Source organism: Azotosporobacter soli (assembly GCF_030542965.1).
In the GTDB taxonomy this organism is placed as follows: Bacteria; Bacillota; Negativicutes; order SG130; family SG130; genus Azotosporobacter; species Azotosporobacter soli.
In genome coordinates this window covers 115,344-173,014 of the sequence record NZ_JAUAOA010000005.1, presented here as the reverse complement: position 1 = coordinate 173,014, position 57,671 = coordinate 115,344, and the positions used below count along the sequence as shown (strand labels likewise).

The 57,671-nt window shown below is 48.4% G+C and carries 53 protein-coding genes and 1 riboswitch (2 of these 54 cut by a window edge); all 53 genes read left to right on the top strand.

All coding sequences use genetic code 11. The annotated features are described in order from the left end of the window. Window positions 1–347, top strand: the 3' portion of a protein-coding gene (cbiT, locus tag QTL79_RS07325) for a precorrin-6Y C5,15-methyltransferase (decarboxylating) subunit CbiT (protein WP_346354301.1). The gene continues 241 nt to the left of window position 1, outside the view; only the last 347 of its 588 coding nucleotides appear in the window; the start codon falls outside the window, past its left edge; it ends in the stop codon at window positions 345–347. An 18-nt stretch (window positions 348–365) separates the two neighbouring features. After that, complete coding sequence (gene cobM / locus QTL79_RS07320) at window positions 366–1,121, top strand: precorrin-4 C(11)-methyltransferase (protein ID WP_346354300.1); 756 nt, start codon at window positions 366–368, stop codon at window positions 1,119–1,121. Next, window positions 1,118–2,191 (top strand): cobalt-precorrin 5A hydrolase, encoded by a 1,074-nt coding sequence (locus tag QTL79_RS07315; RefSeq protein ID WP_346354299.1) that lies wholly within the window; start codon window positions 1,118–1,120, stop codon window positions 2,189–2,191. The genes cobM and QTL79_RS07315 overlap by 4 nt, the downstream gene beginning before the upstream one ends. A 29-nt stretch (window positions 2,192–2,220) precedes the next feature. After that, window positions 2,221–2,910, top strand: coding sequence for a precorrin-3B C(17)-methyltransferase (cobJ, locus tag QTL79_RS07310; protein ID WP_346354315.1), 690 nt, complete (start codon window positions 2,221–2,223; stop codon window positions 2,908–2,910). Beyond that, the gene (gene cobK / locus QTL79_RS07305; protein WP_346354298.1) at window positions 2,907–3,683 is read left to right on the top strand and encodes a precorrin-6A reductase; all 777 of its coding nucleotides are present in this window, start codon (window positions 2,907–2,909) and stop codon (window positions 3,681–3,683) included. Before cobJ ends, cobK begins: the two co-directional genes overlap by 4 nt. Next, entirely contained in the window at window positions 3,671–4,291 is a 621-nt protein-coding gene (locus QTL79_RS07300; RefSeq protein WP_346354297.1) for a precorrin-8X methylmutase, read from the top strand. The genes cobK and QTL79_RS07300 overlap by 13 nt, the downstream gene beginning before the upstream one ends. 4 nt (window positions 4,292–4,295) lie before the next feature. Beyond that, complete coding sequence (locus QTL79_RS07295) at window positions 4,296–4,844, top strand: cob(I)yrinic acid a,c-diamide adenosyltransferase (protein WP_346354296.1); 549 nt, start codon at window positions 4,296–4,298, stop codon at window positions 4,842–4,844. 19 nt (window positions 4,845–4,863) lie between these two features. Then, window positions 4,864–6,252 (top strand): cobyrinic acid a,c-diamide synthase CobB, encoded by a 1,389-nt coding sequence (locus QTL79_RS07290; RefSeq protein WP_428845464.1) that lies wholly within the window; start codon window positions 4,864–4,866, stop codon window positions 6,250–6,252. Beyond that, the gene (gene cobU / locus QTL79_RS07285) at window positions 6,249–6,815 is read left to right on the top strand and encodes a bifunctional adenosylcobinamide kinase/adenosylcobinamide-phosphate guanylyltransferase (protein WP_346354295.1); all 567 of its coding nucleotides are present in this window, start codon (window positions 6,249–6,251) and stop codon (window positions 6,813–6,815) included. The genes QTL79_RS07290 and cobU overlap by 4 nt, the downstream gene beginning before the upstream one ends. A gap of 1 nt (window position 6,816) precedes the next feature. Beyond that, the gene (locus QTL79_RS07280; protein WP_346354294.1) at window positions 6,817–8,337 is read left to right on the top strand and encodes a cobyric acid synthase; all 1,521 of its coding nucleotides are present in this window, start codon (window positions 6,817–6,819) and stop codon (window positions 8,335–8,337) included. A gap of 2 nt (window positions 8,338–8,339) precedes the next feature. After that, complete coding sequence (gene cbiB, locus QTL79_RS07275) at window positions 8,340–9,284, top strand: adenosylcobinamide-phosphate synthase CbiB (protein WP_346354293.1); 945 nt, start codon at window positions 8,340–8,342, stop codon at window positions 9,282–9,284. 24 nt (window positions 9,285–9,308) lie between these two features. Next, window positions 9,309–10,064: an adenosylcobinamide-GDP ribazoletransferase gene (gene cobS, locus QTL79_RS07270; RefSeq protein ID WP_346354292.1), complete on the top strand. Its 756-nt coding sequence runs from the start codon at window positions 9,309–9,311 to the stop codon at window positions 10,062–10,064. Between the two features lie 12 nt (window positions 10,065–10,076). After that, a complete protein-coding gene (locus QTL79_RS07265; protein WP_346354291.1) occupies window positions 10,077–10,973 on the top strand; it encodes a GHMP family kinase ATP-binding protein in 897 nt (298 codons plus the stop codon). Next, entirely contained in the window at window positions 10,945–12,039 is a 1,095-nt protein-coding gene (cobD, locus tag QTL79_RS07260; protein ID WP_346354313.1) for a threonine-phosphate decarboxylase CobD, read from the top strand. Before QTL79_RS07265 ends, cobD begins: the two co-directional genes overlap by 29 nt. A 4-nt stretch (window positions 12,040–12,043) precedes the next feature. Beyond that, window positions 12,044–12,658: an alpha-ribazole phosphatase gene (cobC, locus tag QTL79_RS07255; protein ID WP_346354290.1), complete on the top strand. Its 615-nt coding sequence runs from the start codon at window positions 12,044–12,046 to the stop codon at window positions 12,656–12,658. 127 nt (window positions 12,659–12,785) lie between these two features. Next, window positions 12,786–16,460 carry a PolC-type DNA polymerase III gene (locus tag QTL79_RS07250; RefSeq protein ID WP_346354289.1) on the top strand — a complete coding sequence of 1,225 codons (3,675 nt, stop codon included), beginning with the start codon at window positions 12,786–12,788 and terminating at the stop codon, window positions 16,458–16,460. A gap of 144 nt (window positions 16,461–16,604) precedes the next feature. After that, window positions 16,605–17,063, top strand: coding sequence for a ribosome maturation factor RimP (locus tag QTL79_RS07245; protein ID WP_346354288.1), 459 nt, complete (start codon window positions 16,605–16,607; stop codon window positions 17,061–17,063). 37 nt (window positions 17,064–17,100) lie between these two features. Further along, a complete protein-coding gene (nusA, locus tag QTL79_RS07240; RefSeq protein ID WP_346354287.1) occupies window positions 17,101–18,144 on the top strand; it encodes a transcription termination factor NusA in 1,044 nt (347 codons plus the stop codon). A gap of 2 nt (window positions 18,145–18,146) precedes the next feature. Then, window positions 18,147–18,413, top strand: coding sequence for an RNase P modulator RnpM (rnpM, locus tag QTL79_RS07235; protein ID WP_346354286.1), 267 nt, complete (start codon window positions 18,147–18,149; stop codon window positions 18,411–18,413). Then, a complete protein-coding gene (locus tag QTL79_RS07230) occupies window positions 18,410–18,727 on the top strand; it encodes a L7Ae/L30e/S12e/Gadd45 family ribosomal protein (protein WP_346354285.1) in 318 nt (105 codons plus the stop codon). Before rnpM ends, QTL79_RS07230 begins: the two co-directional genes overlap by 4 nt. A gap of 16 nt (window positions 18,728–18,743) precedes the next feature. Further along, a complete protein-coding gene (gene infB / locus QTL79_RS07225) occupies window positions 18,744–21,464 on the top strand; it encodes a translation initiation factor IF-2 (RefSeq protein WP_346354284.1) in 2,721 nt (906 codons plus the stop codon). Window positions 21,465–21,485: 21 nt separating this feature from the next. Next, the gene (rbfA, locus tag QTL79_RS07220; protein ID WP_346354283.1) at window positions 21,486–21,842 is read left to right on the top strand and encodes a 30S ribosome-binding factor RbfA; all 357 of its coding nucleotides are present in this window, start codon (window positions 21,486–21,488) and stop codon (window positions 21,840–21,842) included. A gap of 1 nt (window position 21,843) precedes the next feature. After that, complete coding sequence (locus tag QTL79_RS07215) at window positions 21,844–22,800, top strand: DHH family phosphoesterase (protein WP_346354282.1); 957 nt, start codon at window positions 21,844–21,846, stop codon at window positions 22,798–22,800. Beyond that, window positions 22,797–23,675 (top strand): tRNA pseudouridine(55) synthase TruB, encoded by an 879-nt coding sequence (gene truB / locus QTL79_RS07210; RefSeq protein ID WP_346354281.1) that lies wholly within the window; start codon window positions 22,797–22,799, stop codon window positions 23,673–23,675. The genes QTL79_RS07215 and truB overlap by 4 nt, the downstream gene beginning before the upstream one ends. A 37-nt stretch (window positions 23,676–23,712) precedes the next feature. Beyond that, on the top strand, window positions 23,713–24,648 hold the full coding sequence (locus tag QTL79_RS07205) for a bifunctional riboflavin kinase/FAD synthetase (RefSeq protein ID WP_346354280.1): 936 nt from the start codon (window positions 23,713–23,715) through the stop codon (window positions 24,646–24,648). A gap of 138 nt (window positions 24,649–24,786) precedes the next feature. Further along, window positions 24,787–25,053, top strand: a complete 267-nt coding sequence (rpsO, locus tag QTL79_RS07200; protein ID WP_346354279.1) for a 30S ribosomal protein S15 — start codon at window positions 24,787–24,789, stop codon at window positions 25,051–25,053. 129 nt (window positions 25,054–25,182) lie between these two features. Beyond that, on the top strand, window positions 25,183–27,288 hold the full coding sequence (locus QTL79_RS07195) for a polyribonucleotide nucleotidyltransferase (protein ID WP_346354278.1): 2,106 nt from the start codon (window positions 25,183–25,185) through the stop codon (window positions 27,286–27,288). Between the two features lie 183 nt (window positions 27,289–27,471). Further along, complete coding sequence (locus tag QTL79_RS07190) at window positions 27,472–28,728, top strand: M16 family metallopeptidase (RefSeq protein ID WP_346354277.1); 1,257 nt, start codon at window positions 27,472–27,474, stop codon at window positions 28,726–28,728. Then, on the top strand, window positions 28,709–29,158 hold the full coding sequence (gene dut / locus QTL79_RS07185) for a dUTP diphosphatase (RefSeq protein WP_346354276.1): 450 nt from the start codon (window positions 28,709–28,711) through the stop codon (window positions 29,156–29,158). The genes QTL79_RS07190 and dut overlap by 20 nt, the downstream gene beginning before the upstream one ends. Window positions 29,159–29,244: 86 nt before the next feature. After that, a riboswitch (Lysine riboswitch) is annotated at window positions 29,245–29,420 on the top strand. A gap of 114 nt (window positions 29,421–29,534) precedes the next feature. After that, a complete protein-coding gene (dapB, locus tag QTL79_RS07180; RefSeq protein WP_346354275.1) occupies window positions 29,535–30,341 on the top strand; it encodes a 4-hydroxy-tetrahydrodipicolinate reductase in 807 nt (268 codons plus the stop codon). A 2-nt stretch (window positions 30,342–30,343) separates the two neighbouring features. Continuing rightward, window positions 30,344–31,375, top strand: a complete 1,032-nt coding sequence (locus QTL79_RS07175) for an aspartate-semialdehyde dehydrogenase (RefSeq protein WP_346354274.1) — start codon at window positions 30,344–30,346, stop codon at window positions 31,373–31,375. A 66-nt stretch (window positions 31,376–31,441) separates the two neighbouring features. Continuing rightward, entirely contained in the window at window positions 31,442–32,662 is a 1,221-nt protein-coding gene (dapG, locus tag QTL79_RS07170; RefSeq protein WP_346354273.1) for an aspartate kinase, read from the top strand. A gap of 23 nt (window positions 32,663–32,685) precedes the next feature. Further along, window positions 32,686–33,570, top strand: a complete 885-nt coding sequence (gene dapA / locus QTL79_RS07165) for a 4-hydroxy-tetrahydrodipicolinate synthase (protein ID WP_346354272.1) — start codon at window positions 32,686–32,688, stop codon at window positions 33,568–33,570. Between the two features lie 180 nt (window positions 33,571–33,750). Beyond that, on the top strand, window positions 33,751–35,415 hold the full coding sequence (locus QTL79_RS07160) for a ribonuclease J (protein ID WP_346354271.1): 1,665 nt from the start codon (window positions 33,751–33,753) through the stop codon (window positions 35,413–35,415). Window positions 35,416–35,536: 121 nt separating this feature from the next. Next, window positions 35,537–36,586, top strand: a complete 1,050-nt coding sequence (gene mnmH, locus QTL79_RS07155; protein ID WP_346354270.1) for a tRNA 2-selenouridine(34) synthase MnmH — start codon at window positions 35,537–35,539, stop codon at window positions 36,584–36,586. A gap of 13 nt (window positions 36,587–36,599) precedes the next feature. Beyond that, on the top strand, window positions 36,600–37,376 hold the full coding sequence (locus tag QTL79_RS07150) for a helix-turn-helix domain-containing protein (RefSeq protein WP_346354269.1): 777 nt from the start codon (window positions 36,600–36,602) through the stop codon (window positions 37,374–37,376). Between the two features lie 106 nt (window positions 37,377–37,482). Then, a complete protein-coding gene (locus QTL79_RS07145) occupies window positions 37,483–39,633 on the top strand; it encodes a YgiQ family radical SAM protein (protein ID WP_346354268.1) in 2,151 nt (716 codons plus the stop codon). Between the two features lie 194 nt (window positions 39,634–39,827). Then, entirely contained in the window at window positions 39,828–40,859 is a 1,032-nt protein-coding gene (locus tag QTL79_RS07140) for an ABC transporter substrate-binding protein (RefSeq protein ID WP_346354312.1), read from the top strand. Between the two features lie 37 nt (window positions 40,860–40,896). After that, window positions 40,897–42,237, top strand: a complete 1,341-nt coding sequence (gene rimO / locus QTL79_RS07135) for a 30S ribosomal protein S12 methylthiotransferase RimO (RefSeq protein WP_346354267.1) — start codon at window positions 40,897–40,899, stop codon at window positions 42,235–42,237. 36 nt (window positions 42,238–42,273) lie between these two features. After that, complete coding sequence (locus tag QTL79_RS07130) at window positions 42,274–43,530, top strand: competence/damage-inducible protein A (RefSeq protein ID WP_346354266.1); 1,257 nt, start codon at window positions 42,274–42,276, stop codon at window positions 43,528–43,530. Window positions 43,531–43,547: 17 nt separating this feature from the next. Beyond that, window positions 43,548–45,149: a DEAD/DEAH box helicase gene (locus QTL79_RS07125; protein WP_346354265.1), complete on the top strand. Its 1,602-nt coding sequence runs from the start codon at window positions 43,548–43,550 to the stop codon at window positions 45,147–45,149. Window positions 45,150–45,230: 81 nt separating this feature from the next. Further along, window positions 45,231–46,271: a recombinase RecA gene (gene recA, locus QTL79_RS07120; protein WP_346354264.1), complete on the top strand. Its 1,041-nt coding sequence runs from the start codon at window positions 45,231–45,233 to the stop codon at window positions 46,269–46,271. Further along, window positions 46,246–46,719: a regulatory protein RecX gene (locus tag QTL79_RS07115; protein WP_346354263.1), complete on the top strand. Its 474-nt coding sequence runs from the start codon at window positions 46,246–46,248 to the stop codon at window positions 46,717–46,719. The genes recA and QTL79_RS07115 overlap by 26 nt, the downstream gene beginning before the upstream one ends. Before the next feature lie 221 nt (window positions 46,720–46,940). After that, window positions 46,941–48,461, top strand: coding sequence for a ribonuclease Y (gene rny / locus QTL79_RS07110; protein WP_346354262.1), 1,521 nt, complete (start codon window positions 46,941–46,943; stop codon window positions 48,459–48,461). 125 nt (window positions 48,462–48,586) lie between these two features. Then, window positions 48,587–49,042 (top strand): hypothetical protein, encoded by a 456-nt coding sequence (locus tag QTL79_RS07105; protein WP_346354261.1) that lies wholly within the window; start codon window positions 48,587–48,589, stop codon window positions 49,040–49,042. Window positions 49,043–49,060: 18 nt separating this feature from the next. Continuing rightward, window positions 49,061–49,840, top strand: coding sequence for a TIGR00282 family metallophosphoesterase (locus QTL79_RS07100; RefSeq protein ID WP_346354260.1), 780 nt, complete (start codon window positions 49,061–49,063; stop codon window positions 49,838–49,840). 130 nt (window positions 49,841–49,970) lie between these two features. Further along, window positions 49,971–50,231 (top strand): stage V sporulation protein S, encoded by a 261-nt coding sequence (locus QTL79_RS07095; protein ID WP_346354259.1) that lies wholly within the window; start codon window positions 49,971–49,973, stop codon window positions 50,229–50,231. Window positions 50,232–50,308: 77 nt separating this feature from the next. Then, a complete protein-coding gene (locus QTL79_RS07090; RefSeq protein ID WP_346354258.1) occupies window positions 50,309–51,775 on the top strand; it encodes a leucyl aminopeptidase in 1,467 nt (488 codons plus the stop codon). Beyond that, entirely contained in the window at window positions 51,769–52,575 is an 807-nt protein-coding gene (locus QTL79_RS07085) for a PHP domain-containing protein (protein WP_346354257.1), read from the top strand. The genes QTL79_RS07090 and QTL79_RS07085 overlap by 7 nt, the downstream gene beginning before the upstream one ends. 87 nt (window positions 52,576–52,662) lie before the next feature. After that, window positions 52,663–53,487 (top strand): Asp23/Gls24 family envelope stress response protein, encoded by an 825-nt coding sequence (locus tag QTL79_RS07080; RefSeq protein WP_346354256.1) that lies wholly within the window; start codon window positions 52,663–52,665, stop codon window positions 53,485–53,487. Between the two features lie 21 nt (window positions 53,488–53,508). Further along, entirely contained in the window at window positions 53,509–53,862 is a 354-nt protein-coding gene (locus tag QTL79_RS07075) for a DUF3870 domain-containing protein (protein WP_346354255.1), read from the top strand. Between the two features lie 190 nt (window positions 53,863–54,052). Further along, the gene (gene miaB, locus QTL79_RS07070; protein ID WP_346354254.1) at window positions 54,053–55,384 is read left to right on the top strand and encodes a tRNA (N6-isopentenyl adenosine(37)-C2)-methylthiotransferase MiaB; all 1,332 of its coding nucleotides are present in this window, start codon (window positions 54,053–54,055) and stop codon (window positions 55,382–55,384) included. Between the two features lie 15 nt (window positions 55,385–55,399). Beyond that, window positions 55,400–57,671, top strand: partial view of a DNA mismatch repair protein MutS gene (gene mutS / locus QTL79_RS07065; RefSeq protein WP_346354253.1) — the 5' portion only. It continues 329 nt past the right edge of the window; only the first 2,272 of its 2,601 coding nucleotides appear in the window; the start codon lies at window positions 55,400–55,402; its stop codon lies beyond the right edge, outside the window.

The window sequence follows — 57,671 nt, the reverse complement described above, 5'->3', positions numbered from 1 at the left end:
GCGAAAAATTTTCCGTTGCAAACCTTCGGGAGATCGAAGGGGCCGCACCGGGGGCGATGACAGATTTGCCGGAGGCAGACGTGATTTTCATCGGCGGCAGCGGCGGCAATTTGCCTGCGATACTCAAACGGGCTGACGAATTGTTAAAACCGGGAGGGCGTTTAGTGCTCAGTGCAGTCACATTAGAAACAGTTGCAATGGGAACAGCCTTTTTCCGCGAACAAAGCTCGCGTTACCAAAGCGAAGCCTTTTCGGTCCAGGTAACACGTTTGAAACCAATCAAAACGATTCATATGTTTCAAGCGCTTAACCCGATTTATATTATGACTGGGATAAAAAACAGCTAATTGGTGGAGGAAGAGAAGATGCATGTATTTTTTGTCGGAGCGGGTCCTGGAGACCCTAATTTGATTACGGTAAAAGGGCAGAATTTGTTGCGTGAAGCGGACCTGATTGTATATGCAGGTTCTCTGGTTAATCCGGCATTGTTGGAGTTGGCGAAGAAAGATGCGGCCATCTATAATAGCGCGACAATGACGTTGGACGAGGTGATTGAGGTGATGTCGGCGGCGGCGTTTGAAAATAAATGTGTCGTACGGTTGCATACCGGAGATCCGAGCATTTATGGTGCGATTCAGGAACAAATGGATGAATTGAAGAAGAAGGACATTGATTATACGGTAATTCCTGGCGTCAGTTCCTTCTTAGCGACAGCGGCGGCTCTGCGCCAGGAATATACGCTACCCGGTGTGTCGCAAACCGTGATCATTACCAGACTGGAAGGGCGCACGCCAGTGCCGGAAAAAGAAGCACTGGCTCGTTTGGCGCAACATAATGCGACGATGTGTATTTTCCTCAGCGTGCATATGATCGAGGAAGTGATGGCGGAATTGCAAAAAGGCGGTTATGGTCCGGATACTCCTGCTGCGGTTGTCAAGAAGGCCTCCTGGCCGGACCAGGAAATTATTCGTGGTACGATCTCAACAATTGCAGCGTCGGTTGGAGCGGCTGGTATCGGTAAAACGGCAATGATCGTTGTCGGCAATTGTTTAGCGAGCAGTTATGAATTATCGCGTTTGTATGCAGCTGATTTCAGTCATATGTATCGTGATGCAAAATGAAATTGGCATTGCTGTCGGTAACAACGCGCGGCGCTTTTTTGGCGAACACGTTGGCAACTGAAATTCGTCTGTCGGGCGATGAAGCGGATTGTTTTGAAAAGCAGGGGCGTTCGGCGCAGTGCGGTGCAGAGGCTTTTGATTCGCTAAGCGAGTTGTTGGTTGAACTGTGGCCGCGCTACGACGGATTTATCTTCATCATGGCTACAGGGATTGTCGTTCGGGTCATTGCGCCGCACATCGTTGATAAACGCCAGGATCCAGCCGTGATTGTGCTTGACGAACAAGGCATTCATGCAATCAGTCTCTTATCGGGCCATCTTGGCCAGGCAAATTGTCTGGCGTCCTCGGTTGCGAAAATGATCGGCGCCAAGCCCGTCATTACGACGGCGACGGATTTGGCTGGGAAGACTGCTCCGGATGTGCTAGCCGTTGCTTTGCAGTGCAAGATTGAACCGTTCGATAGGTTGAAAAAAATTAACGCGGCACTCGCCGCAGGCGATACTATTATCTGGCAGATTGACGAGCGGCTGACGTTAACCGAGGCGTATCGAGCGAAAGCGGCAGAGTATGCGATTGAACTGCTGCCGTGGCAGCCGAAAGTTTCTAAAGATGTTGCCGTAAAGAACGTGCTTATTAGCGATCGGGCGATGCCGTGCGATGAGGCAGATCTGTTTTTGCGTCCACCGATTTTAGCTGCCGGAATCGGTTGTCGACGCGGCGTTCCGGCGAGTGAAATTATCGCGGCGATTGAAGACGCTTGCCGTAGTGTGGGCCGCAGCCCTGCCTGCATCGCGATTATGGCGTCGGTTGACGTCAAATCGACGGAAAAGGGGCTGCTGGAAGCTGCGGCGACATTGGCGGCAAAAACCGTCTTTTTCAGTGCAGATGAACTGGCGCAAACCGTAGCAAAATACAATTTAAAAGAATCGGACTTTGTCCGTAAACAGATAGGAGTTGGCAATATATGCGAAGCAGCAGTGATGAAAGTAAGTCAAGAGGAAACCTTGCTGGTTCCGCGGACGCGATATCCGCAGATAACAATTGCGCTGGCCGAGGTCACATCAGTGTGATCGGTATCGGGCCGGGCAGCCTGGAGGATATGAGTCCCCGTGCGCAGCAAGCTGTGGCGGATGCCACAAGAGTGGTCGGCTATACTAAATATGTCGAATTGATTGAGGATCTGATAAAAGACAAAGAAGTCGTTTCGACGGGGATGATGCAGGAGATTGATCGTTGTCAAAAGGCGCTCGATTTGGCGATGGAAGGACATCGTGTTGCTGTGGTTTCGAGCGGCGATCCTGGCATCTACGGAATGGCTGGGCTTGTTTTGGAACTGGCGACCAAATGTCCGGCCGAAGATCGTCCGGAAGTGGAAGTTATTTCCGGCATCAGTGCAGTTGGCGCATCGGCGGCCTGCCTCGGAGCACCGCTAATGCATGATTTTGCCGTGATTAGCCTCAGCGATTTGCTGACGCCTTGGGAAGTCATCCGGCGACGCGTAGAACTTGCGGCTGAAGGTGATTTCGTAATCGCCCTCTACAATCCAAAGAGCGTCAAACGCAATTGGCAGATTGAAGAAGTAAAGAACATTGTTCTTAAACACCGGCCTGTCATGACTCCGGTCGGCATTGTGCATCATGCCAGTCGTGACGGCGAGGCAAAGGTGATTGCCAATTTAGGCGGCTTTACAGATGAACATATTGATATGTTCTCTATGGTCATCATCGGCAATAGCCGGACTTATGTCAAAGAAGGCTATATGATTACGCCGAGGGGCTATCAGGTATGATTCTCGTAATCGCGGGAACAAAAGATGGGCGTGAAATAGCCGAAGCTTTAGAGCAGGAGGGATATCCGATTTTAATTTCCGTAACCAGCGAATATGGTCGGCAACGTCTGACGGAAAGATTGCAACAGTGTGTCAATGATACCGCTCTTGACGCAGACGGCTTGCTGGAGTTGATTCGGACACGCGGAATCCGACTGGTTATTGATGCCAGTCACCCTTATGCGCTGGCTGTATCAGCCAACAGCCGAGAGGCGGCGGCTACAGCTAATATTTCGTATCTGCGATATGAGCGGCCGCCAATTGAGTTGCCCGTTTACGATAAGTTGCATCGTGTAGACAACTATGAAGATGCAGCTCGCTTAGCGGCGGCGCTTGGTCAGACTATTTTTCTTACGACCGGTAGTCGTCATTTGGCGGCGTTTATGGCATCGCCGGATGTAAAGGAACGAAGAGTGGTGGCTCGCGTATTGCCGGAAGCGACGGTTCTTGCAGAGTGCAGCCGTATCGGGCTGCAGCCGCATGATATTGTCGCGTTGTCCGGTCCGTTTAGCAAAGAGCTTAACATGGCGCTTTTTTGCGAATATGAGGCCGATGTAATCGTTACGAAAAACAGCGGTGAAATCGGCGGCAGCGATACCAAAATAGCGGCGGCGATGGCGTTAGAACTACCAATTGTTATCTTGGAGAGACCGCAGCAGGACGGTAATTATCTTGAAACAGCGGCTGATGTATTGGTCGAAGTAAAAAAGGAGGCGGAAAAATGGATTTCATAACGAATCCTATGGAGATAGAACGACGCAGCATGGAGATCATTAAGCCGTATTTAGCAGACTGGAAACTTTCGGAGGAAGCGACAAAAGTATATTCGCGCATCATCCATGCAGCAGGGGATCCGGATTATGCAAACCATATTCGAATTCAGTCCGATGCGATTGCAGCTGGACTTGCGGCACTCAAAAGCGGCGCCGATATTTTTTGCGATGTTGAGATGGTTCGTACTGGCATCAATAAGAAACGTTTGGCGGAATTTGGCGGCAGCGTCCATTGTCTGATCGCCGATCCTGATGTGGCGGACAAAGCCAAAGAACAGGGGATCACCCGTTCTATGGCGGCGATGCGCAGTTTTGGCACGCGACTTGATGGTGCGGTCATTGCGATCGGCAATGCGCCGACTGCATTATTTGAAGTGCTGCGCCTGATAAAAGAAGAGCGGATTCGTCCTGCCCTAATTATCGGTATACCCGTTGGATTTGTTGGTGCCTGTGAATCGAAAGAGGCCCTGGTAGAACAAGCACCGGTGCCGTATATTACCGTAGCAGGCAACAAAGGCGGCAGTCCGATCGCAGCAGCCACGGTAAATGCCTTGCTGTATATGCTGTAAGAAGATGATTGGCATTTTTACCGGAAACGGAAAAGGGAAGACGACAGCGGCGCTTGGTACGGCGCTTAGCGCCGCGCTGCAGGGAAAAAGGGTGGCGATCGTCCAATTTCTCAAAGGCAGTGGTTATACCGGGGAACTGGCGGCAATCCCTCAATTGTCGTTGGCATTTTCGATCCGGCAATTCGGATTTGGTTGTCCGGATGCGGCGGCAATTCGCTCTGGCGAAATGCAATGTAAAAAATGCGGCCAATGTTTTGGGCAGAATCGCAATCCGGCGAATGGTTATGTGGAACAGGCATGGTCTTATGCTTGTGAGGCAGCGCATGAAAGTGATCTGGTTGTTTTGGATGAGGTCAGTCATGCTGTAAATCGCAAGTTGTTAGAGGAGGAAACGCTTCTTCGTTGGCTGCGCGAGGTGAAGGCGGATGTCGTCCTGACAGGACGCAATATGCCACAGGCGATTATTGATTTAGCTGATTTTGCGACGCAATGTCATCCGGTGCAGCATCCAATGGGAAAAGGCATTGATGCACGACGGGGATCTGAATATTGAGTACGGAGGTCTAGTTATTATGATGAGCACGGTACCGCGCCTGGTAATTGCCGGGACGCAGAGCGGAGTCGGAAAGACCACTATTGTGGCGGGGTTGCTGGCGGCGTTTCGTGCCCGCAAGCAAAAGGTGCAGTCGTATAAGATTGGACCGGATTATATTGATCCGGGCTACCACCAACAGGCAGGGGGCAAGCCTTCCTATAATCTCGATTCTTGGCTGATGCCGGAAGTGCGGATTGCCAATTTATTAGAGATGACGGCTAAGGGACAGGATTTGGCATTAATTGAAGGTGTTATGGGACTGTATGACGGCGGCAAAAACGGCATCAGCAGCACGGCACAGATTGCCAAGCGCCTGCAAGCGCCGGTCGTCTTGGTTTTAGATGTAAAATCGGCTGGCGAAAGTGCGGCGGCGGTGGCCTGCGGGTTCAAAGAATATGACCCGGACGTCAATTTCGCTGGTGTGATACTGAACCGCGTTGGATCTCATTCCCATCGACAAATGGTGGAAGAGGCATTGCAACGTAGGAATATTCCTGTATTTGGTGCGGTATATCGCGATGGTGCGATACAATTGCCGGAGCGGCATTTAGGCCTGACGCCGGTAAACGAGCATGACAGCGAGGCTATTATGCTGCGGCTGCAGGCGAAAATCGAAGCGGAAATTGATGTGTCTGCACTGATGAAGTTGGGACAGAGTGCGCCGCCGTTTGAAGTGATGCAGCCGGTTTATCCTTTACCAAATGGCGCGCCGGTGCGCATTGCCGTTGCGCAAGACGAGGCCTTTTCGTTTTATTATCCGGATAGCTTGGCTGTTTTAAACGGATGTGGAGCTGAACTCATTCCGTTCAGCCCGGTGCGCGATGCGAAGTTGCCGGAAAAAATTGATGGCTTGCTGCTAGGCGGTGGTTTTCCAGAAATGTTTTTAGTGGAATTAGCTGCTAATGAAGGGTTGCGTAAGGAAATTAAGGCTGAGGCGCAAAAGGGCATGCCTGTTTATGCTGAATGCGGCGGATTGATGTATCTATGCCGTGAAATAGCCGATTTTACCGGGCACTCATACCCGATGTGCAATGTAGTGCCGGCGAGAAGCGAGATGCGGCAAAAACTGCAGACGGTCGGTTATGTTGAAGCGACGGCCTTGTCCGATAGTATATTGTCGCAAAAAGGAGAGAAATTACGCGGGCACGAATTCCATTTTTCTGAAATGATCCCCGATGCGGATTTTAATTGGGCTTTTTCATTTTCTAAGCTGCGTACCGGCGCAGTTTATTGCGGCGGTTTTTGCCAGGGGAATGTATTGGCCTCTTATTTACATCTTCATTTTGCCGGCAATGAAATGGCCGCATCACGTTTCATCGAAAAATGTCGTGACTATCAAAGGCAGCAGGGAGGGCATAACGGATGAAAATCATCTTGGTGACAGGCGGCGCGCGAAGCGGTAAAAGTCGTTTTGCCGAGCGTTATGCAGAGCGCTATCAACAGGTTTTGTATGTGGCTACTGCGCAGGTGTTGGATAATGAAATGGAACGTCGGGTTACATTGCATAAAGAGCGGCGTCCGGCGCATTGGGGCAGTGTTGAAGCTTGGGAGAATCCGGCAGCCGTTTTGCTCGAAGAAGGTGGACGGCAGGAATGTATCTTATTTGATTGCCTGTCGCTCTATGTGAGCAATATGATGTTGTCGTCGCAGGCGCCAAGTGATGTGGAGGAGCGCGTTATTTATATGAAAGAACAATTTGCACGGCTCTTGGCGGCGGCTAAACAAGTCAGCGGGACGTTGATTTTTGTCGCGAATGAAGTCGGTTTGGGCATAGTGCCTGACAATGCAATGGCGCGTGAATATCGTGATTGGGCGGGGTTACTTAACCAGGAAGTGGCAGCGATAGCTGATGAAGTGTATTTTACCGTGAGTGGACTTGCAGTAGAGATGAAGAAGCTGGCGGAAGCCTGTTTCAATGCGGAGGTTTGAGATGGCTAAAACAATTATGCTACAGGGAACTAGCTCTCATGTCGGGAAAAGCATTCTGACAACAGCGCTATGCCGTATTTTCAGACAAGATGGCCGAGCTGTTGTTCCGTTTAAGGCGCAAAATATGGCGCTTAATTCGTATGTGACAATTGATGGGGAAGAAATGGGGCGTGCGCAGGTTGCGCAGGCGGAAGCGGCTGGATTGGCTCCTTTGGTCGAAATGAATCCGGTGCTGCTAAAACCGACCGGAAATTCGCGCTCTCAGGTCATTTTAAAAGGTCATCCGGTTGGCAATATGTCAGCGCAGGAATATCACCGTGACTACAGTTTGAAGGCCTTCGCCACGATTCAGGAATGCATGGGAAAATTAATGCAGGATTATGAGGTTGTGGTAATTGAAGGCGCAGGAAGCCCCGCAGAGGTCAATTTAAAGGATACAGATGTGGTGAATATGCGAATCGCCAAACTGGTAAATGCGCCAGTTTTGTTGGTGGCCGACATTGATCGAGGCGGTGCGCTGGCTTCCGTTGTCGGCACGATTGAGTTGCTCGACCCGGATGAACGAGACCGAATCAAAGGCATCGTTATCAATAAATTCCGTGGCGATCTTGAGCTGTTGAAGCCTGCGCTCACTTTTCTCGAAGAAAAAACAGGCAAACCCGTTGTCGGTGTAGTGCCGCATCTGGCAAATCTGGGAATTGATGATGAAGACTCCGTTTCACTTGAAGATAAAAAGGAAAAAGTAGGGGCTGAACTCGACATCGTGGTTCTGCGCACGCCTAAGATTTCGAATTTTACCGATTTTGATCCATTGGCGGAAGAGCCGGATGTTAATCTGCGTTATGTGAAAATGGGCGAAAAGATCGGTAGACCAGATCTTATTGTTTTACCGGGCAGTAAAAACACGATTGAAGATCTCATTGCATTGCGTCAACATGGCTATGACGCCGAAATTACTGCGTTAGCCGATGCAGGAGTGCCGGTGATCGGCATTTGCGGCGGGTATCAAATGCTGGGACGTACAATTAAAGATCCATTTCATACTGAGTCGGAGGCTGAAGAAGTCGAGGGCCTTGCTTTACTTGACATTGAAACTATTTTTGCGACAGAAAAGCTCACGCAGCAAGTCATCGCCGATGCACAGGGAAACGGTTTTCTTAATATGCAATCAGCGGCATCGGGCCTGACCGGATATGAGATTCATATGGGACGAACGGAACAGGGCGCCGGAGTCGAATCGCCGTTTATTATCACGCAACGCTCGCAGGTCAAACTGCGAGATAATGACGGCAGTTTAAACAGTGAGGGAACTGTAATGGGAACCTATATTCACGGCATATTTGACAATGACGAATATCGGCGCGGCCTATTGAACATGTTGCGTAAATCCAAAGGGCTGCCCGTACTGCCAATCGGCGAGAGTACAGCGGCGCGCAAGCAGGCTAGTTATGACCGTTTGGCGGCTGTGGTGCGCGAAAGTTTGAACATGGAATTGGTCTATTCGATGATGGAGGCGGAATAATAGTGGAAGGATTGCTGCCGCTTGCGGCTATTTTGCTTGACGGCATTATCGGTGATCCGCGCAGTCGCTTTCATCCGGTCGTCTTGTTGGGCAAGCTGATTGCCTTGCTGCAGCGCGTGTTGTATCGTGCTGAATGGGGAGCTTCATGGCAACTGTTTGCTGGCGGCCTTCTGATGACGATAGTGATTGGAGTTACATATCTCATCATGTGGTTTGCTGATCGTTGGCTCGCGTTGCAAGGCGCGACAATTCATTTCTGGGGAATCGCATTGTTGCTCAGTTTTACGATTACGCCGCGCAGTTTGGCTGAAGCTGGGCTGGAAATTGCGGCCTATCTTAAGAATGCCGATATGAAGCAGGCCCGCTTTAAAGTGGGCTGGATCGTTGGCCGCGATACGGAGGCACTCGATGAAGGTGAGATTACCAGAGCTACAGTCGAGACTGTCGCTGAAAACATGGTGGACGGCATTATTGCACCCCTATTTTTCTTTTGTCTGGGAGGGCTTCCGTTAGCTTTTGCGTACAGGGCTGTCAATACGATGGATTCCATGATAGGATATAAAAATGACGCTTATCTTTATTTTGGTCGCTGTGCGGCGCGGATGGATGATATCTGGAATTGGCTGCCGGCGCGCATTACATTTCTCTTTGTCTTAGTGGCTGCGATTCTCTTGCGTCGTGATCCGAAAAATGCGTGGCGCATGGCTCTTCGCGATGCGTGCAAACACCCAAGTCCTAACAGCGGCTGGGCCGAAGCGTCGGTTGCCGGAGCGCTGGGCGTCAGATTGGGCGGCCTTAATTATTACGGCGGTCGGGAGTCGCTTCGCGCCTATATGGGCGAACCGATCCAGGCATTATGTGCAAAGCATATTCAAGAAACGGTTGCGTTGATGTATGGCGTTAGTGTGATTGGCGCCTTAGCGGCCAGTGCAATATTGTTTTTGTAGTCCATTGCTAAGAGAGGAAACGCAATGAATGATTTTATAACCGGTCTGCAATTTTTAACCCGGATCAAAATAGCGGAGCAGCAGGTCTGGTCTGCCGAATCCTTTGGCCGCAGTGTGAAGTATTTTTCCTTTGTCGGCGCAAGCCTGGGCGCATTATTATGGCTGCTTGCGATGGCGCTTACGTTTTTGCCGGAGCGGCTTGGTTTTCTGCCGGCGCCGCAAAGCGTCTCGAGCCTAGTGCTTTTAATGGCTGCAGTTTTTCTAACGGGAGGACTGACTTGCGACGGTTTTATGGATTCGATGGATGGGCTTTTTTCCGGACGCGAGCGTGAGCGGATGCTTGAAATTATGAAGGACAGCCGCGTTGGCGCTAATGGCGTGACGGCGTTCGTGTTTCTGGTTTTGGCTAAATGGTCTGCTCTGCAGGGGATGCTGCCTGTTCAAGTGGGAGCTGCAATTTGGGCGATGCCGATTATCGGACGCATGGCGATGGTGATTGCGATCACTTGCTTTCCTTATGCGCGTCCAGACGGGATTGGTAAAGCGTTTGCAGAACATGCCGGGACGGGCACATTACTATTGGCGATGCTTTCAGGTGGTTTTTTTCTTGCACTTGGCGGTTGGAAAATCTGTGTAGCGGGCTTAGCTGCAATCTGTATGGCATTACTGTTTGCTCACTGGGCGTCAAAACAATTGGAGGGCTTGACGGGGGATCTATATGGGGCCTGCTGCGAAATTTCGGAAGTTTGTCTTTTGATGATGGTCTTATTATTGGGGTAAGGGGGGACCGGAGTGAAACTACGTGTCCGGGTGCCTGGATCCTGCGGTGAACTGGTGCAGGGGCTGTTACAGGACGATTATTTTCTTGTGACTTGCCCGATTGATCGTTATGCAGAAGCCGTGATTGAACCGGCAGATGAATTTAGTGCTCAATTGCCGCCTAAGGCAAGAAGGGCGGCAGAAATGACGATCGAAAGACTGCAAATTAAAGACTGCAAATTTAAACTGACCTTGTCGTCGCAACTGCCGTTGGGCAAAGGAATGGCATCGAGCAGTGCGGATATTGCGGCAGTCGCTCAGGCGATTGCTCATTTTCACGGACAATCGTTTGCAGCAAAAGACATTGCGGCAATTGCGTTAGCGATAGAGCCAACCGATGCGGTGTTTTTTCCTGGAGTCACGCTGTTTGATCATGTTAAAGGCAGCGTCTGTTTGATGTTGGGAACTCCGCCGCCACTTGAAATCATGGTTTTTGACGTTGGCGGTGCGATTGACACGATTTCATTCAATCAACGCCAGGATCTTGCGCAGAAAAACAAGGAGAAAAGCCTGCAAGTGGCGAAAGCCTTGCAATTTTTGCGGCGGGGAATTGACAGTGGTGATGCGTCGTTGCTTGCGCAAGGCGCGACGCTCAGCGCTATAGCGAATCAATCTATTTTATGGAAGCAAGGTCTTGAAGAACTTTGGGAAATTGGACGCAAAGCTGGAGCCTTGGGCGTCAATGTCGCGCATAGTGGAACAGTGATGGGGTTGCTCTTTGCCGAGGGAAAAACGAGTAGGGAAGAGGAACGAGTCATTACTGAGCTGGAGCATGCTTGCTCGGCTCGCTATCTCGAAACGGTTCGACTTATAGCCGGGGGACTTTGGATACAAGAGGGTGATGACACTGCTTGGCAAAAATGCATTTGAACATGGTGGAAAATGGTTGGCAGCGTTAAGAAACTGGGATAATGAAAAAGGAAAACTGCTTGATTTCAGTGCGAATATCAATCCGTGCGGTGTAGCGGAATCAGTTAAAGCTGCGATTGAGGCGGCAATGCCTTCCATTGTACATTACCCTGACAGTGAAGCTGTTGAATTGAAAGAAGCTATCAGTCTTCATTATCAGGTGGCAAAGGAAACGATTCTGCTTGGTAATGGAGCTGTGGAACTTCTTTATCTGCTTTGTCAATACAAACGTCCACAACGGATATTGGTTCCGGCGCCTACCTTTAGCGAATATGAACGGGCGGCGCGCGCTTCAGGCGCGGAGATAGATTATTTGCCGTTAAAAGCAACGCAGCAATTCGCGCTGACGTTCTCAGAGATACGAAAACAACTGCCGCAGGCAGATATGATATTTATTTGTAATCCTAACAACCCGACTGGGCGCTTAACAGAGCGGGATGAGATACAAAAAATTCTGGAAGCCGTAAAGGGGCGCGAATGTTTGGTTGTAGTTGATGAATCTTTCATTGACTTTGTCGACAATGGAGAACAGTATAGTTGCCGCAGTCTTTTGGCGGATTATCCTCAACTTTGTATTCTACATTCATTGACGAAGTTTTATGCGATTCCGGGTCTGCGTCTTGGATTTATCTTAGGCTCGCCGAGACTGACCGCTGCGCTTGAGTCTCGCAAAGATCCTTGGAATGTGAATACGCTGGCGCAAAGTGCAGGCGTTGCAGGCTTACGTGATGAGGGATATCAAGTGACTAGCCGTCATTATGTGACGAAAGAACGCGAAAAATTGTCGGCCGACCTAAACGAAATTCCGGGGCTTGTTGTTTATCCAGGTACGGCTAATTTTTTGCTGCTCGATATAAATGCGTTAAAATTGACTGCAACTGAGTTTGTCCGACGGATGGCTGCGCTTGGCGTATTGGTGCGCAATTGTACAAATTATCCCGGATTGACCGAGGATTATGTTCGCGTCGCCGTACGCAGCCGGGAAGAAAACCAACGATTAGTAGCTAGTATTAGACAGGTGGTTTAAAACGATGACGAGAGTATTTTTGATCCGGCATGGTGAAACGGAATGGAACAAAAATATGAAATACCAAGGACAAACCGATGTTCCTCTCAGCGACGCCGGACGAAAACAGGCCGAAAAACTTGCAAGCCGATTGTCTAAGGTTGATTTTGCAGCAGTGTATTCAAGCGATCTGATACGCGCCTATGAAACGGCGACAGTTTTGGCTGCGCCGCATGAACTGCCGGTTACTGTCTGCCCGGGACTCAAGGAAATCAACTTTGGCGAGTGGGAAGGCTTGACGTATGATAACATCAGTGGTCAATGGTCTGGGGAGATGCAACGTCTTTTTTCTCGTCCGAATGAGGTTGAAATACCATCAGGTGAATCCTTTTACCAGGTGCAGCAGCGAGTGGTTGCCTCACTAGAGGAATTGGTAAAGGCTCATGAAAATGAAACGATTTTGGTCGTTTCACATGGCGCGGCGATTCGCACTGCGATTTGTGCGGCGCTTGAAATTCCGCTCAACAATCTTTGGAGCATACGGCAAGACAATACGGCACTGAATATTTTTGAATACCACGCAGAACGTATCGTAATTGGCTGTCTAAACGATAGTAATCACTTAGCAGAGAAAAAATAACTTGCAAGCGGCAAACCGTGCTTTAGGACGGTTTGTCGTTTTTTCGCCCTGCGACGCACTTGAAAAGAATGGGCAGTATGCTACAATAAAAACGGTATGGATGTGGGAGAGAGGTTGAAGGGCATATATGCATAATTATTGTATTATTCCCAATAACCAGGAAGGGTTTCGTCAATTGGCCGCGCAGCTGTCTGTTGGAGCTGCTGAACGCAGTCAATTAGAAACACTTGACGTTGTTAGAGTGGAAGTGAATACGGAAAAAAATAGTTGGCGGATGATTCTGCGCGGGATGGAACTTTTGCCGGAAAACTTGTTAGATAAGATACGCCGAAAAATATGTGAGAATTGTGGTTTGACAACGGTTCATTTTGTTCAACAGGCGACGGATCCGGAAGTGTTGATTACAGCAGAGTGGAAACGTCTGATTGATGAAGTGGCCGGTAAGGCTCACTCAGTAAAACATTTGCTCTGCAATGCTTCGTGGCGTTATGATAACGGATGCTTGCATTTGGAAACGCTTGGCGATTTGTCGATGGAAATTCTGGAAGCTCAGCAAATCATTCCGCAACTCGAACGCAAGTTGACAGACTTAATTGGACAACGTTGTCCGATTAAACATCGGGCGCTCACAGTTCAGGAAGCGACGGTTTGTGATGACGACATCATGACGCCGGAATATCTTGTAGCGCTAGAAGGACAACATAATATGGAAGCTAACAAGAAGGAAGAAATTACAATTTTCTTCGGGCGTGCTATTAAGGCCGCGCCAATGCCGCTTGATCAAATTGACGAAGAGGCGAGAGGCGTTGTAGTTGCAGGACAACTGCTGAATTTGGATTTTCGCACGTTACGCTCCGGGCGCTTTTTGTTGACGTTTGATATCGGCGACGTCACGGGCGGTTTGAGCGGCAAAGTGTTTTTTGAAGATAAGGATAAAGATGCCTTTGATAAGGTTTCTGCAAACCTGAAGACTGGTATGGCGGTAAAGGCCAAGGGAACCGTGCAGTTTGATAAATACAGCAATGAACTTGTCATGTATGCGGACAGCATGTGTCGAATGGAAATGACGGGAAACCGAACGGATGAAGCGGAAATAAAAAGGGTGGAATTGCACGCGCATACTCGAATGAGCAATATGGATGCGGTTGTTTCCGCTAAACAACTGATTCAGACGGCGATCAAGTGGGGGCATGAGGCGGTGGCAATTACTGATCATGGCGTGGTTCAAGCGTTTCCTGAAGCGCATGATGCTGCTGCAAAAGCAGGCATTAAAGTTATTTATGGGATGGAAGGCTATCTGTTTGACGATGACATTACGCGAGCGCGCCATATTATTATTTTGGCCAAAAACAGTGTGGGCTTGCGTAATTTATATCGTTTGGTGTCGTTGTCGCATTTGAAATATCTGCATCGTACCCCAAAGATCCCACGCACAATTTTAAAAGAGTACCGTGATGGTTTGTTGCTGGGCTCCGCTTGTGAAGCGGGTGAACTGATCCAAGCAATTTTACGCGGTGCTTCAGACACTGAACTGGAAGAGATTGCTGAATTCTACGATTATTTAGAGATTCAACCGATCTTGAACAATGAATTTATGCTGCGCGAAAAAATGGTTGCGAATGAAGAAGCGCTGCGCAATGTAAATCGCAAGGTTTGCCAGCTTGGGGAAAAGCTGGGCAAACTGGTCGTGGCAACCTGCGATGTTCACTTTCTGAATCCGGAAGATGAAGTGTACCGTCGCATTTTGATGGCGGGTAAAGGCTTTTCTGATGCAGACCACCAACCGCCGCTCTATTTTAGAACAACCGAGGAAATGCTGAAAGAGTTCGCTTATCTCGGCGCCGCTAAGGCGCAAGAGGTCGTAATTGAAAATCCACGCCAGGTGGCGGCTCTAGTTGATGCGATAAAACCGATTCCGGATGAACTTTATTCGCCCGAAATACCCGGGGCGGAAGACGATATCCGCAATATGGCGACGAATAAGGCGGAATCCATGTATGGCACGCCGCTGCCGGAGATAGTCGCTGCACGACTCAAATACGAGATGGATGCGATTATCAATAATGGTTTTGCCGTGCTATATCTGATCGCACACAAACTGGTAAAGAAATCGCTTGACGATGGTTATCTTGTAGGTTCGCGAGGTTCGGTCGGTTCGTCGTTTGTTGCGACGATGACGGATATTACAGAAGTGAATCCGTTGCCGCCGCATTGGCGCTGCGGTCAATGCAAACACAGTGAGTTCATCACGGATGGCACCTATGGCGGCGGATTCGATTTACCGGATAAAGACTGCCCGCGTTGCGGCACTCGAATGATCAAAGATGGCCATGATATTCCGTTTGCCGTATTTATGGGCTTTTTCGGCGAGAAGGTGCCGGATATCGATCTCAATTTTTCCGGTGAATACCAGGGGATAGCGCATAAATACACGGAAGAATTGTTTGGCAAGGATAACGTGTTCAAGGCGGGGACTATTGCAACGATTGCCGATAAGACAGCCTATGGGTATGTGAAAAACTACTTTTCGGAAAAAGGGATTACGCCGCGCAATGCGCACATCAACTCCTTGATTTCCGGTTGTACCGGGGTCAAGCGTACGACAGGTCAGCATCCAGGCGGGATTATGGTTGTGCCGCGTGATATGGACGTGCATCATTTTACGCCGATACAACGTCCGGCAGATGACAAAGATTCAGGAACGATTACGACGCACTTTGATTACCATTCGATCAGTGGACGTCTGGTTAAACTTGACATCCTCGGACATGACGATCCAACGATGATCCGGATGCTGGAAGATTTGACCGGTGTTGATGCCAAGACGTTGCCGTTTGATGATCAAGCGACGATGAGTCTGTTTTCCAGTACCGATGCGCTGGGAATCAAGGCTGCCGATCTTGGTAGCCCGGTTGCCACCTTTGGGATACCGGAGTTTGGGACAAAGTTCGTACGCCAAATGCTCGAAGACACGCTGCCAAAGCAGTTTAGCGAACTGGTGCGAATCAGCGGATTTTCGCACGGAACAGACGTCTGGCTAAACAATGCGCAGGATTTGATCAAAGAAGGCACGGCGAAATTGTCGGAAGCGATTTCGGCGCGCGATGACATCATGGTGTATCTGATTCATAAAGGGTTAGAGCCGCAAACGGCATTTAAAATAATGGAAAGTGTGCGCAAAGGCAAGGGGGTGAAGCCGGACGATGTTGCAAAGATGCGTGAAAAAAATGTGCCGGAATGGTATGTGGAATCATGTCAGAAGATCAAATATATGTTTCCAAAAGCGCATGCAGTGGCCTATGTGATGATGGCATTTCGAATTGCTTACTGCAAAGTTCATTATCCTAAGGCCTTTTATGCAGCCTATTGCAGCGTCAGAGCTACGGAATTCGATGCCGATTTGATTGTGCAGGGCAAGGACGTTCTGCGCAGTAAATTGGCTGAATTCGAAAGCATGGGAAATACAATCAGTCCGAAAGAGAAGGGATTGCAGACGATCTTTGAGATTGCTCTGGAAATGTATTTGCGTGGTTTTTCGTTCCGTAAAGTTGATCTCTATCAATCGGATGCGACCAAATTTCTGATTGTGGAAGAAGGGCTGCTGCCACCGCTGGCTGCGCTGCAGGGCGTCGGCGACAATGCTGCAATCAATATTGCGGCAGCGCGTGAAGGGCATGTCTTTTCTTCAATTGAAGATTTACGCAATCGCTCACGCGTTTCCAAAACCGTGATCGAGGTGCTGCGTCAGCATGGTTGCTTGGACGGAATGCTGGAAACGGATCAAATGATATTGTTTGGCTAAAGTCTATTGTAAAAAAAAAACACTGGTGCTATAATGGACTACAGTAATAATTTACTTAGAGTGTCGTTTGCGAAGAGTGGGTATCCAACCCACTCTTTCATCGTATGTGTTCTTCAAACTATTACAATGAATGGAGGGAAGCCTATGGCCAAGATGGAAATTGAGGCGTTAGTGGAAGGTTTTGTGCTTGAAATCATCCGCGATACCGCGCTTGAGTTGGTGGACGTCGAGTATGTCAAGGAGCGTGACTGGTATCTGCGCATTTTCCTTGACAAGGAGGGCGGCTTGGAGATCGAGGACTGCCAAGCTGTTAGTTCAGCGCTGGAAGACAAATTGGATGCAGCCGATCCAATTACGGACAGCTATTATCTCGAAGTTTCATCGCCTGGACTTGATCGCGCTTTGAAGAAAGAGCGCGATTTTGTACGGCATGCGGGAAGTATGGTGGAAATGAACACGTTTGCGCCGATTGAGGGACGCAAACAGTGGATCGGAAAATTGCACGGCCTTGAGGCTGGGAACATCGTTTTGGACGTAGACGGGGAAACAATTAGAATACCGCGGGAAAAAGTATCGCTGATTCGATTGCACCTCGAGTTTTAATACGGCGTAAAGTTATTTTCATGCAGGAGGAATGTAAGTGAACGCAGAATTCATGCAAGCTTTTGAACAATTGGGGAAGGAAAAAGGGATTGCTCCGGAAGTGCTGTTTGATGCAGTCGAGGCGGCTCTGATTTCGGCTTATAAGCGAAATTTTGGCGCGGTTCAAAATGTCAGGGTATCATTGGATCGAATGACGGGAGAAATTCATGTTTTTGCGCGCAAGACAGTCGTTGAAGAAGTGAATGATGCCCGCCTGGAGATTGAATTGTTGGAAGCGCGAAAAAGTGATGTGCGTTATGAGGTTGAAGATGTCGTCGAAATAGAAGTTACTCCGAAAGATTTTGGTCGTATTGCTGCGCAGACTGCGAAACAGGTTGTTGTGCAGCGAATCCGGGAAGCAGAGCGGGGTATCATTTATGAAGAGTTTTCTAACCGGGAAAGCGATATCTTAACGGGCATAGTACAGCGCATTGAACAAAAGAATGTATATATTGATTTAGGCAAAGCGGAAGCTATTTTGGCGCCGTCGGAACAAATTCCTGGCGAAGTTTATAAACATGGCGAACGCGTCAAATCTTATATAATTGAAGTGAAAAAAACGACAAAAGGGCCGCAAATTCTAGTATCGCGTACACACCCAGGGCTCTTGAAGCGCTTGTTTGAATTGGAAGTCCCAGAGATTCATGATGGCGTGGTGGAGATTAAGTCGGTGGCGAGAGAACCGGGGGCTCGCTCTAAGATTGCCGTCTATTCACGTGATGAAAACGTGGACCCGGTAGGCTCGTGTGTCGGTCATAAGGGTGTGCGGGTTCAGGCCATCGTCAATGAACTTCGTGGTGAGAAAATAGATATCGTTAAATGGAATACCGATCCGGCAAAGTACATTGCCAATGCCTTGAGCCCTGCTAAAGTTGTTAACGTTGAAGTTAATGAGGTTGAAAAGATTTCTCAAGTGATCGTGCCGGATTATCAATTGTCGCTGGCAATCGGTAAAGAGGGACAGAATGCGAGGCTGGCTGCTAAGCTAACCGGATGGAAAATTGATATCAAAAGTGAAAGTCAGGCAAGAACGGAGGGCTGAGCATGGCGGGAATAAAAAAAATTCCGCAACGCATGTGTGTTGGCTGTCAGCAAATGAAGGCTAAACGTGAATTGATGCGTGTTGTACGGACTCCGGAAGAGATGGTTGAACTTGACGTTACCGGGAAAAAATCGGGCAGAGGAGCTTATGTCTGCCGCGATGTCGCATGTCTGGAAAAAGCAGTCAAAGAAAAACGTTTGGAAAAGGCGCTGCATAAAGCAATTGAGCCAACAGTATATGAAGCGCTGCGGACGGGAATCTTACAGTGACGGCACAGCAAACGGTTAAACTCATGTCTCTATTGGGGCTTGCACAAAAAGCAGGGCGGATCATCTCGGGCGATCAGGTGATCGAAAAGGCGTTGCGCGACCGAAAAATTAAGCTGCTCTTAATTGCAGCGGATGCAGCTGAAAATACATGTGAAAAATACAGCCATTTGGCAGAAGCTTGCCGGATCGAGTGGCATGTGGTTCTGACTAAGGAAGATCTGGGGCAAGCTGTTGGAAAACAGTATCGAGCCGCAGTGGGAATAAATGATGAAGGTTTTGGTCGGGCAATGGCAAAGATATTAGCCGGATCATGACAGTGGAGGTGGATGAATGTCTAAATACAGAGTGTATGAATTAGCAAAAGACTATGATACAACCAGCAAAGTGATTATTGACATTTTAGCACGCAATAGTATTGTGGCAAAAAACCACATGAGTAGCGTAGAGGAAGAGGCCAAAAAAGTGATAGATCGGACTTTTGCCCATAAGACGGGAAGCGTAGCCCCTAGCGAAGAAAAAGCTAAGCCGGCAGTAACGCCAGCTCCGGCTCGACCTGCAACCAATGCGCCGGCAGCGCAGCTGCAAGGACAGACGGCTCAAGCGTTGCCTGGTCAACAGCAGCGTTCGCAAGGCAACTTCCAACAACGTCCGCAAGGCCAAGGCGGTCAGCAAGGCGGCTTCCAACAACGTCCGCAAGGCCAAGGCGGTCAGCAAGGCAACTTCCAACAACGTCCGCAAGGCCAAGGCGGTCAGCAAGGCAACTTCCAACAACGTCCGCAAGGCCAAGGCGGTCAGCAAGGCAACTTCCAACAACGTCCGCAAGGCCAAGGCGGTCAGCAAGGCGGCTTCCAGCAACGTCCGCAAGGACAAGGCGGCCAGCAAGGCGGCTTCCAACAACGTCCGCAAGGCCAAGGCGGTCAGCAAGGCGGCTTCCAGCAACGTCCGCAAGGACAAGGCGGCCAGCAAGGCGGCTTCCAACAACGTCCGCAAGGCCAAGGCGCTCAGCAAGGCAACTTCCAACAACGTCCGCAAGGGCAAGGTGGCCAACAAGGCGGCTTCCAACAACGTCCGCAAGGGCAAGGTGGCCAACAAGGCGGCTTCCAACAACGTCCGCAAGGCCAGGGCGGCCAACGCCCTCAAGGTCAGGGCGGCGGTCCTGGCGGTTGGAATAACCAGCGGCGCAATAATACCGGCGGTCGTCCTGGTCAGCAGGGCGGCAACCAAAGACGCGGCGGTCGCGGCGGTCATGCACCGCAGATGACGACTCCGAAACCGGAACCGATCAGACCGAAGCATATAAAAATTGCCGAAAGTATCACGGTTAAGGAATTGGCCGTCAAAATGAGCCGTGAAGTAGCGGAAGTTATTAAAAAGTTCCTGATGCTTGGCATCATGGTTACAATCAATCAGGAAGTGGATTATGACACGGCAGAAATCTTGGCTGCTGAATTTCAGGTAACAGTTGAAGCGCTTCCTCCGGAAGAGGATCCGACGGAAGTAGCTGAGATTGAAGATGATCCTAAGAGCCTGATGCCGCGTTCTCCGGTCGTTACCGTAATGGGGCACGTTGACCATGGCAAAACGTCGCTACTTGATGCGATCCGTCAAACGCGCGTTGCAGTAACTTCGCAGGAAGCGGGCGGAATCACGCAACATATCGGTGCTTACCAAGTTATGTGCAAAGGCAAGAAAATTGTCTTTCTCGATACGCCTGGGCATGAAGCGTTTACGGCGATGCGTGCACGCGGAGCTCAGGTAACCGATATTGCGATTCTGGTTGTTGCAGCGGATGATGGCGTAATGCCGCAAACGATTGAAGCCATCAATCATGCAAAATCGGCAAATGTTTCAATTATTGTTGCTATCAACAAGATGGACCGTGTTGAAGCGAACCCGGATCGTGTTAAGCAGCAGTTGTCCGAATATGGATTGATCCCCGAAGAGTGGGGCGGCGAGACGATTATGGTACCGGTATCGGCGCATAAACGTGATGGTATTGAAGAGTTGCTGGAAATGATTTTGCTGGTAGCGGAAGTTCAGGAGTTGAAGGCGAATCCGAATCGGGCGGCGATGGGAACTATCATTGAAGCGAAGCTTGACAAGGGTAGAGGCGCAGTCGCTACCGTATTGGTGCAAAAAGGTACATTGCGGATTGGCGACACGATTCTGGCTGGAACCGCGTTTGGCAAAGTAAAGGCGCTAGTTAATGACCGGGGCGAGAAAGTGAAAAAAGCGGAACCGTCTACGCCGGTTGAAGTACTTGGCTTTACCGATGTTCCGGCTGCAGGTGACGTAATGGTTTGCGTTGAAGAGCGCATTGCCAGAAGCGTTGCAGAGAAACGTGTGGCGAAAAAACGTACAGAGGAAATGGCGCATAATCAAAAAGTATCGCTTGACGATCTGTTCAAGCAGATTCAGGATGGCAATATAAAGGACTTGAACATTGTCATCAAGGCTGACGTACAAGGGTCGGTCGAAGCGCTTAGACAATCGCTGCTCGGCCTGAATGAAACGGCTGGCAACAAAGAAGTGCGCGTCAATGTGATTCATTCTGGCGTCGGCGCAATCAATGAGTCGGATGTAATGCTGGCTTCGGCTTCCAATGCCTTAGTCATTGGTTTTAACGTGCGTCCGGATGCGAACTCGCGCAAAGCTGCGGATAATGAAAAAATCGACATCCGTACTTATCGCGTTATTTACGAAGCCTTGAACGATGTGGAAGCTGCGATGACGGGAATGTTGGCGCCGCAATTCAAGGAAGTGATTCAAGGGCGCGTCGAAGTGCGACAAGTCTTCACGATTTCCAAGGTGCTGATTGCCGGTTGCTATGTGTTGGAAGGCAAAATAACGAACAAGAGCCAGGTTCGCGTTTTGCGCGACAGCGTTGTTGTTCATGAAGGCGAATTAGAGTCGTTGCGCCGCTTCAAAGATGACGTCAAGGAAGTAGCCACCGGCTATGAATGCGGCATCACGCTGGACAAGTTTCGCGATTTAAAGGAAGGCGATATCTTAGAAGCCTTCGTAATGGAAGAAGTAGCTCCCAAAGCTTAAAGAAAGAGCGGTTGAATTATAATGGGACAAGTGCGAGTTGAGAAAGTACAAGAATTGATTAAGCAGGAAATTAGCAAGATGCTCCTCACTGAAGTGAAGGATCCACGTATTGGTTTTGTGACGGTTACTACCGTTGAAATAACGGGTGATTTGAGGCAGGCAAAAGTGTTTGTCAGCCTCATGGGGAGTGATGAACAAAAAGCCAATACCTGGCAAGGCTTGCAGAGTTGCCTTGGTTATGTGCGTTCAGAAATTGGCAAACGTGTGCGAATGCGTTTGACGCCTGAGTTAACATGGCATCTGGATACTTCGTTGGACTATAGTACCCGTATTCAGGAACTGTTGTTGAAAATCAACACAGAAGAGGGGAAAGAATAATATGGGGATGGACCGACTGATCAACATTGCTGCGTGCCTGCAGCAATGTCAGGTGATTGCGGTTACTTCTCATCAACAGCCCGATGGTGATAGCTTGGGGTCTATGTTGGCTTTATATCATCAGTTGGCGGCCATGGGGAAAACGGTACATATGCTTTTGGATGATGAAGTCCCGGCAATGTACCGTTTCTTGCCTGGTTGGGAAAGAATCCGCAGACCGTTGTTTACCGACCGGGTAGATGCCCTGGTTGTCTTGGATGCAGGCGAATGGCACCGAATTGGTATTGTTGCCCAGTGTTCATACGATACGGCAATAAATATTGACCATCATTTGGGAAACACGATTGCAGCAAAACTGAGCGCGATTGATACGAGTGCGGCAGCAACCGGTGAACTGGTTTATCATTTGATCCAGTCGTTAGTGCCGGGCGATAAGTCGGCGGAGATTGCTGTGTGCCTGTATACTGCAATTGTTACCGATTGCGGTTTTTTCCGTTATGCCAATACGAGTCCAGCTGTGCTGCGGATTGCGGCGACGCTAGTCGAGTGGGGAGCAAGACCGAAGGAAATTGCCGAAAATGTTGAAACGCGTACGGCGGCCTCCTTAGCGGTGCTGGGAAAGGTACTTGACACTCTTGAAATCTATGCGGACGGAAAGATCGCATTTATCTCAGTTGATCAGTCGCTAGCGGGAAAAGTGGAGTCGACGGAAGGGTTTGTCAATTATCCGCGTGCCATCGAGGGCGTTGAGATTGCGGCTTTATTCAAAGAGACGGAAGCAGGAATTATAAGGGTAAGTCTGCGCTCGAAAAATGCTGACGTTAATGCGGTTGCACGCGCTTTTTCTGGCGGGGGGCATCATCGCGCTGCTGGTTGTACGGTAAAAGGATCGTTGGCGGATGCCAAGGCTAAGGTATTGGCGCAGGCTGCTGCACAATTAAAGGAGTATGGTGTATGAAAGACGGCGTTTTAAACATACTGAAGCCGCCTGGAATGACATCGCATGATGTTGTCGCCTGCTTGCGCCGGATATATCGGACGAAGAAGGTTGGTCATGCAGGGACGCTTGATCCTGCTGCTGCCGGCGTGTTGCCAGTCGCCCTGGGGAAGGCCACGCGACTCTTAGAATATATGACGGCTGCCGACAAAGAATATAGAGCGGAGCTCACGCTCGGCTATGCGACCGATACCGGTGATGATACTGGTACAGTCATTATGATAAAAGAAATGGCTTCGTTGCCGCAGGCCGAGGAAATAAATCAAGTTTTACAGTCGTTTTTAGGGCGTAGTCAACAGGTGCCGCCAATGTATTCCGCGATCAAGATTGACGGAAAAAAGCTCTATGAGCTGGCTCGCGCTGGAATTGAAGTAGAGCGTCCTGCGCGCACGATCGATATCAGTTCGATTAGCTTGATGCAGCCAGCGGAAACGAGGTTTGTTTTTTCGGTGACCTGTTCAAAAGGAACTTACATTCGATCGCTATGTGAAGATATCGGTGAAAGACTTGGTTGTCCGGCAACCATGACGTTTTTGGTGCGTACCAGAGTAGGACGATTTTCTGTGGCCCAGGCATCGAGTCTGGAGGAAGTGGCGGCTAATCCTGAGAAGGTTTTATTGCCTCTTGATTGGGGTATTCAGGAACTGCCGGCGTTGCATCTATCTGAAACAGATTGCAGGGCTTTTTCGTGGGGGCAACACCCCACCGTTGAAGCGGCGCTAACAGAGGGTACAATTTGTCGTGTCTATGCCAACGAGCGATTGCTTGGCATCGGCCGTTACATGCAGCAAGGCGGCTGTCTGATTCCAGAAAAAGTCTTTCCGGAATCTTTCTAAGAAATGAAAGAGTGTCGAGTGCGAGAGGGTTTTGGCGATGGAAATTATCAATGATATTAAATTGATGCAAGGGCGTTTCTCGCGCGTTTGTGTTGCGCTGGGAACGTTTGACGGTGTACATGTCGGACACCGGGAAATTATTGCTCAAGCGGTGGAAAAGGCCAGATCTGTGGCTGGAACCAGCGTTGTCTTTACCTTTACTAATCATCCGCTGTCGGTGCTTGACCCGTCACGTTGTCCGCCGCAGATTGCCACGTTGGAAGAGAAGGCGGAAGTATTGCGTGAGCTTGGCGTTGATGTGCTGTTGGCGATCCCTTTTACTGCCGCGTTCTTAAAGCTTTCGCCGCAGCAGTTCATTGCCCTGCTGGTTGAAAATCTGCAGCCGACGAATGTTGTGGTCGGGCCGAATTATTCGTTTGGCTACCGTAGCTCCGGAAATCCTGATTTTCTTGCGGAAGCAGGCGAAAAATACGGTTTTGCTGTGTCGATTCATCCCGGCGTTCATATCGATGAGCAGATTGTTAGCAGTACATTGATTCGTCGTTTGGTTTTAGAGGGGAATGTCGAAACGGCGGCCCGCTTTTTGGGGCGTCCGGTCAGTGTGCGTGGCACTGTGGTGCATGGAAAAAAACGCGGCGCAAAGCTGCTCGGTTTTCCGACTGCTAATCTGGCGGTTGCACCGCAACGGGTACTACCGGACAAGGGTGTTTATGTGACTGTGATTGTCATTGGAGAGGCTGTTTATCATAGCGTCACTAATATTGGACTGAATCCGACATTTGAAGACGGCGATCAGACGATTGAAACGCATATTTTTGATTTTAAAGGGAATTTATATGGACGGATCGTAGATGTAAAATTCCTAAAACGACTGCGCAGTGAGCAACGCTTCGATTCACTTGAGGAATTGAAACGACAGATTGGCGACGATGCCTTAGCGGCACGAGAATTTTTTTCGAGACAGAAGATTTGATAATGCTGTTTACAAGCTACACGCCATATGATAAAATATTGCAAGTGGGGACGTGATCCCTAATCAACCGTGGCGAGGATTATCGACAACTCCGACGATTGTCTTGGCTAATGGGGATATTATAAGAGGAGGTACCTAATGATTACTTTAGAACGTAAACAAGAACTGATTCAACAATATCGCGTCCATGAAAGCGATACCGGATCTCCGGAAGTACAAATTGCTATTTTGACTGAACGGATTAATTATTTAACCGAGCACTTAAAAATGCATAAGAAAGATCATCATTCCAGACGCGGTCTGTTGAAGATGGTTGGTCAGCGCAGAAATCTGCTGAACTATCTGAAAGCAAATGGTTTGGAACGTTATCGTACGATTCTTGAGAAACTGAATCTCAGAAAATAAAAAAGGCGGGGTTTCCCGCTTTTTTTATTTTATCTTGATAGAGGTTAACAGGAAATAAGTCTTTTATGTCGAACAAACAAAAATTGTGAATAAAAAAAGGGTTAAATAGAAAGAGGAGGACAACTCAATATGCATTCTTTCTCTATGAAGGTCGGCGGCAGGGAGCTTACGATCGAATCGGGTAAAATGGCTAAACAAGCTGGCGGTTCGGTTTTGATTAAGTATGGTGACACCGCCGTGATTGTAGCAGCTACTGGCTCGGCACAACCGCGTGAAGGAATTGATTTCTTCCCGCTGACGGTTGATTACGAAGAACGTCTTTATGCAGTCGGTAAAATTCCGGGCGGCTTCATCAAACGGGAGGGACGTCCTAGCGAAGCGGCCGTATTGGCCAGCCGTTTGATCGATCGTCCGATTCGTCCGCTGTTTCCTGACGGATTCCGCAATGATGTACAAGTTATTGCAACGGTTCTTTCGGTTGATCAGGATAACTCACCGGATGTAACAGCGATGATTGGCGCTTCGTGCGCATTATCCATTTCGGATGTGCCGTTTAATGGCCCGATTGCGGGGGTGCGCGTTGGTTTGATTGATGGTGAGTTTATCATTAATCCGACAGTGGCGCAGCAGGATGAAAGCCAACTCAACTTGGTCGTAGCCGGCAGTAAAGATGCTGTCATGATGGTAGAAGCGGGTGCCAATGAGCTGTCCGAAGAAACGGTCTTAGCCGCGATCATTCATGGCCATGATGTCATTAAGGAGATCATCGAATTTCAAACGAAAATCGTCGAGCAAATTGGCAAAACGAAACGTACGATTGCTTTGTATGAAGTGCCGGAAGAAATTAACACGGCTGTCAGAGCGTATGCAACCGATTTGTTGCGTCAAGCTGTCAGCAATCCGGATAAACAAAAGCGTGAAGAAGAAACCCAAGCCGCTAAAGCGGCTGTGGTGGAACATTTTGCGACGTTGTACCCGGATAATGGTAAAGACGTAAAGAACATGGTGCAAAAGGTTCTTAAGGAAATTGTCCGTAAGATGATTACGGTGGATAAAATTCGTCCGGATGGACGCGAACTTGAAGAAGTCAGACCGATTGCTTGCGAGGCGGGCTTGCTTGCGAGAACGCATGGTTCGGGCTTGTTCACGCGCGGCCAAACGCAGGTTCTGACCATTACAACGCTTGGTGCGATTGGCGATGAACAAATCCTTGACGGCTTGGGCGTCGAAGATTCGAAACGTTATATGCATCATTATAACTTTCCCCCCTACAGCGTAGGCGAAACTCGTCCGATGCGCTCGCCGGGACGCAGAGAAATTGGGCATGGCGCATTAGCTGAGCGTGCGTTGGTCCCGGTAATTCCGTCCGAAATTGACTTTCCGTATACCCTTCGTCTTGTATCTGAAGTTATCGAATCGAATGGTTCGAGCTCAATGGGCAGTGTTTGCGGCAGTACGCTTTCCTTGATGGATGCTGGCGTACCTATTATTCGTCCTGTATCCGGCGTTGCGATGGGCCTCGTCAAAGACGGCGATCACTTTTCGATTTTGACGGATATTCAGGGGTTGGAAGATGCGCTGGGCGACATGGATTTCAAGGTTGCGGGTACTGACAATGGTATCACGGCGATTCAAATGGATATCAAGATTGCCGGTATTACGCGGGAAATTCTTGGCGCGGCACTGGCACAGGCGAAACGTGGGCGCAAGCATATCCTGGATAAGATGCTTGCGGTCATTGATAAGCCTCGTGCAGAATTGTCTCCTTATGCGCCGCGCATCATCACAATGAAAATTCATCCGGATAAAATTCGCGACGTTATTGGACCAGGCGGCAAAATCATCAAAAAAATCATTGACGAAACTGGCGTTAAGATTGACATCGAAGATGACGGCAATATTTTCATTGCAGCAGTCACTGTCGAAGCCGGTCAGAAAGCCATCAAGATCATTGAAGATTTGGTACGTGAAGTAGAAGTTGGCGGTATTTATACCGGTAAAGTGACGCGGCTGATGGCGTTTGGCGCATTTGTCGAAATCCTGCCGGGTAAAGAAGGCCTGGTTCATATTTCGCAGTTGGCGCGTGAACGTGTTGCCAAAGTTGAAGATGTCGTTAGTGTTGGCGATGTTATAACGGTTAAGGTCAGCGAAGTGGATCGTCAGGGCCGTGTGAACTTGTCAAGAAAAGACTTGCTGCCGGTCGAAGGCGAAAAGAAGCCTGAAGCGGCTAATTAATAGGGACTTATGAAAAAGGGCTGTCTCGAGATGGGCGTTTATCCGCTTGTCAGGGACAGCCTTTTTAGACTGCAAAAGGAAATGCTACTATTTGTGATTCTGTTGTGAGCAGGGGTTTTTCTATTGCGTCGCGAACCGTTCTTATAGCGAAGTTTGAAATCAGTCTACGAGGGAGCGCTTAGCATGTACCAAAAATCAGTCTTGCCTAACGGAATTGTTCTGGTGACGGAAACAATTCCCTACGTTAAATCCATTTCTTTAGGTGCCTGGATTAAAGCGGGCTCTAGATTTGAAACGATTGAAAATCAGGGAATATCGCATTTTATGGAACATATGATGTTCAAGGGGACGAAAAAGCGTTCAGCGAAGGAAATTGCGGAAACGATTGATTCGGTCGGCGGACAAATCAATGCTTTTACGGCCAAGGAACATACTTGTTATTATTTAAAGATGGTGGACTCTCATCTTGCATTAGCGGTCGATGTTTTAAGCGATATGTTGCTCCGGGCCGATTTTTCTGAAACGGATATTGCAAAAGAACGGGAAGTTGTCAAAGAAGAAATCCATATGTATGAAGATACGCCGGATGAGCTGGTGCATGATTTGCATATGGAACGTGTCTGGCCAGAGCATACGTTAGGGCGAAAAATATTAGGCACGCTGCAAACTGTTGATGCATTCGATCAAGAAAAACTGCGCGCTTATTATGATGCATATTATCGACCGGAGAATATCGTGATTGCGGCGGCAGGAAATTTGACGCATGAAGCATTAAAGACGATGCTTGAGGAGTCACTCTGTTTATCGCCGACTGTAACACATGAGACCGGACGTTGCCCGGCGCCGCTTTTTCAAAATGGAACCAGTTTTCATGAAAAAGCGATCGAGCAAACGCATATTTGTTTAAGCACGCCGGGATTGCCGCAAGGGTCGCCAGAAATTTATACGTTGCACATTTTGAATAACATTTTAGGCGGCGGCATCAGTTCGCGTCTTTTCCAAACAATCCGAGAAGAAATGGGACTGGCTTATTCGGTTTATTCGTATCAGACCAATTATAGCGACGCAGGCTTATTTGGCATTTATGCAGGTACGCGTCCCGAAAACGGTCAAGAAGTATTGCGTGTTATCAAAGCGACGCTCGAGGAACTGCGCACGAATGGCATTTCAAAATCTGAACTCTTAAAGGCGAAGGAGCAGTTAAAAGGAAATTTGCTTTTAGGCTTGGAAAGTTCAAGTAGCCGGATGTCACGTCTTGGAAAACTAGAAATCATAATGGGAAAATATGTGACGCTTGAAGAAGTCGTGAATAAAATTGACGCGGTTACTTGCGAGTCATTGCAAAAAATGATTAACGGACTATTTTGTGCCGGACAAATATGTTTAACCGTACTCGGGCCGCAGCGTGAAGGAGTGACCTATGAATTTACGGGGTTTTAAATTTATCGGCGCATACCAAGACCAAGGTCTTAAATTGCCGAAACGTAAGACGATGCGTAGTGCCGGCTACGATTTTTCCGCTGCAAAAACGGTAGAGTTGTTGCCGGGAAAAGTCACGCTCGTACCCACTGGAATCAAAGCTTATATGCAAAACGATGAATACCTTGGCATTCATATCCGTTCGGGTCTGGCTTTACGGCATATGTTGAGCTTAATCAACGGACAGGGCATCATCGACTGTGATTATTATGACAACCCGGATAATGAAGGGCATATCATGATTGCGATTGTTAACCATGGCACCGAGGCGGTTACGATTGAGGCGGGGACGAGAATTGCACAGGGCGTTTTTTATAAATATCTCTGTGTAGATCAGGAAGAGGAATCAGGAACGCAACGAATCGGCGGTTTTGGCAGTACCGGAGAATAAAGCGGCAAATATAAATGAGAAAACTTGACACCGCGCATGGAATTAGATAAAATATGTTTTAACTAAACATAAGACGCATCCTCGTAGGATGGAATAGAGGCGCGGAGCTCAATAGTACCTTCAGGGAGAGTGGAATCGAAGATCTGAGGAGAAAGGGTGCTTTGCCGAAGCAATGTATGGCCGAAATATATTGCTGGGCTTGTACTGAATAAGTATAAGACTGTCATTGAAAGCTTGCTTTCGGTGGAGTGCTATCTCATCTAAGACGTGGCAAACAGTTTGTTTGTTATTGCCTTAGCCGTTGTCTATTAGACACCTGATGAGATTTTGGACTCGTCGGGTGTTTTCTATTTTAAAAATAAGGGGTGTAGTGAAAATGATTAAAGTTGTGGTATGCGGCGCGTTGGGAAAGATGGGTCGTGAAGTGGTTAAAGCCGTTCAACAAGCCGATGGGCTTGTTTTGGCTGGTGCAGTCGACTTAAACGGAAAGGGACAAGACATTGGCGAATGCGCAGGACTTGGCTCAATTGGCATCACGGTTGACCGGGAGTTGGAAACTACGCTGAAACGCAATGCGGCCGATGTTGTCGTCGACTTTACTGTTCCGCAATCGGTGATGAATAATATCCGTACTGCGACAGCGCATAAGGTGTATCCGGTCGTCGGTACGACGGGATTGAGCGAAAACGACTTGAAGGAAATCGACGACTTGTGTCGTGCACAGGGGATAGCGGCTTTGATTGCACCGAACTTTGCCATCGGAGCCATTTTGCTGATGCAACTGGCCGAACAGGCGGTGCGTTTTTTTCCGCAGGTTGAAATCATCGAATTGCATCACGATCAAAAATTGGATGCGCCTTCGGGCACGGCGTTGCATACGGCTGAAAAACTGGCTGCTATCCGAGGTAAGTTGGCGCAGGGGCATCCCGATGAAGAGGAAAAGATTTCCGGTGCGCGCGGCGCTGATTATGAAGGAATACGGCTGCATAGCGTGCGTTTGCCTGGGTATGTCGCGCACGAAGAAGTTATCTTCGGTGGACTCGGACAAACGTTGACGATACGGCATGACTCAATTTCACGCGAATCATTTATGCCGGGCGTCGTTCTTGCTTGCAAAAGCATCATGCAATTTACAGGACTTGTCCATGGTTTAGATAAAATAATGGCGATAAGGGGCGAATAAGAATGAAAAAGTATAATGTAGCGATTGTCGGTGCGACGGGAGCGGTTGGTCAGGAGTTTCTCGAGCTGATCCAAGAGCGAAAATTTCCTTTTGCCGAATTGAAATTGTTGGCGTCCAAACGCTCGGCTGGCCGAAAAATCGATTTTATGGGCAAGACTTACACAGTAGAAGAAACAACCGACGATTCGTTTGCTGGCGTTGAGATCGCACTCTTCGCGGGCGGTTCAGCCAGTACTGTATTTGCACCGGCAGCCGTTCGTCATGGCGCGGTAGTCATCGACAACTCCAGTGCGTTTCGCATGGATCCGCAAGTCCCGTTGGTGGTGCCGGAAGTGAATCCGGAAGCGTTGCGCGAACATAAAGGCATTATTGCCAATCCAAACTGTTCGACGATCATTATGGTCATGGCGCTAAAACCATTGCACGATAGGGGGATTATCAAACGTGTTGTGGTTTCGACTTATCAGGCCGTGTCGGGGGCGGGCAAAGAAGGCATTGAGGAACTTGAGCAGCAAACGGCGGCAACGGTGCGAAAAGAAGCAGTCGAAGCAAAGATATTGCCTAGCGCTAGCCTGGATAAGCACTATCAAATTGCTTTCAATTTGATTCCGCAGATAGACGTTTTTCTCGAAAGTGGCTATACTAAAGAAGAAATGAAAATGGTAAACGAAACGCGTAAGATTTTAAATGAAAAAAATCTGGCCATCACTGCGACTACGATTCGAGTGCCGGTTTATCGCAGCCACTCAGAATCGGTGAATATTGAATTCGAAAAAGCGATCGAAGTGGAGGAAGCAAAGAAATTGCTGGCGGAATTTCCCGGCGTCGTAGTGCAGGATGATCCTGCAGAGATGGAATATCCAATGCCTCTTTTTACGTCCGGACGTGATGAAGTCTTTGTCGGGCGTATCCGCAAAGATGACTCGATTGCCAACGGACTCAATCTCTGGGTAGTCGGTGATCAAATTCGTAAAGGCGCCGCGCTTAATGCATTGCAGATTGCAGAATCGATGATTGAGCAAAAGTTGCTCTAATGTTTAAGTTGCAATTGTCGAAAAAATAGTCAAGGCATAAGATAGATCAATAACTAGAGGTGCTATATGGGAATCATTGTACAAAAATTTGGCGGTACGTCAGTCGCATCGCCTAAAGTACGCGACTTGGTGGTTGAAAAAGTGCGCAAAGCGCGTGAACAGGGCGCTTCACCGGTTGTTGTCGTTTCGGCGATGGGACGCCGCGGTGAATGCTATGCGACGGATACGTTGATTGATTTGGCCCGTTCAGCCAACCCGTCGATAGCCAGCCGTGAAATGGATCATATTATGTATTGCGGTGAGATGATTTCAGCTGTTATCATGGCGGGGACCTTGCAGGCACACGGTATGGATGCGGTGATGCTGACCGGCGGTCAAGCAGGCGTTATTACCGATGACAATTTCAATAATGCGCGAATTTTACGCGTAGAACCGGCGAGATTGTTATCTTTATTGAAGGCTGGAAAGGTTCCGGTGGTTTGCGGTTTTCAAGGGATAAGCGAAGATCACGAACTTACGACACTCGGACGGGGAGGCAGTGATACCAGCGCAGCAGCGCTCGGCGCAGCGCTTGATGCGGATATGGTAGAGATCTATACCGATGTTGACGGCATTATGACGGCTGATCCGCGAATTGTATGCAATGCGAAGATTCTTGATCAGATTAGTTATGGCGAAGTTTGCCAGTTGGCGCATCAAGGCGCGAAAGTGATTCATCCGCGTGCAGTGGAAATTGTTATGACGAAAAATATTCCTTTAGTGGTAAAGTCAACATTTTCCGATGCTCCAGGAACGTTGATCACGAATGTCGCACAACCGGATTCGGGCGGACGCCCGGTGACGGATCGGATTGCGACTGGCGTCGCATCCATCGGAAAAATTGCGCAAATTAAGGTTTCTTTGCCGGAAAACGCACCAGGCAATGCCAGTTTCTCCATTTTCAAAGCGATGGCGGATAATCAAATTAGTGTAGACCTGATCAACGTTCATCCAGGGCAGGTAATGTTTACTGTTGCGGAAGAGGTTGTGGGCAAGGCGGCTTGCAAAATTGGAGAATTAGGATATGAGGCAAGTTCGACGCTTGATTGTGCCAAGGTATCGGTTGTTGGCGGCGGCATCAATGGTGTGCCAGGCGTTATGGCGAACTTTATTCAAGCGCTAGCCAAGTATGAGATTGCTATTTTGCAAACCGTTGATTCTCATACCTCAATATCGGTCTTGGTGAAAAATGAGGATGTGCAAAAAGCCGTGACATCCTTGCATGAAACATTCAATTTAGCTGAATGATATTCGGAAAAGGGGTTTTTGGAATGCGAGATTTCGGTAGAGTTCTCACAGCGATGGTTACGCCGTTTACTCAATCAGGCGATGTGGATTATGCGGCGGCGGAAAAACTGGCGCTTCGTTTGCTGGAAAGGGGTTCTGATGGATTGGTCGTTGGCGGCAGTACGGGGGAAGCTGCCACACTGAGCAAAGAGGAAAAGTTGAAATTGTTCAAAGTGGTTTTGGACGCGGTTGGTGAGCGGGGTTGCGTTATCGCAGGGACTGGTTCCAACGATACACGCCAGTCGATCGAAATGACGCAGGCGGCAGAAGCGATCGGCGTGCATGGCGCGATGTTGGTTGGCCCTTATTATAATAAACCAACACAAGAAGGCTTTTATCAGCATTTCAAGGCGATCGCAGATAATTCGTCCTTACCGCTCTTATTGTATAATGTACCCGGACGAACGGCGTCCAATATTATGCCGTCTACGATTGCGCGATTGGCGAAACTGCCGAACATTAAAGCACTCAAAGAATCGAGCGGCAATTTGGAGCAGATTACGGAAATCAGAAGTTTGACGCCGCCGGAGTTTAAGATTTACAGTGGTGACGACAGCTTGACCTTGCCGATTCTTGCGGTTGGAGGCATCGGAATAATCAGTGTTGCGGCGCATGTTGTAGGACTACAGATCAAAGAGATGGTGCAGGCGTTTTTCCAAGGCGAAATAGAAAAGGCGCAGAGCATTAATTGCAAGCTCTTGCCGGTATTTAAGGCGATGTTTGTCTGTACGAATCCGATTCCGGTAAAAACGGCTGTCCATTGGCTTGGCGGCTGTGAGGAAGTATTTCGTTTGCCGCTGATCCAGGCGAATGAAACGGAAAAGGATGTCATCCGAAAAGCAATGCGGCAAGCCGGTTTGCTAAAATAAAGCGATAAGCCTCTGGGGCGACCCGGAGGCTTTTGATTTTTATTGCTAAATTGAGCATCCTAGAGTATAATTACTTCAACTGACAAAGTGCGGCCGGGTTTATTTTTTTTTGTTTGAGGGGCGGGCAAAAGTTTAATTCGGTGAATTTTATATAAATAATTGTGGAGGTGTAGTTTCATTTTGACCAAAAAACAACAAAAAATACAGATCATTCCTTTGGGCGGTCTTGGTGAAATCGGTAAAAACATGACCGTTGTTCGGTACGGGAATGAGATGATTGTTCTGGACTGCGGGTTGATGTTTCCCGAAGATGATATGCTTGGGATCGACCTGGTGATTCCGGATATTTCTTATTTGCTGGAAAATCGCGATATGGTTAAAGCCATCGTCTTGACGCATGGGCATGAGGATCATATCGGCGCATTGCCGTATGTGTTAAAACAATTGGATGTTCCGGTCTATGGAACACGGTTGACGCTGGGGATATTAGAGGGGCGTCTCAAAGAAAATCATGTGAACAACGCGAATCTGGTTGCGGTAAAACCGCGCGAGCAAGTACAGATAGGGCCGTTTAAAGTAGGGTTTATTCATGTCAGCCACAGCATTGCTGATGCAGTCGCATTATCAATTAAAACTCCGGTAGGAACTATTGTGCATACTGGAGATTTCAAGCTGGATCAGACTCCGGTTGATGGTAAGGTCACCGATTTTCATAAATTCGCAGAATTAGGCGATCAGGGCGTCTTGCTTTTAATGGCGGATAGTACAAATGCGGAACATCCGGGATATACGATGAGTGAGCGTTCTGTGGGAGAAACGTTTGATGAAGCCTTCAGCACCGCTCGCGGACGTGTTATTATCGCCAGTTTTTCCTCCAATATCCACCGAATTCAGCAGGCGATTGATACTGCCTGCCGCTGTAAGAGAAAGGTGGCAATTCTTGGCCGCAGCATGATCAATGTTGTCAGCATTGCGTTAGAACTCGGTTATATGAAGGTGCCGGAAGGTGTGCTGATTGATATTGATGAGATCAACACCTATCCACCTGAGTCTATCGTGATCATTACGACAGGCAGCCAGGGAGAACCAATGTCAGCCTTGACTAGGATGGCAATGTCCGACCATAAGAAAGTCGACATCGTGCCTGGTGATACTGTCGTCATTTCCGCCACGCCAATTCCGGGCAATGAAAAACTGGTTTCTCGCACGGTTGATCATTTATTGCGCTTGGGAGCAGAAGTGATTTATGAAAAAACTTCCGGCATACATGTCTCAGGCCACGCCAGTCAGGAAGAATTAAAACTGATGCATAATTTAGTGCGCCCGAAGTTTTTCATGCCGGTGCATGGCGAGTATCGTCATCTTATTAAGCATGCCAAGTTGGCTCAACAAATGGGGATGCATAAGGATAATATTTTCATAGGTGAAAACGGACAGGTGTTGGAATTTGGGCCGGATAAGGGTGCAGTTGCCGGCAAAGTGACGGCGGGCATTGTCATGGTTGACGGTCTAGGTGTCGGCGATGTGGGGAATATTGTTTTAAGGGATCGCCGACAGCTTTCGCAAGATGGAATTTTGATTGTGGTCATCACGATGGATAAACAGCAGGGCTGTGTGGTAACAGGACCGGACATTGTGTCTCGCGGTTTTGTTTATGTCAGAGAATCTGAAAAATTAATGGATGATGCGCGCGACAAGGTAAGGCAGGCATTAGAAAAGTTTGAAAACAACAATGTGACGGAATGGGCCGCCATCAAATCGGGCGTTCGAGATACATTGGGAAAATACTTATATGAGAAAACGCGTCGGCGGCCAATGATCCTGCCAATTATCATGGAAGTATAATCTGAAGATATACTGACGTTTTCCTTAAACAAAGGATTTTGTCGAATGTATGTAGAAGAGGACAGTGTTGTTCTGTCTTTTTCTACAATGCCGATTGATTGCGCGTGATGGTGAAGATATAGTGCATAAGATAATTACGATAGAAGATGCAGAACGACTTGTCTGTCCGGTGTATATTGATGTACGTTCGCCCGCGGAGTTTGCCGATGGGCATATTTTAGGAGCGATTAATGTACCGTTGCTTGAGAATGACGAGCGGGCTCTAATTGGCACAATATATGCAAAGCAAGGGCCGGACCGTGCAAAGGAAGTGGGCTTGTCAGTCGTATCGCCAAAGTTGCCGGAACTTATTCAAAGCATTAAACGGAATGCGCCAGAAGAGCGCCCTGTCGTCGTGTATTGTTGGCGCGGCGGCATGCGTTCAAAGTCGATGGTGGTCATGCTCGAATTGGCCGGGATTCATTCGCAGCAGTTGGAAGGCGGTTATAAGTCCTATCGTCGCAGAGTACTGACACGCTTGCAGGATTATGAGTTCAAACCGGAAATTTTTGTTTTGTGCGGTTCGACCGGTGCGGGAAAAACATTGCTTTTAAAAACGCTTTTGCGTAAAAATGTTCCGGTGATCGATTTGGAAGGATTGGCAAATCATCGTGGATCGGTGTTTGGCCAAGTTGGCTTGGGGCGACAGATTTCTGCACCACAGTTTGATGCATGTCTGTTAGAGGAACTTGATAAACTGAATCAAGAGCCGTTTGTGTTCGTGGAATGTGAAAGCAAACGAATTGGCAATATTTATTTGCCTGACGTTTTTTTCACTGCAATGAAGCGTGGCAAACGAATGCTTTTGGAAACAAGCCTTGAAGTTAGGATCGATCGTCTTATCAAGGAATATGAGGCGTTTTCCGTTGAACGGGCGGATGAAATTATTGCAAGCTTAGAGAGTTTGCAAAAGCGACTCGGTAAAAAGCAACTCGGGGAGTTAAAAGATCTGTTTGCACAAAAAAAGATGCGGGAATTTGTGCGCATTTTACTGATTAATTATTATGATCCTCTCTATGGCTATGAGGAAGCCAATAAAAATGATCAGTACTGTTTTGCGGCTAATGGTGATGATTTAGAGCAGGCCGCAAATGAAATCCGTGCTTTTTTGCGGAACCAGAAGCGAGGATGAGGGGGAACAAACCGTGGAAACTGTAGGGCAACAATTGCGGCGAGTGCGAGAAGAAAAAGGCCTAAGCATCAAGGATATTGAAGGGGAGACGAGTATCCGGGCGTTATACATTAAGGCGATTGAAGAAGATGACTATGCCACGGTTCCTGGTGAAGTCTATCTCAAAGGCTTTATCCGTAGCTATGCCAGCCATCTCGGGCTTAATCCGCAGGAAGCAATTGAGCTGTATCGTTCTGCCACGTCTCTTTCGACGGAGGCGATCGTGGAAAGCAAGGATACGGCGGTTTCGTTCGTTCAAGAAACAACTGTCTCGCAGAAAAATGAAGCGAAGCGTGAAAACAACGCTAACAGTAGCAGTGGCTTGTGGAAGTGGCTTGCGCTTGGTGTAATTGTCCTATTTGGTCTGGTTGGCGGCTTTTATTGGTGGCAGTCAACAGATACGCCTGCCGTATCACCCAAACAATCAACCGTTGCAGTGCCGACGAAAAATGTTGAAAAGCCGCAGAATACTGTGACAACAGCTGCGCCTGTTGTTGCGAAGAATAGCATTGCTATTGGCGCTAAATTCCAAGGGAACTGCTGGACTTCAGTAGCCGTGGACGGCAAAACGGTTTATGAGGGAATTCCTAAATCCGGCGAATCAATGTCATGGGAAGGACGCAAAGATGTCGTGATCAAGGCTGGAAATGCTGCAGCAATCGAGATCACAAAGAATGGTCAGCCTATTGGCAAACTTGGCAATGCGGGTGAAGTAGTCGAGAAGATTTTTTCGGTAAATAGTAGCAACTAGTACGAAAAAAGCCTTTATGGCTTTTTTCTGTTTGTCAGTCAGATGAGGCGGAATCGTATTTTCATCTTTTGAGACAGACGAAAGTTAGAAAGGACTTTAAGAGCGTATGAACGATTTATTTTTACCGATTTGCCAGGCGGATATGGAAAAACGCGGCTGGGATCGATTAGATTTTTTGATTATTAGTGGTGATGCTTATGTTGATCATCCCAGTTTTGGACCGGCTATCATCGGTCGTTGGTTAGAGAAATTAGGTTATCGTGTTGGTATTTTGGCACAACCGGATTGGCGAAGTACCGAGGCGTTTGCTGCGATGGGGAAACCACGTCTTGGCGTACTTGTTTCCGCAGGAAACCTTGATTCGATGCTGGCACATTATACAGCGGCCAAGCGATTACGCAGCGATGATCTATATTCACCCGGCGGCAAAGCCGGATATCGGCCGGATCGTGCGACGTTGGTCTACTGCAGTCGTATTCGAGAATTATGGAAGAACATTCCTTTGATTATCGGCGGCATTGAAGCGAGTTTGCGTCGTTTTGCGCATTTTGATTATTGGACGAATAAGGTACGACGTTCGATTTTGATCGATAGCCGCGCCGATCTACTTGTTTATGGCATGGGCGAACGTCAAATACAGGAAATTGCGGAACAGTTGGCGTCTGGAATCCGGCCAGGTAATATTTTTCAGGTTGCCGGGACTTGCTATCGGACGGAAACATTGGAAAATGTCTGGGACTATGTTGAAATTCCAGCGTTTGAAGAGGTTAAAGATGATCGAAAGGCTTTTGGTGAAGCGTTTCGCCTTCAATATGCGGAACAGGATCCAATGCGTGGTAAGCCTGTTGTGCAAAACCACGGTAAAGAATATCTGGTGCAAAATCCGCCTGCGATGCCGTTGATAACGGAAGAAATGGATGAAGTGTATGCATTGCCCTATCAGCGCACTTATCATCCGATTTATGAAGCAAAAGGCGGAATACCCGCGATTCAGGAAGTCAAATTCAGTTTGGTGAGTCAGCGGGGGTGTTATGGCGGTTGTGCCTTTTGTGCGTTGATTTCCCACCAGGGGCGCATCATTCAAAGTCGCAGCCATGAATCACTGCTCGCGGAAGCGCGGATGATTACAAAGTTGTCCGATTTTAAAGGATACCTCCATGACGTCGGCGGCCCTACTGCTAACTTCCGGCAACCCGCTTGCAAAAGTCAATTACAGCGCGGTACATGCCGTGGCAAGTCTTGCCTATCGCCGGTTCCCTGCGAAAAGTTGGAAGTCGATCATAGTGATTTTATTGCTTTGTTGCGCGAACTTCGCGCATTGCCTGGGATAAAAAAAGTGTTTGTCCGTTCGGGGTTCCGTTATGACTATCTGTTGCTCGACCCTAATAAGAAGGCAATTCTTAAGGAAATCTGCGAGCACCATGTCAGCGGCCAAATGAAAGTTGCGCCGGAACATATATCAGAGCAAGTAACGCGAATCATGGGAAAATCGCCCAAAGCGGCTTATCTTGAATTTGCGGCGCTGTATAAGGCAGTCAATGAAGAATTAAAGAAAAAGCAGTATTTAGTGCCGTATTTTATGTCTAGCCATCCAGGCGCCGGATTAAAGGATGCGATTGAATTAGCTGAATTTCTGCGTGATATTCAGTATCATCCGGAGCAGGTACAGGATTTTATTCCGACACCGGGCAGCCGGGCAACTTGCATGTACTATACTGGGGTTGACCCTTTGACCGGGGAGAGAGTATATGTTGCACGCACGCCGCAGGAGAAACGATTGCAACGGGCTTTGCTGCAGTATCGTGATCCTAAAAACCGGGAAATGGTTTATGAGGCTTTGATCAAAGGGAATCGACGTGATCTGATTGGCCAGGATCCTCTTTGTCTAATGCGACCGCCCAAATTACGTGAATATGTTGCAAAAGAGCCTCTGGAAGCAAAAAAAACTCGGCCGGGAACGGCGAAACGGCCAAAAGGAAAAGTAGAGAGAAACAACAAAACATCGGTTACGGGACGTAGCAGCAAGCCATCCCCTGCAACGAAGCATGCGCGCGATGGAAAGTTTGCTGAGTCGGAGAAAATTGAGAAGACGACTTGGAAATCTGCATTTACGGTGAAAAACCTACATCCTGCGAAAGCGTCTGCCACTGCGAAAGCGGAGCGCAGCGTGACGAAGCCAACTTTTCAGGGGAAAGCGGAGCGTGGTGGGAAGCCGGGCAGAAGCGGAAAGATAAAAAAAGGCTCGTCGAGAAAATGATTTTTTGAGCGAGGGGCTGCGCTTAGAAAAGACATGCATGTCTTTTCCCCGGAATGGTTTCGTAGGGCGCCTTGTAATCCGAGCGGAATTGTTGTTTGCTAAAGTATGAAGACGTGTTCTGGTGCTTGCACTGCAAGGCAAGAAGAGGTATAGTATATTTGCTTAAATTGTGAAAGAAGGGCTTGTCGTTGAACGTGAAGATAGCGAGAATCGTTTCGGTTGCGGTAATATTGCTCTTGCTGCTCGGCGGCGGCCTTCATGTTCTCACAGGCAAGAAGGAGCCGATTGAACCTGTTGCCATTGGTAAGGAAGCGGCAGCGGGCATCGTAGTGTATACGACGTTATCATCTGCTTTAATTGCGCCTCTAGCGCTCGAATATGAACGGAATTATGCGATTCCGTTGCAAATAAGACAAATGACGGAAAATGAATTAAAAGAGGCTCTTGCAGCACAGAAATTGGAAAAAGGCGCGTTGCTTATTGCTGATGCAGGATTCCTTGAAACACAAAAAGGATTTTTTACGCCACTGGTATCGGAACAGGGCGATATGCTGTTGGATCAGTTTCGTGAGAGTGATGGTTTGTGGACAGGACTTTGGTTTGACCCGGTCGTGTTTGCCGTGAATCGCGAGTCATTATTACCTAAACCGGAACAATGGGACGAGTTGGAACGCAAGGATGCGACGTTTCGCCTAGGAATTGCCGACTTTCTCCTGTCTGACAATATGGCTTTGCCGTTTTATTATACGGTTGCTCAACAAGGGGAAGAAAGAGCTCTTGAGTATTGGTTGCGTATTCATCCACGTGTTACCCAATATGCTAAATTTCCGTCAACGCCGGTAAGGATGGTTGGTTTGGGAGAAGCGGATCTTGCCGTCGTCATGCAAAGTGAGGCGCTTCGTTATCTGCAGGATGGATTTCCAATCAATATCATTTATCCCCAACCGTCGACGCCGTATATGCTTTTGGGTGTTGGCATCTTACAGGATCCGGACGAGTTGCACCGCAAGAAGGCGGCGAGTTTTATCGAATGGTTAATGCTCGACACACCGCAATATTTGTTGGAGCAGAATCGAACATTCTGGATTTCGGTACATCCGGATACGCTGCAATACCGGCGCTATGCCTCACGCATCGATCTGGCCGAAATCAAAATGCCGGAGCTTGAAACAAAAAAACGATTATTGGATAATTGGGTGCGTAAAGTGAGACTGGGTAATAAATAAGAGGAGGCGCATCTAAGACTGGAGGGTATCTGTATCTATGTTGAAAGCGGGATTTATTAGTCTTGGTTGTGCGAAAAACTTGGTGGATACGGAAGTCATGTTGGGACTTTTGCGCCAAAAGGGTTTTGAAATCATTGATCAGCCAGAAGTGGCAGATCTTTTAATCGTTAACACTTGCAGCTTTATTTCTTCTGCCAAAGAGGAATCGATCGATACGATTTTACAGATGGCAGCATATAAGAAAACAGGGAAATGTCGCAGCTTGATTGTCGCAGGTTGCCTGGGACAGCGTTATCCGGAAGAATTGTTGGCAGAACTGCCGGAAGTTGATGCGATTCTTGGTACCGGCGCTTGGCATCGAATTAATGAAGCTGTTGAGGCTACCTTGGAAAACGGGCGCCGCGTCGTATTTGCCGATGCGGATAAGACCTTATATGATGAAACGACGCCACGAGTAACTACGACTCCTTTTTATAGTGCCTATGTGAAAGTAGCCGAAGGTTGCGATAATTGCTGCTCCTATTGCGTAATTCCCTTAGTGCGAGGGGGATTTCGCAGTCGCCCGATGGATTCCATCGTTGCGGAAGTGAAACAGTTGGTTGAACGCGGCGTTAAAGAAGTCAATTTGATCGCTCAAGATACTACGAGCTATGGGAAAGATAATTCGGACGAGGGCCCACAACTCGTTGCTTTATTGAAACGATTAGTTCTGATTGAAGGCCTACAGTGGATTCGTCTACTGTATTGCTATCCCAGTCACTTTAGTGACGAATTAATTGAGTTGATCGCGCAAGAAGACAAAATATGCAAATACATTGATCTGCCGTTGCAGCACAGTCATGATGGAGTTTTGCGGGCGATGAACCGACGTGATAATCGTGCTAGCGTTGTTGCGTTGCTGGATAAACTGCGCAAGCGAATTCCAGGTTTGGCGCTTAGGACGACGTTTATCGTCGGTTTTCCTGGCGAAACAGAGGAACAGTTTAATGACCTTCATGCCTTTATTGCCGAACAGCGATTTGACCGAGTGGGTATTTTTACATATTCTCAGGAAGAGGGAACGGTCGCCGGGGATATGGAAGAACAGATTGCTGAAGAAGTTAAACAGGAAAGATATCATCAACTCATGGCATTGCAAAGCAAGATTTCCGAAGAGTTGAACCAAGCCTTAGAAGGCGGCGTAATGGATGTGTTGATTGAAGCGGTTGATCAGGAAAAAGAAGAAACTTTGGCCATGGGGCGCTCCTACCGTGAAGCGCCAGAGGTCGATGGCATGATCTATGTGGAAGGCGCTGGTGATGCAAAACCGGGCGATGTCGTCAAGGTTCGAATCTTACAAGGCTTTACTTATGACGTTGTAGGTGAACGGCTGGCGTAAATGAGCGGTTTTTTGCCGCAGCAGGAGGGGTGAACGATGATCGTCGAGATTGTATCTACCGGAACAGAATTGTTGCTTGGACATATCGTAAATACCAATGTCGCTTTTCTTTCCCGGCAGCTTAATAATTGCGGCTTTGACGTATTGTACCAGTCCACTGTGGGCGACAACCGGGAGCGGATGCGCAATATACTGAAAATCGCACTGAAGCGAGCCGATATCATTATCACCTCAGGCGGTCTCGGCCCTACACAGGGTGATATTACGAAAGAGGTCATTGCGGAATTATGTCAGAGACCTTTAGAACTTCATCAAGCGAGTCTAAAGCGAATCGAAGATTATTTTGTCAAGCGCGGCACGCCGATGGCTGAAAGCAATCGGCGACAGGCGATGCTGCCTAAAGGCAGCGTCGCATTGCCGAATGATGTCGGTACTGCTCCCGGCGTCGTTTTGGAACAGGATGGCAAATGGATTGTTAGCCTGCCGGGGCCGCCGCATGAGTTGGAACACATGTTTCACCATCAGCTGGCACCGTTTCTTAGCAGGAATTTTGACAACCAGGGGCATATCATATCGCACATTTTCCACACTTACGGCATTGGCGAATCGTTGCTCGAAGAAAAAATGATGGATTTGATTCTTGAGCAAGACAATCCTACGCTGGCGTTATTGGCACAATCGGGCGAAATTATTATCCGCTTGACTGCAAAGGCGGCAACTGAAGAAGAGGCGAAAAGCAAACTGTGTGCCGCTGAAAAACAACTTCGTGAACGCATTGATCCATACATATGGGGCTGCGACGAGGAATCGGTAGAAGAAGTTGTTGCAGCGTTGTTAAAAAAGACAGGTTCGACGATTGCGTTTGCAGAATCATGCACCGGTGGGTTGACCAGCCATCTCCTAACGAACATAGCAGGCAGTTCTGCGTATTTGAAAGGAAGCTTGGTTTGTTACAGTGAGGAGAGTAAGGTTCAGCATCTGGCGGTTGAATCGAATGTAATTAAGACGAAGGGCATAGTCAGCCAAGAGGTGGCAAGGCAGATGGCAATCGGCGTTACCAAGATGTTTAACACCGAGTTCGGCGTGGGCATTACTGGTTGGGCCGGACCGGCAAATGAGAGTGAAACGGCAGATAAAATCGGCACAGTTTCGATTGCGGTTACGAATTCTCAAGCTCAAATGCTAAGCGAAACATTTTCTTTCCGTGGCGACCGCATGGAAGTGAAAACAAGGGCGGCAAAAGCTGCTTTGCATTTAATTAGACAATTTATTAAGCAAAAAAAATATAACTAATAGGAGGATTTATCATTTTGACAAATCAACAACAAGAAAAACAACTGTTCGGTAACATTTCCCTAAGTAAAAAGGTCATCGGGGCATTGGCAGCCATGGGATTTGAAGAGCCGTCTCCGATCCAAAGCCAAACCATTCCACAAGTGCTTGCGGGGTGCGATTTGATCGGTCAGGCACAAACCGGTACTGGTAAAACGGCGGCATTTGGTATTCCAATTGTGGAAAAACTGAATTCGGAGAAAAAATATGTCCAAGCGCTGATTTTGACTCCGACGCGTGAATTGGCTATTCAGGTTTCAGAAGAAATATCCAAGATTGGTGCATTGAAGCGTATCAGGGCTGTGCCGGTTTATGGCGGACAGCCGATTGACCGTCAAATTCGTGCAATCAAAGCCGGCGCGCAAGTCGTCATCGCAACGCCGGGGCGTTTGCTTGACCACATCCGTCGTCGTACGATCAATTTTTCACATCTGACAATGGCCGTACTCGATGAATCCGATGAAATGATGGACATGGGATTTATCGATGATGTCGGAGAAATCCTTGGCGCGTTACCGCAGCCGCGACAAACGCTACTTTTTTCTGCGACGATGCCGCGCGAAATCTTGGAGTTGGCCAACAAGTTTATGGACAACCCGGTTACTGTGGCGATTAGCCGCGAAAGAGTCACTGTTCCCTCCATCGAGCAATACTACTACGAATTGAATGATAAAACGGAAGGCCTGTGTCGTGTACTTGATACCGAAGACACTGGCAAGACGATTATTTTTTCGCGCACGAAGAAAGGCGCGGACGAATTAGCAATGGCGCTTAAAATGCGTGGTTATGCTGCGGAAGCGTTGCATGGTGATTTGAGCCAAAGTCAACGTGATCGTGTTATGAAAAATTTCCGTTCAGGAAAACTTGAAATTCTTGTTGCAACAGATGTTGCGGCTCGCGGCATCGATGTTGACGACATCACGCATGTATTCAACTACGATATCCCACAGGATCAAGAATCCTATGTCCATCGTATCGGCCGTACTGGCCGTGCCGGGCGCAAAGGCATTGCAATCACGTTCATCACACCGAAAGAATTTAAACAATTGAAGTTGATCGAGCGTTTCGTGAAGACCCGTATCTTCCGCCGTGCGCTGCCGACTCCGGCTGACGCGCTAGAGCGCCAAAATGATTTCCTGAAACAGCAGTTGCGTAGAGCAATCGAATTGGGTTTTGCCGATATTTACAGTGAAATCGCTGCTGAATTGGCACAGGACTTTGACCCGGTTCAATTGGCCGCAGCTGCACTGAAACTTTCCTATGAAGGATTTGCAGCGCCTGAACAAAAACAGCGCGAAGAAGAAGGGCATGATTTCAGCAATACCGGTGCGCGGGCAGGTATGGTCCGTTTGTTCATCAACATTGGTCGTGCGCAAAATATCCGTTCGGAAGATTTGGTCAAACGCATCGCGGAAGAAGCGGACATCAAAGGTGCTGATATCGGCATGATCCGTATTTATGATAAGTTTACTTTTGTAGAAGTGCCGCAGGAAGTAGGCGAACGCGTTTGGTCCGTCATGCATCGCAATACGGTCAAAGGCTATAAGATCAATGTTGAACCGGCTCGAGCGAGACAATAATAATAGACGTGCTACCTTGACAATACGAACAAATGTTTGTAGAATGAGAGTGTGAGATTTGACAAGGGGGCTACTGGGAAAATGGATAAATTAAAAGCTTTGGAAATGGCGATGCGCCAGATAGAAAAGGATTTTGGCAAAGGTTCGATCATGAAACTAGGCGAAGCGGCCGCGAAAATGAATGTCGAGGTGATTCCGACTGGAGCGTTGTCGCTAGATATTGCCTTAGGCGTCGGCGGAATCCCACGCGGTCGCGCCGTGGAAATTTACGGCCCGGAATCTTCCGGTAAGACGACGGTGGCGTTGCATGTGATTGCCGAAGCGCAAAAAGCAGGCGGCTTGGCCGCGTTTATCGATGCTGAACATGCACTCGACCCAGCTTATGCCAGACGCCTTGGTGTCGATATTGACAATCTTTTAATATCCCAACCGGATCATGGTGAGCAGGCGCTCGAAATCGCTGATGCGCTTGTGCGCAGCGGCGCGATCGACGTGATTGTCATTGACTCGGTAGCCGCACTTGTTCCCAAAGCGGAAATCGAAGGGGATATGGGCGATTCCCACGTCGGACTGCATGCGCGATTGATGTCTCAGGCGCTGCGCAAATTGACGGGCATCATCAGCAAATCTCGGACGACGGCTATTTTTATCAATCAGATTCGTGAAAAGGTCGGCGTTATGTTTGGCAATCCGGAAACGACGACCGGCGGTCGGGCTCTCAAGTTCTATTCCTCCGTTCGTTTAGAGGTTCGTCGTACGGAAAGCATCAAACAAGGCAATGATGTGGTTGGCAACCGGACTAAGGTAAAGGTTGTAAAAAATAAAGTGGCTCCGCCATTTCGCCAGGCTGAATTCGACATTATGTATGGCCAAGGGATTTCGCATGAAGGGTCGCTGGTTGATTTAGGAACCGATGCCGAAATCATAAACAAGAGTGGCGCTTGGTACTCATACAATGATCAGCGAATGGGACAAGGGCGTGAAAACGTAAAAGACTTTTTACGTCAGAATCCGGAAGTTGCCAAAGAAATTGAGGCTAAGATTCGTGAGTCGCTGATCGTCGGACCTGCACAAGTTGTGCCTAGCGAAGCGGTTGATGATGAAGTCGATCTCGCGGAATAGTTGTTGGAGCGTAGCGGTTGCTTTACTGGCGAGGCGTGCTTGCAGCAATTGGGAAGTCCTTCAATATCTCAAGAAGCGCGAATATGAAGCCGAAGAGATTGCGAGCGTGATTAATCGATTGCAAGAGTATAAGTATCTTGATGATGAGGAATTTGCTTGGCAGTTGGCTCGAAAATACAGCGGACGTTATGGTTGGCAGTATGTTGTTATGAAGCTTCGCCAAAGAGGCGTTGATGATTCTGGAATTTTGCAACGCTTACGTGATAAAGTCGATGAAAATGTCGAAATAGAAAGCGCACGTCAGGTTATTAAAAAAAATGAGAAGAGATGCTTAGTTGCAGGTGTTTTTGCTTGGCAAAAAGCGGCACGGTTGCTGCAAAATCGAGGATATTCAATGGCAGTCATACGGAGAACATTACATAGTATTCCTGAGGCAGATCTTGATTAGCATTAGCTAAGCAGGGTCTGCTTTTCCTTTGAGTTGACAATAATTTAGGACAACTTGACACTCTATTGAAAAACATTTACAATTGTAGTAGTAAAAGATACGTTTAAATATCACTATGATTAATTTTGCAAATGGTGTAACAGCAAGTGAGATTAGCTGTTAGTGGAAAAATTTGAAACAAGAATGTAAGGAGGTGTGGTGCTATAGACCTCGAGACAATTGTGACAGCGGCTGCCGTTGGGGCCGTTGGCGCTGGTACCGGGTATTGGATTCGGAAACGGATTGCAGAAGCCAAGATTGTATCAGCGGAAGAAGCGGCGAAGAAAATTATGATGGAATCAGAGCGGGCTAGTGAAGCTAAGAAAAAAGAAGCTCTGGTAGAGGCTAAGGAAGAAATCCACAGATTGCGCAGTGAGGTAGAACGCGAAACGAAAGAACGTCGTTCGGAGCTGCAGCGTCAAGAGCGCCGATTGGTGCAAAAAGAGGAAAACCTTGATCGGAAAATGGATTCTCTTGAAAAGAAGGAAGAAACTCTTGCGTATAAAGAGAGTGAGTTGGATAAAAATCAGGAAAAGGTTGATGAATTATACGCCAAACAGTTGGCGGAGCTTGAACGTTTATCCAGTTTGACGTCAGAAGAAGCGCGAAATTTACTCTTGGCTAATGCCAAAGAAGAGATCAAGCACGAGATGGCGATCATGATTAAGGATTTAGAGCAACAGGCCAAAGAAGATGCGGACAAGAAGGCGCGCGAAGTTATTTCGCTGGCGATACAAAGAGTTGCTGCCGACCATGTTGCAGAAACAACTGTTTCAGTTGTAAATCTGCCGAATGATGAAATGAAAGGCAGAATCATTGGACGCGAAGGACGCAACATTCGTACATTGGAAACGTTGACCGGCATTGACTTAATCATTGATGATACTCCTGAAGCCGTTATTTTATCAGGCTTTGATCCGGTGCGCAGAGAAGTTGCGCGCGTTGCTTTAGAGAAATTGATTGCCGACGGCCGTATTCATCCTGCTCGTATTGAAGAAATGGTTGAAAAGGCACAGAAGGAAGTCGAACAAAAAATTAAAGAAGCTGGCGAGCAAGCCACATTTGAAACCGGCGTACATGGTTTGCATCCAGAAGTGATTCGTCTGCTGGGGCGCTTGAAATATCGCACTAGCTATGGTCAAAATGTCCTGAAACATTCAGTTGAAGTTGCTCATTTATCAGGCGTAATGGCAGCTGAACTGGGCGTCGACATTATGTTGGCCAAGCGTGCAGGCTTGCTGCATGACCTTGGCAAAGCGGTTGACCATGAAATGGAAGGCCCACATGTTACATTGGGGGCTGACTTAGCGAAGAAATACCGCGAATCGGCCGAAGTGGTCAATGCAATTGGCGCACATCATGGCGATGAAGAACCGAAGACTGTTCAAGCGGTTCTGGTTGCTGCGGCGGATGCTATTTCAGCGGCGCGTCCGGGTGCACGCAGAGAAAGCCTTGAGAGTTACTTGAAGCGATTGACTCGTCTGGAGGAAATTGCAGAATCTTTTGAAGGCGTTGAAAAATGTTTTGCCATTCAAGCGGGACGTGAAGTTCGCATCATGGTAAAGCCGGATAAGATTGACGATGACACGGCTACGTTGATGGCGCGTGACATTGTAAAGAAAATTGAAAATGAACTGGAATACCCAGGTCAAATTAAAGTGACAGTGATTCGCGAGACGCGTGCTGTTGATTACGCTAAATAATTGTAGGAAAACGACCTCAAGTGAGCGAGGTCGTTTTCCTCTTTCACTTTGGGAATAACAGAGGTGATTTGATGCCTTCATACATGCAAAACGATGAATTTGCTTCGGATGGGGTGAATTTGTTAGTGTCTTTGCTAGTCCGTTATCCGGAAATTGCAAGTCTGGCTTTTGAACCACGGCGAAATTCGATAACGATGAAATTTCTTTTTCTACAGTTGGCCGACGAGGAAATGTTGCGTGTGAATTTCTTAGAAGAATCATTGGCTGCGTTTTATGAACTGGTGAAAGTTCGACCGCTGCTCTGCAACATCCAGCTTGAATTCGAGGGGAAGCTAACCGTTCTGAACGTGGAACGTGATGTTGCAACAATTAGTAAAAGTGAAATTGTTTTGCTGGTTACGATTTTGCGTGAACAGATTCAAGGCCTGTTAGTCTCGGATATCGTAGAACAGCAGCTTGAAGAAGCAGGGTTTCATGAAGAATTAATTGAGAATATGTTGAACAGCATCAAGAGCAACTATGGAGGTCAGGGACTGATTGGAATTCGCGAAGAAGGTCGGGTGCTGGTTTTTAATAAATAAATGATCAGGTGATATGGAATGAATATATTATTTATTGGGGATATTATCGGTAATCCAGGGCGCAGGGCTGTAGCTGCGTTGCTGCCGGAGCTGCGCCGAGAAATTTCGCTTGATTTTATTATAGCGAATGGCGAAAATTCGGCAGGAGGCGTAGGCATTACCAAACCGGTATTTGATGAATTGCGTTCTTATGGAATCGATGTGGTCACGACGGGCAATCATATTTGGGATAAGCGGGAAATCATTCCTTCGATGGAGACAGAAACACGTCTTTTGCGTCCGGCTAATTATCCTCCGGGCACACCGGGGCGCGGTTGGGAAAGGTATGCCTGCGGTTCTTTGACGATCGGCGTTGTCAATCTGGCGGGGCGTGTTTATATGCCGCCAGTCGATTGTCCTTTTCGTCAGGCCGACTTGATCATGGCTGATTTGTCTGACTGCGATCTGATTTTTGTTGATTTTCATGCCGAAGCAACTTCGGAAAAAATTGCGTTAGCCTGGCATCTTGCTGGTCGGGCTACTGCGGTAATCGGAACGCATACCCATGTACAAACGGCAGATGAACGTATTCTTCCCGGCGGCACGGCCTACATGACCGATGCTGGAATGGTCGGAGCGCGGGATTCTGTGCTTGGCGTCAAATCGGAAGCCGTGTTGAGGAAATTTTTGACAGGTATGCCGACGCGTTTCGAAGTAGCAGATGGTTTGGTGAGCTTTAATGCGGTACTGTTGGAGTTTGATCTGCAACGCAAAACGATAAGTGGAATCAAACGTGTGAATAGAGAAGTGAATACTTAATATTAAAAATATTTAAAACATTAACAGGGATTTTTTGGGTCTATCCCGAATAAACTGACACTATAGGCTTGATAGGCTTGAGTCTTCATCTTTATTGCTTTGCAACAATTAAAGGAGGGCACATGAAAACATGGAAGTCTTAAAAGTGTCAGCAAAATCAAATCCAAATTCTGTAGCAGGGGCATTAGCGGGAGTTTTGCGTGAGCGCGGCGGCGCCGAGATGCAAGCCATCGGTGCAGGCGCTCTCAATCAGGCGGTAAAGGCCGTCGCCATTGCCAGGGGATTCGTTGCTCCACACGGGGTGGATTTGATCTGTATCCCGGCATTTACTGACATTGTGATTGACGGCGAAGATCGAACGGCAATGAAATTAATTGTTCAGCCGAGGTAAGACGAAAATAACCTGTTCACTGAACAGGTTTTTTTTATAAAGATTTTTGAAGCTATGTTGAAATTGGGGAGGGTAATATGATTATAGTAACGATAGAAGTTGAACGGCAAGTAAAAGAGGCTGAATGCCTCGTGGCATTATTAACGAAAAAGCTAACAGTAACGCTTGAATTGCCGGGAGTACTAAAAGAAGATGAGCGGCTTTATAAGTATGGCGAAACGACTTTTTTTTATTATGAGAGCGAAGGTCAGATGCGCAAGTCGATGCTTGTTGGCTTGGATAAAGGGACTGCAGCATTGTCGAACGAAGAATTACGTTGTTGTGGCGGTAAATTGGCTCATGCACTAAAAACGCAACAGGTGGCGCAAGCAATCTGTCCGTTGCAGGCAGTTGGCACCATCAACGAGGGGAAAGAGAATGCATTTCAGAGTTTCTTCGAAGGCGTGCTGCTGGGAGATTATGAGTATGACCGTTATAAGACGAAGCAGAAGAGTCTACTAGTAACGACGCTTGTCATGACGGTTTTTCCAAGTGATCTGAGCATGGTTAAAACGGCGCTAGATCGCGCAGGCGTCATTGTGGATAGTGTAAAGTGGGCACGCGATCTTGCGAATGCGCCGGGAAACGATTTGTTGCCGCTGCAGATGGGGAAGGCGGCTCTTGAGCGTTTCAAGAATGGTGTTGTGGAAGCCGAACTGTTAAAGGAAGATGATTTGAAAAGGGAGAAAATGGGCGGTATTTTGGCAGTCGGACAGGGTAGTAAAAATCCTTCCTGTATGATTATCTTACGCTATCAGGGCAATCCAGCTACAAGCGAAGTTTTAGCTTTAATTGGCAAAGGAGTCACGTTTGATAGTGGTGGTTTGTCGCTTAAACCAGGCGAAAATATGGGAGCGATGAAAGGCGATATGGCTGGCGGTGCTGTGGTGCTTGGCGCGCTTGAAGCAATTGCAAGGCTGGAATTAAAATGCAACGTCGTAGCATTGATTCCTTGCGCCGAAAATATGCCTTCCGGCAATGCGTTCCGACCGGGCGATATCGTGACGGCCATGGACGGCACGACGATTGAAATTATCAATACCGATGCCGAAGGACGCCTGTTGTTAGCAGACGCAATCAGCTATGCACAGCGTCTTGGTGCGACAAAAATAGTAGACATTGCGACGCTAACCGGTGCCTGTATGGTTGCGCTTGGAAAAGTGGCGGCAGGTGTGGTTGGCAATGAACCGGCTTGGGCGGAGAGGCTACTGCGTGCTGCCGAGACAAGTGGTGAAAAAATGTGGCAGTTTCCTTGTTATGAAGAATATGGCGAAATGATTAAGAGTCCGATTGCAGATTTAAAGAACACTGGCGGCCGCTGGGGGGGAGCAATCACGGCAGGCGTGTTCCTCAAACACTTTGCCAAGGAAATTCCTTGGGTACATATTGATATTGCCGGCCTTGAAATGAGTGATAAGCAATCCGCTTACTGTGTTAAAGGTGCAACCGGGTTTGGTACGCGGACTCTGATTCAACTGGTAAAGGATATGGAATGCTCATGCTAGTAGACCTGCATATTCACACAACGGCTTCGGATGGTCGATTGTCACCTCGCGTAGTTGTTGACCAGGCGAAAAAATGCGGCATTGGCTGTATTGCGATCACTGATCATGATACGCTCGCCGGATATCTGTCTCTTGAGAGAAGCGGACAATCGGATGTCACGATTATTCCTGGGATAGAATTCAGCACGGACTTACCCAAGCATGAGGTGCATATCTTAGGTTACGGCATTAATAGTAAAGATGCAGAATTATGCCGCTATATAGAGCTGCTGGCGGAGTCGCGGCGGAGGCGTGTAGCGAAAATGATTGCCAAACTGCAGAAGCTCTCCTTTGAGATCGAAGAAGTCGATGTAGCCAGATGTGCCGGCAAGGCGATTTCGCTCGGACGCCCGCACGTGGCGCAAGCCTTGGTTGACAAAGGGTATTTCGCATCTTCGCATGAGGCGTTTGAAGCTGTGTTAGGCAAAAATAAGTCGGCCTATGTGCCACATTACAAGCTAACGCCGCAGGAAGTAATCGCCTTGATTAAAAATTCGGGCGGCGTACCGGTTTTGGCGCATCCAGGTCTGGTGGGGTGTGATACGGTGGTGATGCAACTGATTCGTGATGGGATAAAAGGCTTGGAAGTCTATCATCCGAAACACAGCCGGATGGAATCAGAACATTATCTGGAATTGGCAGAGCAATACGGACTGATTGTCAGTGGCGGTTCAGATTATCATGCAATTCCCGGGCGTTATCCGGAGACTTTGGGAGAATTTAGGATTGAAAAGGCATGGCTACGCAGATTTCCTTGGTAGCAATCGTTTTTGTTGGCAAACGCTATTGACAAGGATCAGAAACGACCGTAATGTTTATATATAAGATGACGGTGCAGGAGAATCAATATGGATGTCATAGCCCTTGTTGGACCCAGCGGGACTGGAAAGAGCCATCGTGCACTGATTGTGGCGCATGAACATAAGGTGGACACAATCATTGATGATGGACTTTTGATTAAGGATAGTAAAATAGTCGCGGGAAAATCTGCCAAAAAAGAACCAAGCAAGATTATGGCGGTGCGACGTGCTATTTTCATGGAAGAGGAACATGCGCGCGAAGTGCGTGAAGCCATCAAGGAAGTCACGCCGGAGAGAATTCTGATTCTTGGGACATCGGACAATATGGTAGGTAAAATTGCACAAATTCTCGAGTTACCTGAAATCAGCCACATTGTTAGGATTGAGGAGATTGCAACTCCGGCTGAAATTGCTAAGGCGCGGGAAAGTCGGTTAAAAGAAGGCAAGCATATTATTCCAGTACCGACAATCGAATTGAAGCCTCATTTTTCTGGATATCTAATCGACCCCCTCGATATTTTCTTTAAGAAATCGAAGGCGTCGCGACGCAAGCTGGGTGAAAAATCGATTGTGCGTCCGACCTTCAGTTATTATGGAAAACTGCTAATCTCTGATTCAGCGATTGCCCGGATCGTAGACCACGTGGCAACCAGTGAAGCGGGGCTTACTCGGACCAGTCATATTGTCATCAAATATTCGCGCGAAAGGGAAAAAGGAATCTCGATTACTCTGGAAATCACAATTCGCTACGGTAATGCGATTTGGGACGTCGCGCAACGGGCGCAGCAGAGGATTAAGAAAATGGTAGAGCAAATGACAGGCATGGTGGTTAGAGAAGTCAATATTGCTGTCAAACGTTTGAGTACAGAGTAGGAAAAGAGGATGAAAACCGTTATGCAACAGCGAATACTATTTTCTGGTTATGCAAAATTGCCGACGGGAATTACCGCCAGCGAAATATCAAGCGTGGTTGGAGTAATGGCTGTGATTGATGTCGAAAAAGGAATCATCATCGAAGCGGATTGTACCCTGGCCACTGAGCTGGCGCGCCGCCATGTAGCCGAGGCAATTGGAGGCTATTCGTTGCAGGAAGGAATTGAACCGTTGGTACAGGTTATTGAGCGAATTTATCAGGGAAATGCTAAACGTGCAATTATCACTGCGTTGCGCATTATCCACGACAAATACCGTAGCTTTCTGGAAGATCAGTTTGCTGCGCTGGAAGTGCCGGCGCTGCCAGTTAAATAAGAAAATTTACTTCTGGCAAGAACTGAAAAGGAAGAGGGCGTGTTTTTTCGCTAGTCTTTAAGATAAAAACAGGATATCCTCTGATTCTAATAAACCAAGCTTTGGAAGGGGCTTGGTTTATGCGCGTTATACCTGTATAATATACTGGATAATAACTATTAATAATAAAAATTTAGGAGTGCTTATATAAATGACGGAATCTAGTGTGAAGAAGTATCTCAACATTACTTACGGCTGTCAGATGAACGAAAACGACTCGGAGCGCTTGAGCGGCCAGCTTAGGACGCTTGGCTATGAGGCGACGGAGGGTTTGGATGAGGCCGATGTCGTGATCATCAATACCTGCTGCGTCAGAGAAAGCGCGGAAAAGAAGATTTACGGCAAAATTGGCGAGCTGAAGCGCTATAAGACGCTCAATCCGAACCTGCTGGTTATTGTCGCCGGCTGCATGGCGCAGAAGGATCGGGAGAAGCTGTTTAAAAAGGCGCCGCATATCGACGTCGTGCTGGGAACGTACAATACGCATACGCTGATCGAGGTCGTGCGCGAATGGCAGGAAAACCGCGCACCGATCCTAGCGGTTTGGGAGCAGGCGGAACAGATGACGGCCGATGTGCCGTCTGTGCGCAAGAGCTCAATCGTCGCCTGGGTACCGATCATGTATGGATGCAATAATTTTTGCACTTATTGCATCGTTCCGTATGTGCGCGGGCGGGAACGCAGCCGCAGCAAGGACGAAATCGTCGCGGAAATCCGCCAGCTGGGCCGGGACGGGTTCAAGGAGATCACGTTGCTTGGTCAAAACGTCAACTCCTACGGCAAGGATCTCGGCGTCGGCAATTCGTTCGCCGATCTGTTGGCCGCGGTCGACGAGGTGGAAGAAATCGAACGCGTTCGCTATATGACTTCGCATCCGCGCGACATGAATGAAGACGTCGTCAAGGTCATCGCGAACAGTAAGCGAATATGCCGCCAGTTCCATCTGCCGGTGCAGGCGGGCAGCAATGACGTGTTGAAGCGGATGAACCGCGGCTACAGCCGCGAAGATTATCTGGAGCTGGTTTCGATCATCCGGCGTTATCTGCCGGAAGCGACGCTCAGCACCGACGTCATCGTCGGCTTCCCTGGTGAGACGGACGAAGATTTTTCTGAAACGCTGCGCCTGTTCCGCGAAGTCGAGTTTGACGCGGCGTACACGTTCATTTTCTCCTGCCGTTCGGGAACGCCGGCGGCCACGATGCCCGATCAGGTTCCGCTCGCGCTGAAGAAGGCCCGCTTACAGCAGCTGATGGATCTTCAGAATGAAATCAGTTTGAAGCGCAATCGATTGTTGGAGGGAAAAACGGTAGCGGTGATGGTTGAAGGTGAGAGTAAAAATGATGCGAGCCGTCTCGTCGGCCGGACTGACGGCAACAAGCTCGTGCTTTGGAAACGCGACGGCAGTGAAGTAATTGGACAATGCATCGACATTGAGATTGAAAAGGCGCAGACATGGCTGCTCAAAGGGCGGGTAAAACGTTGACAGGAGAGACTGCATATGACCGTAAAATACACACCGATGCTGGAACAATACCTGGAAGTCAAACGCCAGCATGTTGATGAAATACTATTCTTTCGCCTCGGCGATTTCTATGAAATGTTTTTTGAAGATGCCAAACTGGCTTCGCGTGAACTCGAAATCACTCTGACGGCGCGCGACGGAGGACAGACGGAAAAGATCCCTATGTGCGGCATCCCGTATCATTCGGCGGATAACTATGTTGCAAAACTGATCCAAAAAGGCTTCAAAGTCGCGATCTGCGAACAAGTCGAGGATCCCAAGCAAGTTAAGGGGATCGTGCGGCGCGAAGTTGTGCGGATCATTACTCCCGGTACGGTCATTTCGGATTCGCTGCTGCCGGACAACGGCAACAATTTTCTCGTCGCAGTATGCGAAGAGGACGGCGTGCTGGCCTTTGCCGCGGCGGACATATCGACCGGAGAGTTCACCTGGACCGTGCTGACCGGGCCCTATCGGACGAGCGGCCTGTGCGACCATCTGTTCCGTCTGCTGCCGCGCGAGATCATTTTCACTTCGAAGCTTGAAGAGTGGAAGGAACTGGAGTCCTTTTTAACGAATCGGTTGTCGGGCTGCACCCAGACGACGTTGACGGCGCTCGAGCCGGCAAGACTTGCTGAATTGAACCGGCAGCACTTTAGCAAGGAGCTGATCCCGGCACAGGAGGTTGCGATCCAGGCGATTGGCAGCCTGCTGTATTATCTCCATAATACGGTCAAGTCCGATCTTAGCCATATGAACCGGCTGACCCGCTATGAATCAGGCGATCATTTGGTCATTGATGCGACCGCACTGCGCAATCTGGAAATTACCCGCAATATCCGCGAGGGCGGCAAGAAAGATACGCTGCTGTCGGTGCTCGATTATACAAAGACGGCGATGGGCGGTCGGCTGTTGAAAAAATGGCTGGAATATCCGCTGGTCGAGAGGAATGCGATCCGGCAGCGCCAGGATGCGTTGGCCGAGCTGATCGGCAAATCGGTGTTGCGCCAACGCCTGCAAGCCTGTCTGGCGGACATTTACGACCTGGAACGCATACTGACGCGCGTCGAGGTCGGAACAGCCAATGCGCGCGATCTAGTGGCGCTTAAGACGTCGCTGCTGGCGCTGCCAGCGATCAAGGAAGAGCTGCAGGGGACGGAAAGCAGTCTGCTGGCCAATGCGTATCTGAAACTCGATACGCACAGCGAGACGGCCAACCTGCTCGAAAACGCAATCGTCGACGCGCCGCCGTTCTCGGTACGTGAAGGCGGCATGATCAAAAGCGGCTACGATCTGGAACTCGATGAGCTGCATGCGATTTCGCGCGACACGAAGCAGTTCATCCAGGACATCGAAAGCCGGGAACGTGAGCAGACGGGCATCCGTTCGCTCAAGGTCGGCTACAATAAGGTGTTCGGCTATTATATCGAAATCACGCATGCCAACGCGGCCAGCGCGCCGGCGAGCTATATCCGCAAACAGACGCTGGCGAACGCGGAACGCTATATTACGCCGGAGCTGAAAGAATTTGAAACGAAGATTCTCGGCGCGCAGGATAAGATCGTTAATTTGGAATATGCGTTGTTCATATCGCTACGCGAGCATGTGAAGGCTGAGTTGCAGGCAATTCAGCGTACGGCGCAGGAGTTAGCGGTGCTTGATGTCCTGCAGAGCATGGCGGAAGCGGCATTTCGCAACCAATATATCCGTCCGACGATCAATGATCAGCGAGAAATCATCATTCGCGACGGTCGTCATCCGGTCGTGGAACGATTGCTGGTCAAGGAACGGTTTGTACCGAACGACACGGTGCTGGACCATAATGAAAACGAAGTGATCCTGATCACCGGCCCTAACATGGCGGGCAAGTCAACGTACATGCGCCAGGTAGCGCTGTTGGTGTTGATGGCGCAGATGGGCAGCTTTATACCAGCACGCGAAGCTAGCATCTGTCCGGTCGACCGTATTTTTACGCGCGTCGGCGCGAGCGACGACCTGGCAACCGGGCAAAGCACGTTTATGGTGGAAATGAACGAGGTGGCGCAAATCTTAAAGCATGCGACGCACAACAGCCTGATCATTCTTGACGAGATCGGTCGCGGCACAAGTACATTTGACGGTATGAGTATTGCGCGTGCGGTGATTGAGTATTTGCGCGAAAAAATCAAGGCAAAGACGTTGTTCGCGACGCATTATCATGAATTGACCGTGCTTGAAGATTACAGTCCGCTGATTCGCAATTATTCGGTCGCGGTCAAGGAACGAGGTA

What these genes read in the sequence shown, in the direction of transcription:
- QTL79_RS07290 (WP_428845464.1), top strand. Translation starts at nt 4,864, where the DNA reads ATGATGAGCACGGTACCGCGCCTGGTAATTGCCGGGACGCAGAGCGGA.
- dapA (WP_346354272.1), top strand. Translation starts at nt 32,686, where the DNA reads ATGCGAGATTTCGGTAGAGTTCTCACAGCGATGGTTACGCCGTTTACT.
- QTL79_RS07095 (WP_346354259.1), top strand. Translation starts at nt 49,971, where the DNA reads ATGGAAGTCTTAAAAGTGTCAGCAAAATCAAATCCAAATTCTGTAGCA.
- QTL79_RS07085 (WP_346354257.1), top strand. Translation starts at nt 51,769, where the DNA reads ATGCTAGTAGACCTGCATATTCACACAACGGCTTCGGATGGTCGATTG.
- cobK (WP_346354298.1), top strand. Translation starts at nt 2,907, where the DNA reads ATGATTCTCGTAATCGCGGGAACAAAAGATGGGCGTGAAATAGCCGAA.
- dapB (WP_346354275.1), top strand. Translation starts at nt 29,535, where the DNA reads ATGATTAAAGTTGTGGTATGCGGCGCGTTGGGAAAGATGGGTCGTGAA.
- QTL79_RS07080 (WP_346354256.1), top strand. Translation starts at nt 52,663, where the DNA reads ATGGATGTCATAGCCCTTGTTGGACCCAGCGGGACTGGAAAGAGCCAT.
- rnpM (WP_346354286.1), top strand. Translation starts at nt 18,147, where the DNA reads ATGGCGGGAATAAAAAAAATTCCGCAACGCATGTGTGTTGGCTGTCAG.
- QTL79_RS07175 (WP_346354274.1), top strand. Translation starts at nt 30,344, where the DNA reads ATGAAAAAGTATAATGTAGCGATTGTCGGTGCGACGGGAGCGGTTGGT.
- QTL79_RS07250 (WP_346354289.1), top strand. Translation starts at nt 12,786, where the DNA reads ATGCATAATTATTGTATTATTCCCAATAACCAGGAAGGGTTTCGTCAA.
- QTL79_RS07075 (WP_346354255.1), top strand. Translation starts at nt 53,509, where the DNA reads ATGCAACAGCGAATACTATTTTCTGGTTATGCAAAATTGCCGACGGGA.
- QTL79_RS07280 (WP_346354294.1), top strand. Translation starts at nt 6,817, where the DNA reads ATGGCTAAAACAATTATGCTACAGGGAACTAGCTCTCATGTCGGGAAA.
- infB (WP_346354284.1), top strand. Translation starts at nt 18,744, where the DNA reads ATGTCTAAATACAGAGTGTATGAATTAGCAAAAGACTATGATACAACC.
- cobS (WP_346354292.1), top strand. Translation starts at nt 9,309, where the DNA reads ATGAATGATTTTATAACCGGTCTGCAATTTTTAACCCGGATCAAAATA.
- miaB (WP_346354254.1), top strand. Translation starts at nt 54,053, where the DNA reads ATGACGGAATCTAGTGTGAAGAAGTATCTCAACATTACTTACGGCTGT.
- recA (WP_346354264.1), top strand. Translation starts at nt 45,231, where the DNA reads ATGGATAAATTAAAAGCTTTGGAAATGGCGATGCGCCAGATAGAAAAG.
- QTL79_RS07195 (WP_346354278.1), top strand. Translation starts at nt 25,183, where the DNA reads ATGCATTCTTTCTCTATGAAGGTCGGCGGCAGGGAGCTTACGATCGAA.
- cobC (WP_346354290.1), top strand. Translation starts at nt 12,044, where the DNA reads ATGACGAGAGTATTTTTGATCCGGCATGGTGAAACGGAATGGAACAAA.
- rimO (WP_346354267.1), top strand. Translation starts at nt 40,897, where the DNA reads ATGTTGAAAGCGGGATTTATTAGTCTTGGTTGTGCGAAAAACTTGGTG.
- QTL79_RS07145 (WP_346354268.1), top strand. Translation starts at nt 37,483, where the DNA reads ATGAACGATTTATTTTTACCGATTTGCCAGGCGGATATGGAAAAACGC.
- truB (WP_346354281.1), top strand. Translation starts at nt 22,797, where the DNA reads ATGAAAGACGGCGTTTTAAACATACTGAAGCCGCCTGGAATGACATCG.
- QTL79_RS07295 (WP_346354296.1), top strand. Translation starts at nt 4,296, where the DNA reads ATGATTGGCATTTTTACCGGAAACGGAAAAGGGAAGACGACAGCGGCG.
- QTL79_RS07205 (WP_346354280.1), top strand. Translation starts at nt 23,713, where the DNA reads ATGGAAATTATCAATGATATTAAATTGATGCAAGGGCGTTTCTCGCGC.
- cobD (WP_346354313.1), top strand. Translation starts at nt 10,945, where the DNA reads ATGACACTGCTTGGCAAAAATGCATTTGAACATGGTGGAAAATGGTTG.
- cobJ (WP_346354315.1), top strand. Translation starts at nt 2,221, where the DNA reads ATGAGTCCCCGTGCGCAGCAAGCTGTGGCGGATGCCACAAGAGTGGTC.
- rpsO (WP_346354279.1), top strand. Translation starts at nt 24,787, where the DNA reads ATGATTACTTTAGAACGTAAACAAGAACTGATTCAACAATATCGCGTC.
- QTL79_RS07190 (WP_346354277.1), top strand. Translation starts at nt 27,472, where the DNA reads ATGTACCAAAAATCAGTCTTGCCTAACGGAATTGTTCTGGTGACGGAA.
- QTL79_RS07115 (WP_346354263.1), top strand. Translation starts at nt 46,246, where the DNA reads ATGATGAAGTCGATCTCGCGGAATAGTTGTTGGAGCGTAGCGGTTGCT.
- QTL79_RS07090 (WP_346354258.1), top strand. Translation starts at nt 50,309, where the DNA reads ATGATTATAGTAACGATAGAAGTTGAACGGCAAGTAAAAGAGGCTGAA.
- cobU (WP_346354295.1), top strand. Translation starts at nt 6,249, where the DNA reads ATGAAAATCATCTTGGTGACAGGCGGCGCGCGAAGCGGTAAAAGTCGT.
- cobM (WP_346354300.1), top strand. Translation starts at nt 366, where the DNA reads ATGCATGTATTTTTTGTCGGAGCGGGTCCTGGAGACCCTAATTTGATT.
- QTL79_RS07315 (WP_346354299.1), top strand. Translation starts at nt 1,118, where the DNA reads ATGAAATTGGCATTGCTGTCGGTAACAACGCGCGGCGCTTTTTTGGCG.
- QTL79_RS07100 (WP_346354260.1), top strand. Translation starts at nt 49,061, where the DNA reads ATGAATATATTATTTATTGGGGATATTATCGGTAATCCAGGGCGCAGG.
- rbfA (WP_346354283.1), top strand. Translation starts at nt 21,486, where the DNA reads ATGGGACAAGTGCGAGTTGAGAAAGTACAAGAATTGATTAAGCAGGAA.
- QTL79_RS07245 (WP_346354288.1), top strand. Translation starts at nt 16,605, where the DNA reads ATGGCCAAGATGGAAATTGAGGCGTTAGTGGAAGGTTTTGTGCTTGAA.
- QTL79_RS07215 (WP_346354282.1), top strand. Translation starts at nt 21,844, where the DNA reads ATGGGGATGGACCGACTGATCAACATTGCTGCGTGCCTGCAGCAATGT.
- QTL79_RS07300 (WP_346354297.1), top strand. Translation starts at nt 3,671, where the DNA reads ATGGATTTCATAACGAATCCTATGGAGATAGAACGACGCAGCATGGAG.
- QTL79_RS07130 (WP_346354266.1), top strand. Translation starts at nt 42,274, where the DNA reads ATGATCGTCGAGATTGTATCTACCGGAACAGAATTGTTGCTTGGACAT.
- dapG (WP_346354273.1), top strand. Translation starts at nt 31,442, where the DNA reads ATGGGAATCATTGTACAAAAATTTGGCGGTACGTCAGTCGCATCGCCT.
- dut (WP_346354276.1), top strand. Translation starts at nt 28,709, where the DNA reads ATGAATTTACGGGGTTTTAAATTTATCGGCGCATACCAAGACCAAGGT.